66 protein-coding genes (2 of these 66 only partly in view) are annotated in these 52962 nt (G+C 65.7%); 28 read left to right on the top strand and 38 right to left on the bottom strand.

Going from position 1 to position 52962, the window contains the following annotated elements; all coding sequences use genetic code 11:
• On the bottom strand, nucleotides 1–1117 hold the 5' portion of the coding sequence (locus PHA81_RS02935) for a hemolysin family protein (RefSeq protein ID WP_049910349.1). 290 nt of this gene lie to the left of the window's left edge; 1117 of the gene's 1407 nt are visible here — the first part of the coding sequence; the start codon lies at nucleotides 1115–1117; its stop codon lies beyond the left edge, outside the window.
• A 200-nt stretch (nucleotides 1118–1317) separates the two neighbouring features.
• Here PHA81_RS02935 and PHA81_RS02930 point away from each other — a divergent pair, with 200 nt between their 5' ends.
• Genes PHA81_RS02930 through PHA81_RS02920 form a run of 3 tightly spaced genes read left to right on the top strand, consistent with a single transcriptional unit; the run spans nucleotide 1318 to nucleotide 2719 of the window.
• Nucleotides 1318–1620, top strand: coding sequence for a glutathione S-transferase N-terminal domain-containing protein (locus PHA81_RS02930; protein ID WP_005045416.1), 303 nt, complete (start codon nucleotides 1318–1320; stop codon nucleotides 1618–1620).
• On the top strand, nucleotides 1620–2132 hold the full coding sequence (locus tag PHA81_RS02925; RefSeq protein WP_005045417.1) for a redoxin domain-containing protein: 513 nt from the start codon (nucleotides 1620–1622) through the stop codon (nucleotides 2130–2132). The genes PHA81_RS02930 and PHA81_RS02925 overlap by 1 nt, the downstream gene beginning before the upstream one ends.
• A 2-nt stretch (nucleotides 2133–2134) precedes the next feature.
• Nucleotides 2135–2719, top strand: coding sequence for an L-threonylcarbamoyladenylate synthase (locus tag PHA81_RS02920; RefSeq protein WP_005045418.1), 585 nt, complete (start codon nucleotides 2135–2137; stop codon nucleotides 2717–2719).
• 17 nt (nucleotides 2720–2736) lie between these two features.
• Here the strand turns inward: PHA81_RS02920 and PHA81_RS02915 are convergent, their stop codons facing one another.
• The 3 genes from PHA81_RS02915 to PHA81_RS02905 form a co-directional block, all read right to left on the bottom strand.
• Nucleotides 2737–3393 carry a Dna2/Cas4 domain-containing protein gene (locus PHA81_RS02915; protein ID WP_005045420.1) on the bottom strand — a complete coding sequence of 219 codons (657 nt, stop codon included), beginning with the start codon at nucleotides 3391–3393 and terminating at the stop codon, nucleotides 2737–2739.
• Between the two features lie 503 nt (nucleotides 3394–3896).
• On the bottom strand, nucleotides 3897–4286 hold the full coding sequence (fer, locus tag PHA81_RS02910) for a ferredoxin Fer (RefSeq protein ID WP_005045421.1): 390 nt from the start codon (nucleotides 4284–4286) through the stop codon (nucleotides 3897–3899).
• Nucleotides 4287–4414: 128 nt separating this feature from the next.
• Nucleotides 4415–5620 (bottom strand): inorganic phosphate transporter, encoded by a 1206-nt coding sequence (locus PHA81_RS02905; protein WP_273835047.1) that lies wholly within the window; start codon nucleotides 5618–5620, stop codon nucleotides 4415–4417.
• A 128-nt stretch (nucleotides 5621–5748) separates the two neighbouring features.
• On the opposite strand from PHA81_RS02905, the gene hisA reads away from it, so the two are divergent.
• Entirely contained in the window at nucleotides 5749–6477 is a 729-nt protein-coding gene (hisA, locus tag PHA81_RS02900) for a 1-(5-phosphoribosyl)-5-[(5-phosphoribosylamino)methylideneamino]imidazole-4-carboxamide isomerase (protein ID WP_005045424.1), read from the top strand.
• 186 nt (nucleotides 6478–6663) lie between these two features.
• Here hisA and PHA81_RS02895 read toward each other — a convergent pair whose 3' ends face one another.
• Nucleotides 6664–7038: a hypothetical protein gene (locus PHA81_RS02895; protein ID WP_152424526.1), complete on the bottom strand. Its 375-nt coding sequence runs from the start codon at nucleotides 7036–7038 to the stop codon at nucleotides 6664–6666.
• A 214-nt stretch (nucleotides 7039–7252) separates the two neighbouring features.
• Nucleotides 7253–8506 (bottom strand): hypothetical protein, encoded by a 1254-nt coding sequence (locus PHA81_RS02890; RefSeq protein WP_005045426.1) that lies wholly within the window; start codon nucleotides 8504–8506, stop codon nucleotides 7253–7255.
• Nucleotides 8507–8635: 129 nt separating this feature from the next.
• Between PHA81_RS02890 and hisB the strand changes: the two genes are divergently transcribed.
• From hisB to PHA81_RS02870, 4 genes are read left to right on the top strand one after another with little or no spacing between them, the layout of a single operon-like run.
• Complete coding sequence (gene hisB / locus PHA81_RS02885; protein ID WP_005045428.1) at nucleotides 8636–9220, top strand: imidazoleglycerol-phosphate dehydratase HisB; 585 nt, start codon at nucleotides 8636–8638, stop codon at nucleotides 9218–9220.
• 24 nt (nucleotides 9221–9244) lie between these two features.
• Nucleotides 9245–9646, top strand: a complete 402-nt coding sequence (locus tag PHA81_RS02880) for a nucleotidyltransferase domain-containing protein (RefSeq protein WP_005045430.1) — start codon at nucleotides 9245–9247, stop codon at nucleotides 9644–9646.
• A 52-nt stretch (nucleotides 9647–9698) separates the two neighbouring features.
• A complete protein-coding gene (locus PHA81_RS02875) occupies nucleotides 9699–10202 on the top strand; it encodes a hypothetical protein (RefSeq protein ID WP_005045432.1) in 504 nt (167 codons plus the stop codon).
• Nucleotides 10199–10846, top strand: a complete 648-nt coding sequence (locus PHA81_RS02870) for a YigZ family protein (RefSeq protein ID WP_005045433.1) — start codon at nucleotides 10199–10201, stop codon at nucleotides 10844–10846. The genes PHA81_RS02875 and PHA81_RS02870 overlap by 4 nt, the downstream gene beginning before the upstream one ends.
• A 412-nt stretch (nucleotides 10847–11258) precedes the next feature.
• On the opposite strand, the gene upp is transcribed toward PHA81_RS02870, so the two are convergent.
• Both upp and PHA81_RS02860 read right to left on the bottom strand, forming a co-directional pair.
• Nucleotides 11259–11933: a uracil phosphoribosyltransferase gene (gene upp / locus PHA81_RS02865; protein ID WP_005045434.1), complete on the bottom strand. Its 675-nt coding sequence runs from the start codon at nucleotides 11931–11933 to the stop codon at nucleotides 11259–11261.
• Nucleotides 11934–11984: 51 nt separating this feature from the next.
• Nucleotides 11985–12164 carry a hypothetical protein gene (locus PHA81_RS02860; RefSeq protein ID WP_005045435.1) on the bottom strand — a complete coding sequence of 60 codons (180 nt, stop codon included), beginning with the start codon at nucleotides 12162–12164 and terminating at the stop codon, nucleotides 11985–11987.
• Between the two features lie 118 nt (nucleotides 12165–12282).
• Between PHA81_RS02860 and PHA81_RS02855 the strand changes: the two genes are divergently transcribed.
• From PHA81_RS02855 to PHA81_RS02835, 5 genes are all read left to right on the top strand, one after another.
• On the top strand, nucleotides 12283–12603 hold the full coding sequence (locus tag PHA81_RS02855; protein ID WP_005045436.1) for a hypothetical protein: 321 nt from the start codon (nucleotides 12283–12285) through the stop codon (nucleotides 12601–12603).
• 14 nt (nucleotides 12604–12617) lie between these two features.
• Nucleotides 12618–13025 carry an SRPBCC family protein gene (locus tag PHA81_RS02850; RefSeq protein WP_005045438.1) on the top strand — a complete coding sequence of 136 codons (408 nt, stop codon included), beginning with the start codon at nucleotides 12618–12620 and terminating at the stop codon, nucleotides 13023–13025.
• A 112-nt stretch (nucleotides 13026–13137) separates the two neighbouring features.
• Entirely contained in the window at nucleotides 13138–13362 is a 225-nt protein-coding gene (locus PHA81_RS02845) for a hypothetical protein (protein ID WP_049910350.1), read from the top strand.
• A 94-nt stretch (nucleotides 13363–13456) separates the two neighbouring features.
• On the top strand, nucleotides 13457–13753 hold the full coding sequence (locus PHA81_RS02840; protein ID WP_005045440.1) for a hypothetical protein: 297 nt from the start codon (nucleotides 13457–13459) through the stop codon (nucleotides 13751–13753).
• Nucleotides 13754–13767: 14 nt separating this feature from the next.
• Complete coding sequence (locus tag PHA81_RS02835) at nucleotides 13768–14739, top strand: ArsA family ATPase (protein ID WP_005045442.1); 972 nt, start codon at nucleotides 13768–13770, stop codon at nucleotides 14737–14739.
• Nucleotides 14740–14794: 55 nt separating this feature from the next.
• Here PHA81_RS02835 and PHA81_RS02830 read toward each other — a convergent pair whose 3' ends face one another.
• The 3 genes from PHA81_RS02830 to PHA81_RS02820 form a co-directional block, all read right to left on the bottom strand.
• Nucleotides 14795–15385 carry a hypothetical protein gene (locus PHA81_RS02830; RefSeq protein WP_005045444.1) on the bottom strand — a complete coding sequence of 197 codons (591 nt, stop codon included), beginning with the start codon at nucleotides 15383–15385 and terminating at the stop codon, nucleotides 14795–14797.
• Between the two features lie 93 nt (nucleotides 15386–15478).
• Nucleotides 15479–15823: a glutaredoxin domain-containing protein gene (locus PHA81_RS02825; protein ID WP_005045445.1), complete on the bottom strand. Its 345-nt coding sequence runs from the start codon at nucleotides 15821–15823 to the stop codon at nucleotides 15479–15481.
• Between the two features lie 185 nt (nucleotides 15824–16008).
• On the bottom strand, nucleotides 16009–16338 hold the full coding sequence (locus tag PHA81_RS02820) for a 2Fe-2S iron-sulfur cluster-binding protein (protein ID WP_005045446.1): 330 nt from the start codon (nucleotides 16336–16338) through the stop codon (nucleotides 16009–16011).
• Between the two features lie 139 nt (nucleotides 16339–16477).
• Between PHA81_RS02820 and PHA81_RS02815 the strand changes: the two genes are divergently transcribed.
• Complete coding sequence (locus PHA81_RS02815) at nucleotides 16478–17848, top strand: geranylgeranyl reductase family protein (RefSeq protein ID WP_273835040.1); 1371 nt, start codon at nucleotides 16478–16480, stop codon at nucleotides 17846–17848.
• Between the two features lie 66 nt (nucleotides 17849–17914).
• Here the strand turns inward: PHA81_RS02815 and PHA81_RS02810 are convergent, their stop codons facing one another.
• The 5 genes from PHA81_RS02810 to PHA81_RS02790 form a co-directional block, all read right to left on the bottom strand.
• Nucleotides 17915–18544: a GNAT family protein gene (locus tag PHA81_RS02810; protein WP_273835038.1), complete on the bottom strand. Its 630-nt coding sequence runs from the start codon at nucleotides 18542–18544 to the stop codon at nucleotides 17915–17917.
• A 254-nt stretch (nucleotides 18545–18798) separates the two neighbouring features.
• Nucleotides 18799–19008 (bottom strand): hypothetical protein, encoded by a 210-nt coding sequence (locus tag PHA81_RS02805; protein WP_273835037.1) that lies wholly within the window; start codon nucleotides 19006–19008, stop codon nucleotides 18799–18801.
• A gap of 21 nt (nucleotides 19009–19029) precedes the next feature.
• A complete protein-coding gene (locus PHA81_RS02800) occupies nucleotides 19030–19974 on the bottom strand; it encodes a hypothetical protein (protein WP_273835035.1) in 945 nt (314 codons plus the stop codon).
• Entirely contained in the window at nucleotides 19971–21149 is a 1179-nt protein-coding gene (gene priS, locus PHA81_RS02795; protein ID WP_273835033.1) for a DNA primase small subunit PriS, read from the bottom strand. Before priS ends, PHA81_RS02800 begins: the two co-directional genes overlap by 4 nt.
• Before the next feature lie 73 nt (nucleotides 21150–21222).
• Entirely contained in the window at nucleotides 21223–21543 is a 321-nt protein-coding gene (locus tag PHA81_RS02790) for a lycopene cyclase domain-containing protein (RefSeq protein ID WP_273835032.1), read from the bottom strand.
• 94 nt (nucleotides 21544–21637) lie between these two features.
• On the opposite strand from PHA81_RS02790, the gene PHA81_RS02785 reads away from it, so the two are divergent.
• The gene (locus tag PHA81_RS02785; protein ID WP_005045455.1) at nucleotides 21638–22780 is read left to right on the top strand and encodes a CBS domain-containing protein; all 1143 of its coding nucleotides are present in this window, start codon (nucleotides 21638–21640) and stop codon (nucleotides 22778–22780) included.
• Between the two features lie 82 nt (nucleotides 22781–22862).
• Here PHA81_RS02785 and PHA81_RS02780 read toward each other — a convergent pair whose 3' ends face one another.
• Together PHA81_RS02780 and radB are read right to left on the bottom strand one after the other, a co-directional pair.
• A complete protein-coding gene (locus PHA81_RS02780) occupies nucleotides 22863–23108 on the bottom strand; it encodes a hypothetical protein (protein ID WP_273835029.1) in 246 nt (81 codons plus the stop codon).
• A 25-nt stretch (nucleotides 23109–23133) separates the two neighbouring features.
• The gene (gene radB, locus PHA81_RS02775) at nucleotides 23134–23829 is read right to left on the bottom strand and encodes a DNA repair and recombination protein RadB (protein WP_273835173.1); all 696 of its coding nucleotides are present in this window, start codon (nucleotides 23827–23829) and stop codon (nucleotides 23134–23136) included.
• Nucleotides 23830–23948: 119 nt separating this feature from the next.
• Between radB and PHA81_RS02770 the strand changes: the two genes are divergently transcribed.
• Both PHA81_RS02770 and PHA81_RS02765 read left to right on the top strand, forming a co-directional pair.
• On the top strand, nucleotides 23949–24680 hold the full coding sequence (locus PHA81_RS02770; protein WP_273835027.1) for a hypothetical protein: 732 nt from the start codon (nucleotides 23949–23951) through the stop codon (nucleotides 24678–24680).
• Nucleotides 24677–25288 (top strand): NUDIX hydrolase N-terminal domain-containing protein, encoded by a 612-nt coding sequence (locus tag PHA81_RS02765; RefSeq protein ID WP_273835026.1) that lies wholly within the window; start codon nucleotides 24677–24679, stop codon nucleotides 25286–25288. Before PHA81_RS02770 ends, PHA81_RS02765 begins: the two co-directional genes overlap by 4 nt.
• A gap of 6 nt (nucleotides 25289–25294) precedes the next feature.
• Here PHA81_RS02765 and PHA81_RS02760 read toward each other — a convergent pair whose 3' ends face one another.
• Together PHA81_RS02760 and larC are read right to left on the bottom strand one after the other, a co-directional pair.
• Complete coding sequence (locus tag PHA81_RS02760; RefSeq protein WP_273835024.1) at nucleotides 25295–26122, bottom strand: sugar nucleotide-binding protein; 828 nt, start codon at nucleotides 26120–26122, stop codon at nucleotides 25295–25297.
• Complete coding sequence (gene larC, locus PHA81_RS02755; protein WP_273835023.1) at nucleotides 26119–27438, bottom strand: nickel pincer cofactor biosynthesis protein LarC; 1320 nt, start codon at nucleotides 27436–27438, stop codon at nucleotides 26119–26121. Before larC ends, PHA81_RS02760 begins: the two co-directional genes overlap by 4 nt.
• A gap of 137 nt (nucleotides 27439–27575) precedes the next feature.
• On the opposite strand from larC, the gene PHA81_RS02750 reads away from it, so the two are divergent.
• Nucleotides 27576–29801, top strand: a complete 2226-nt coding sequence (locus tag PHA81_RS02750; protein WP_005045463.1) for a CDC48 family AAA ATPase — start codon at nucleotides 27576–27578, stop codon at nucleotides 29799–29801.
• Nucleotides 29802–30141: 340 nt separating this feature from the next.
• Here PHA81_RS02750 and PHA81_RS02745 read toward each other — a convergent pair whose 3' ends face one another.
• On the bottom strand, nucleotides 30142–30522 hold the full coding sequence (locus PHA81_RS02745) for a hypothetical protein (RefSeq protein WP_273835019.1): 381 nt from the start codon (nucleotides 30520–30522) through the stop codon (nucleotides 30142–30144).
• A 124-nt stretch (nucleotides 30523–30646) separates the two neighbouring features.
• On the bottom strand, nucleotides 30647–31924 hold the full coding sequence (locus PHA81_RS02740; RefSeq protein ID WP_273835017.1) for an amidohydrolase: 1278 nt from the start codon (nucleotides 31922–31924) through the stop codon (nucleotides 30647–30649).
• 342 nt (nucleotides 31925–32266) lie between these two features.
• Here PHA81_RS02740 and PHA81_RS02735 point away from each other — a divergent pair, with 342 nt between their 5' ends.
• On the top strand, nucleotides 32267–32476 hold the full coding sequence (locus PHA81_RS02735; RefSeq protein ID WP_273835016.1) for a hypothetical protein: 210 nt from the start codon (nucleotides 32267–32269) through the stop codon (nucleotides 32474–32476).
• 34 nt (nucleotides 32477–32510) lie between these two features.
• Here PHA81_RS02735 and PHA81_RS02730 read toward each other — a convergent pair whose 3' ends face one another.
• Complete coding sequence (locus PHA81_RS02730; RefSeq protein WP_273835013.1) at nucleotides 32511–32837, bottom strand: uS10/mL48 family ribosomal protein; 327 nt, start codon at nucleotides 32835–32837, stop codon at nucleotides 32511–32513.
• Nucleotides 32838–32996: 159 nt separating this feature from the next.
• Between PHA81_RS02730 and PHA81_RS02725 the strand changes: the two genes are divergently transcribed.
• The gene (locus PHA81_RS02725; RefSeq protein ID WP_273835011.1) at nucleotides 32997–33422 is read left to right on the top strand and encodes a bis(5'-nucleosyl)-tetraphosphatase; all 426 of its coding nucleotides are present in this window, start codon (nucleotides 32997–32999) and stop codon (nucleotides 33420–33422) included.
• Nucleotides 33423–33721: 299 nt separating this feature from the next.
• Complete coding sequence (locus tag PHA81_RS02720) at nucleotides 33722–34801, top strand: DUF5787 family protein (RefSeq protein ID WP_273835009.1); 1080 nt, start codon at nucleotides 33722–33724, stop codon at nucleotides 34799–34801.
• Here the strand turns inward: PHA81_RS02720 and PHA81_RS02715 are convergent, their stop codons facing one another.
• On the bottom strand, nucleotides 34802–35320 hold the full coding sequence (locus PHA81_RS02715) for a DUF5797 family protein (RefSeq protein WP_273835006.1): 519 nt from the start codon (nucleotides 35318–35320) through the stop codon (nucleotides 34802–34804).
• A 243-nt stretch (nucleotides 35321–35563) separates the two neighbouring features.
• On the opposite strand from PHA81_RS02715, the gene PHA81_RS02710 reads away from it, so the two are divergent.
• The 5 genes from PHA81_RS02710 (at nucleotide 35564) to PHA81_RS02690 (ending at nucleotide 40938) form a co-directional block, all read left to right on the top strand.
• On the top strand, nucleotides 35564–36556 hold the full coding sequence (locus PHA81_RS02710) for an AAA family ATPase (RefSeq protein ID WP_273835005.1): 993 nt from the start codon (nucleotides 35564–35566) through the stop codon (nucleotides 36554–36556).
• Entirely contained in the window at nucleotides 36553–37536 is a 984-nt protein-coding gene (locus PHA81_RS02705) for a DUF58 domain-containing protein (protein WP_273835003.1), read from the top strand. The genes PHA81_RS02710 and PHA81_RS02705 overlap by 4 nt, the downstream gene beginning before the upstream one ends.
• A complete protein-coding gene (locus tag PHA81_RS02700) occupies nucleotides 37533–39797 on the top strand; it encodes a transglutaminaseTgpA domain-containing protein (protein WP_273835001.1) in 2265 nt (754 codons plus the stop codon). Before PHA81_RS02705 ends, PHA81_RS02700 begins: the two co-directional genes overlap by 4 nt.
• A gap of 73 nt (nucleotides 39798–39870) precedes the next feature.
• Nucleotides 39871–40164 (top strand): stress response translation initiation inhibitor YciH, encoded by a 294-nt coding sequence (yciH, locus tag PHA81_RS02695; RefSeq protein ID WP_005045476.1) that lies wholly within the window; start codon nucleotides 39871–39873, stop codon nucleotides 40162–40164.
• Nucleotides 40165–40563: 399 nt separating this feature from the next.
• Nucleotides 40564–40938 (top strand): hypothetical protein, encoded by a 375-nt coding sequence (locus tag PHA81_RS02690; RefSeq protein WP_005045477.1) that lies wholly within the window; start codon nucleotides 40564–40566, stop codon nucleotides 40936–40938.
• Nucleotides 40939–40953: 15 nt separating this feature from the next.
• On the opposite strand, the gene PHA81_RS02685 is transcribed toward PHA81_RS02690, so the two are convergent.
• The 6 genes from PHA81_RS02685 to PHA81_RS02660 form a co-directional block, all read right to left on the bottom strand.
• Nucleotides 40954–41337, bottom strand: a complete 384-nt coding sequence (locus PHA81_RS02685; RefSeq protein WP_273834999.1) for a rhodanese-like domain-containing protein — start codon at nucleotides 41335–41337, stop codon at nucleotides 40954–40956.
• Nucleotides 41338–41406: 69 nt separating this feature from the next.
• Entirely contained in the window at nucleotides 41407–41964 is a 558-nt protein-coding gene (locus PHA81_RS02680) for an NUDIX hydrolase (protein WP_005045479.1), read from the bottom strand.
• Nucleotides 41961–42503 (bottom strand): NUDIX hydrolase, encoded by a 543-nt coding sequence (locus tag PHA81_RS02675; protein WP_005045480.1) that lies wholly within the window; start codon nucleotides 42501–42503, stop codon nucleotides 41961–41963. The genes PHA81_RS02680 and PHA81_RS02675 overlap by 4 nt, the downstream gene beginning before the upstream one ends.
• Before the next feature lie 348 nt (nucleotides 42504–42851).
• The gene (locus tag PHA81_RS02670; RefSeq protein WP_273834998.1) at nucleotides 42852–43268 is read right to left on the bottom strand and encodes a DUF5809 family protein; all 417 of its coding nucleotides are present in this window, start codon (nucleotides 43266–43268) and stop codon (nucleotides 42852–42854) included.
• Nucleotides 43269–43292: 24 nt separating this feature from the next.
• Nucleotides 43293–43784, bottom strand: a complete 492-nt coding sequence (locus PHA81_RS02665) for a DUF5810 domain-containing protein (RefSeq protein WP_005045482.1) — start codon at nucleotides 43782–43784, stop codon at nucleotides 43293–43295.
• A gap of 54 nt (nucleotides 43785–43838) precedes the next feature.
• Nucleotides 43839–44273 (bottom strand): zinc ribbon domain-containing protein, encoded by a 435-nt coding sequence (locus PHA81_RS02660; RefSeq protein ID WP_273834996.1) that lies wholly within the window; start codon nucleotides 44271–44273, stop codon nucleotides 43839–43841.
• A gap of 136 nt (nucleotides 44274–44409) precedes the next feature.
• Between PHA81_RS02660 and PHA81_RS02655 the strand changes: the two genes are divergently transcribed.
• Nucleotides 44410–45135, top strand: coding sequence for a diphthine--ammonia ligase (locus PHA81_RS02655; RefSeq protein WP_273834994.1), 726 nt, complete (start codon nucleotides 44410–44412; stop codon nucleotides 45133–45135).
• Nucleotides 45136–45152: 17 nt separating this feature from the next.
• On the opposite strand, the gene PHA81_RS02650 is transcribed toward PHA81_RS02655, so the two are convergent.
• From PHA81_RS02650 to PHA81_RS02630, 5 genes are all read right to left on the bottom strand, one after another.
• Complete coding sequence (locus tag PHA81_RS02650) at nucleotides 45153–45284, bottom strand: hypothetical protein (RefSeq protein ID WP_273834993.1); 132 nt, start codon at nucleotides 45282–45284, stop codon at nucleotides 45153–45155.
• Between the two features lie 102 nt (nucleotides 45285–45386).
• The gene (locus tag PHA81_RS02645; protein WP_273834992.1) at nucleotides 45387–46355 is read right to left on the bottom strand and encodes an NDP-sugar synthase; all 969 of its coding nucleotides are present in this window, start codon (nucleotides 46353–46355) and stop codon (nucleotides 45387–45389) included.
• Between the two features lie 424 nt (nucleotides 46356–46779).
• Nucleotides 46780–48549 carry a DNA polymerase/3'-5' exonuclease PolX gene (gene polX, locus PHA81_RS02640; RefSeq protein ID WP_273834991.1) on the bottom strand — a complete coding sequence of 590 codons (1770 nt, stop codon included), beginning with the start codon at nucleotides 48547–48549 and terminating at the stop codon, nucleotides 46780–46782.
• A 34-nt stretch (nucleotides 48550–48583) separates the two neighbouring features.
• The gene (gene meaB / locus PHA81_RS02635; RefSeq protein WP_273834990.1) at nucleotides 48584–49723 is read right to left on the bottom strand and encodes a methylmalonyl Co-A mutase-associated GTPase MeaB; all 1140 of its coding nucleotides are present in this window, start codon (nucleotides 49721–49723) and stop codon (nucleotides 48584–48586) included.
• Nucleotides 49720–50136 (bottom strand): cobalamin B12-binding domain-containing protein, encoded by a 417-nt coding sequence (locus tag PHA81_RS02630; protein ID WP_005045492.1) that lies wholly within the window; start codon nucleotides 50134–50136, stop codon nucleotides 49720–49722. The genes meaB and PHA81_RS02630 overlap by 4 nt, the downstream gene beginning before the upstream one ends.
• Nucleotides 50137–50258: 122 nt before the next feature.
• Here PHA81_RS02630 and PHA81_RS02625 point away from each other — a divergent pair, with 122 nt between their 5' ends.
• Nucleotides 50259–50867, top strand: coding sequence for a DUF420 domain-containing protein (locus PHA81_RS02625; RefSeq protein WP_273834989.1), 609 nt, complete (start codon nucleotides 50259–50261; stop codon nucleotides 50865–50867).
• Nucleotides 50868–50902: 35 nt separating this feature from the next.
• On the opposite strand, the gene PHA81_RS02620 is transcribed toward PHA81_RS02625, so the two are convergent.
• The 3 genes from PHA81_RS02620 to PHA81_RS02610 all read right to left on the bottom strand — a co-directional run.
• On the bottom strand, nucleotides 50903–51067 hold the full coding sequence (locus PHA81_RS02620; RefSeq protein WP_161606976.1) for a hypothetical protein: 165 nt from the start codon (nucleotides 51065–51067) through the stop codon (nucleotides 50903–50905).
• Between the two features lie 236 nt (nucleotides 51068–51303).
• Nucleotides 51304–52056, bottom strand: coding sequence for an ABC transporter permease (locus PHA81_RS02615; RefSeq protein WP_273834988.1), 753 nt, complete (start codon nucleotides 52054–52056; stop codon nucleotides 51304–51306).
• A protein-coding gene (locus PHA81_RS02610) for an ABC transporter ATP-binding protein (RefSeq protein ID WP_273834987.1) crosses the window boundary here: on the bottom strand, nucleotides 52053–52962 show its 3' portion. The gene runs 158 nt beyond the window's last position; the window shows 910 of its 1068 coding nt (coding positions 159–1068); its start codon lies off the right edge, out of view; the stop codon is at nucleotides 52053–52055. The genes PHA81_RS02615 and PHA81_RS02610 overlap by 4 nt, the downstream gene beginning before the upstream one ends.

Below are 52962 nucleotides of genomic sequence, written 5' to 3'. Positions count from 1 at the left end.
CGTCGACGATCTCGATGGGTTCGTTCTCGCCGCCCTCCAATATCTCGCCCACGATCTCCTCGATCATGTCCTCGACCGAGACGATGCCCTCGGTGGTGCCGAACTCGTCGATCACGATCGCGATCCGGAGGCGGTCGGCGCGCATCTCACGGAGGAGGTCGTCGACGTTCTTCGACTCGGGGACGTGGAGGGTCGGCTGGATGAGGTCGTCGAGTTCGAGATCCGCGGACTCGCCGTAGTTCAGGTCCCGGACGAGATCGCGGATGTTGACGATCCCGATGACGTTGTCGAGGCTGCCCTCGTACACCGGAATCCGGGCGTGACCGCTCTGGACGCAGGTCTCGATCGCCTGCTCGACGGTGGATTCGGCGTCGATCGCGGTCACGTCGAGTCGGGGGGTCATCACTTCTTTCGCGATGGTGTTGTTGAAACGGAAGATGCGCTGGAGCATCTCGCGTTCGTCCGCTTCGATCACGCCCTCACGCTCGCCGGTCTCGATCATGTCCTCGATCTCCTCGCGGGTGACGTAGGAGGTCTCGATCGACGAGCGGCCACCGGTGATCCTGTTCACCATCTGTGTCAGATAGTAGAACAGCGTGATGAGCGGCCACAGCACCTTCTCGACGACCCGCAGCGGCGGGGCAACGCGCCGTGCCCACGACTCGGTGTTCTCGACGGCGTAGGATTTGGGCGCGCTCTCGCCGAACAGCAGAACGAGCGACGTGATACCGAACGACGAGACGAGCACCGCCGTGCCCGCGTCGAAGTAAAAGCCGACGATGGTCGTCGAGATGGACGACATCGTGATGTTGACGAGGTTGTTACCCACCAGAATCGTCACGAGCAAGCGGTGGGGGTCCTCCTTGAGGGCCTTGACTGTCTGCGCGCCACGCTGGCCCTTCTCGATCATCGCGTCGAGGCGGTGGGCCGGCAGGGAGAACATCGCGATCTCCGAGGAGGAGAAAAACCCCGAGAAGCCGATCAGCACGAGGATCATGAGCGCACCGATGCCGGCGAACGCCGTCTGGGAGAGCGAAATCCCGAGCACGTCCATCTGGATGGGAGTGACTGCTGGTATCGGCGCGGACGAAGCCGTCGTGAGTGGAAGTATGCCCATAGCGACGTTGTGGTCTTGCCTGCCGGTCGGATTAAACGTTCGCATGGTCGATGCTGACAATCGGAGGGTGTTAGCCACCCGAGGAGACACGAAACCGACCGATCGGACCGAACCGACGTGACTAGATCGATCGGAGTCCGACGGGTCGAGCGACGAGGAGAGGCGAAGGGCTTACGCGCGTCTCGCCCGAAGGATGGCGCATGAGCACCGATGCAGCCAGCGGCACCGCGTCCGTCGAGGCAAGCGAGCCACTCACGCTCTACCGACTCCAGGCGTGTCCGTTCTGCGAGCGCGTCGTCCGCCGGCTGGACGAGCTCGGTGTCGACTACGAGTCGCAGTTCATCGAGCCGCTGCACTCCGAGCGCGACGTCGTGAAGCGCATCAGCGGCAAGCGCACCGTGCCGGCGATCGTCGATCCCAATACGGGAGTCACGATGTCCGAAAGCGCGAACATCGTGGCGTATCTCGACGGCACCTACGGCGACGGGGAGGACGCGGCCTGATGGCAGCGCTCGACTTCGACGTGGTCGAACTCGACGCGGCGGACCATCCCACCGAGGGCGACGAAGCGCCCGATTTCGTCCGACCGCTCGTCGACGCCGAGGTGTGGAGCGACACCGCCCTCTCGGACGTGCTCGACGACGGACCGGCCGTTCTCGTCTTCCACCCGATGGACGGGGCGTTCCCCGCGACGTACGTCTGGAACGAGATCCGGGATCGAGGGTGGACCGACGAAATCGCGGTCGTCGGACTCTCGATCTCGACGCCGTACGCACACAAGCGGCTGATCGCCGAGCGCGGGATCGACGCGCGGCTGTTTTCAGACCCGCAGAACGGCGTCGCCGAGCAGTACGGGATCGTAAACGACCTCGACGGAATGGCCGGGATCACGGAGCCGCGGCCAGCCGTGTTCGTGATCGACGACGAGCGCACGGTCCGGTACGCGTGGGTCGCGAGCGAGTGGCCCGACTTCCCCGACTACGACGACGTCGAGGCCGCGATCGACGCACTCTGAACGTGGTCGATCTCGCACGCGCCGCCACGGCGATCCGCGAGGGCGAGGTCGTGGTCTATCCGACCGAGACGGTTTACGGCCTCGCCGCGGACGCGCTCTCGACGGCGGCGGTCGAGCGGGTGTTCGCCGTCAAGGGACGCGATCGGAGCAAGCCGATCTCGCTCGCGGTGCCCGACGTCGAGACGGCGGCGGAGTACACGCGGCCGACCGCACAGGAAAAACGGTTCATGGACGAATTCCTGCCCGGTCCGGTCACGGTGCTCGTCGAAGCGCGCGAGGCGGTCCCCGACGTACTGACTGCCGGTGGGGACCAGGTTGGCGTGCGCGTCCCCGACCATCCGACCGCACTCGCGTTCCTGCGAGAGGTCGCCCCGCTCACCGCAACCAGTGCGAACGTGAGCGGGAACCCGAGCGCCCGGCGGGCAGAGGCGGTCGACGCGGCGGTACGGGAGGCGAGCGCGGCCGTGATCGACGGTGGCGACGAACTCCCCGGCACCGAAAGCACCGTGGTCGACGTTGCCGAGAGGACGATTCACCGTCGCGGCGCGCGCGCCGACGAGATCGCGGCGTGGCTCGAACGGAAGTAATCGAGTCCACGTAGTGATCACCCGAGGCCGAGCAGCGAGCGCAGTGACCGGGTCTTCACGCCACACTCCTCGCGGTACTCACAGGACTCGCATTTCGCGTCGTCGTCGAGGCGCGGCGGCGGTCCGTCGATCGATTCGAGCGTTCGGACTGCCCGTCGATAGGCCGCCTTCCGTCGGGTGGTGAGTTTTACATCCCTAATGATTCCGTGCGTCGGATACTCGACGAACGCACGCTCGACGGCGGTTTCACGTTCGAACGCGAGCGCCTTCGCGGCCGCGACGGCGTGAACGGTTTGAGGGTGCCAGACGCCGTTCTCGGGTGGGCTGCCGGCCGAGATCAGCGACGGGGTCGGCGTGTCGAGGTCGAGGATCTTGTGAGCGACACCTCGACACTCCTTGCCAGTGAGGAGCACGTCGCGCGAGTCAGGTCGGCAGAGTTCCTCGAACGCATCGAATCGGGCCTTCGCACACGAGAGATTGCTCCGGTACTGAGTCGGTGTGACGGAAATCGGGTGACTCGTGAGGTCCGCGCTGTCGAGGAACGCGGGATACCGAAAGGCGAGATCGCGGCGCTCTTCGACCTCGGGTGGCGGTTCGCGATCGTCGTCCTGTTGTCGGTAGTAGCACTGTCGGGGGCAGTAGGCCGCCGTTCGGAGATCGCTGAACGCGTGCATACCGCGCGGTGGTCGCGGCTTCAGTCATAAACGCTCGCACGGCGGCTGCGTCGCGCGGCGGGGCGGTTGCGGGGGCGAGACAGTGCTGACCGCGGTAGCGGGGCGGTGGTAGTTGCGGTAGCGGGGCGGTGGTGGTTGCGGTAGCGGGGCGGTGGTGGTTGTGGTAGCGGGGCGGTGGTGGTTGCGGTAGCGGGGCGGTAGTAGTTGCGGTAGCGGGGCGGTGGTGGTTGCGGTAGCGGGGCGGTAGTAGTTGCGGTAGCGGAGGTGGTCGGTGGTCCTCGGTGGATCGAGGGCGAGGTGCGCGAGCGAACGGAGTGAGTGAGTAAGCCGAGGGCTCGGGCGGTGCTGTGCGGTGGTGGTTGCAGAGCGGTCGCGGAGAGCGCCAGCAGTCGTACCGCGAACGAGCGCCGAAGGCGCGAGTGAGCGGGTGTTTTTAGTCCAGGTTTTTGGTCGGGGGTTGAGCGCGCCGCAGGCGCGCGATGCCCCCGTCTAAAAAAGTGGGTTTATATGACGCGGTTCTGGAGGTAATCGAGGTGTTTCGCGTTGTAGACGATCTGCACGGTGTCGGCGGCGGGGCTACCGATGCAGGTCAGGCGGACGTTGCGATCCTCGACCTCCTCGTCGCTGAGGATCTGCTGCATGTCCATGTCGATCTCACCCTCCGTGACGATGGCGGCGCAGTTCGCACACGCGCCTGCCCGACACGAGAACGGCCAGTCGTAGCCCTGAGCCTCGGCGGCTTCGAGGATGTACTCGGACTCGTTGACGTCGAGGGAGCCGTAATCCTCCTCCCCGAGGTCGGCGTCTTCGGCCTTCTCGAAGAGGTCGTCGTCCTCGAGATCCCAGCCCTGGTCGTCGAACACTTCGTAGTTGACGTATTCTACGGTAGGCATCACGTCGGCGTTCTCGCCCCGGCTTGTTAGACCTTGCTGTTTCGGTGGCGTCGACGTGTTTCTCGGCACAAATGCAGGAACAATCGGGTGGAATCCACGGACCACATCGCCGACGGCACGGACCTCTCTCAGGAGAGCACGACGAACCGAAAGAGCAGAAACGAGGTGAGGGTCGCGATCGCCGGCACGAGGTTCTGCATGGCGATGACGCGGGCGCTCGCCCCCGGTTTGAACAGATCCACCGCCGACTCGTCGTCAGCCGTCTCGTCGCCGATCGGGGCCGGCTTCGTCCCCGGATCGGGTGGACTCCCACCGCCGCCCACGGTCTGTCCGTCGGCGTCGGTGGCGAATGCGTCGACCGAGACGGCCGGCGATTCGCCCTGCCGGACGTCGGTGACGGTGACGGTTCGCGTGGCGCGCCCCCAGCCGAGCCCCACGATACTCATCGTGGAGATGATGACGACGCTGACGGGAATATCGAACCACGAGAGCAGCGTTACGAGCGTCGAACTCACCATCGCCACGATCAGCGCCGCGAGCAGCGGCATTTCGGTGAGGTCGTTCCCCATCGTGTCCATGGTCCGTCGGCCGATCGTGAACGCTCCGAGGCCAACGGCGAGACCGGCAAGAATGATCCCCGGGCCGATGTCGATCGCTTCGGCCCCCACCAGCGGCGCGATCGCGTTCGCCGCGTTCGAGGTCCCCGCGCTGAACGCCGTATAGCAGGCGACGACGACGACGAGCAGCGTGCCGACGAGCTCTCGGACGGTGGTGTTCACGCCGAGCGTCGGTCGCGGCGGCGTCCGCGAGCGGTCGAGTTCGAGCAGCGAGCCTGCGGTCTGCTTGACGGCGAACAGCCGGTTCAAGTGGGGGTAGAAGTACCGGCCGATCACGCCGCTGACCCAGAAGGCGATCACGGGGGAGACGACCCACCACGAGACGATCTCGCCCATCGTCGTCCAGTTCAAGGTGTTCGTCGCGAGACCGAGGCCGGCGATCGAGCCGACGCCGGTCATCGAGGTCGACGCGGGGACGCCGACGACGTTGGCGAGAAAGAGCGCGAGACCGATGAAGAAGAGAACGACGATGCTGGCCACGAAGGTGAACTCGCTCGACGGCACGATCCGGCCACCCATCGTCCGGACGACACCGCGCCCGACCGTCCAGCCGCCGAGGAAGAAACACACCGTCATCAGCGCCGCCGCGCCCGTCGTCGAGATCGACTTCGACCCGACCGCCGGCCCGAACGCGACGCCGACGTTCGAGCCACCGATGTTGAACCCGACGAAGACCACGACACCGAGTCCAACGAACAGAAGCACCGAAAGCGCCATGCTCGATTCGAGTGGCGCTCGACATATAGTTCTTCCCAACCACAGGAGATCCATCTCATAAGTTATCGCCCATCGAGCACGGCCGCGAGTTCCGGTGGGTTTAGGCTGTGACGACTCCGACCGCCACCATGTTCTCCGGGTTCGAAGTGGTGCCTGCGGTCGACGTTCAGGACGGCGAGGTGGTCCAGCTCGTCGGCGGCGAGCGCAGTACTGGAAACGAGTACGGCGACCCGATCGATGCGGCCGAACGCTGGGTCGCGGCCGGCGCACGCACTCTCCATCTCGTGGATCTCGACGGGGCGTTCGAGGGCGAGCGGGCGAACGCCGCTGCGATCGAACGGATCGTCGAGACGGTCGATATCCCTGTGCAGCTCGGCGGCGGCATCCGCACCGCCGCGGACGCGCGCGATCTGCTCGATCGCGGCGTCGACCGGGTGATCCTCGGGACGGCCGCGGTCGAGAACCCCGAACTCGTCGCGGAAATCAGCGAAACCCATCCGGGGAGCGTGGTGGTGAGTCTCGACGCCAAGGGTGGCGAGGTCGTGATCTCGGGCTGGACCGAAGGTACAGGCCTCGATCCAGCGACGGCGGCCGCGGAGTACGAGGACCGCGGAGCGGGCGCGATCCTGTTCACCGATGTCGACGTCGAGGGCCGTCTCGACGGCGTCCAGACCGATCCCGTCCGTCGGCTCGTCGATGCCGTCGAGATCCCTGTGGTGGCGAGCGGTGGCGTGGCGACGATCGACGACATCCGCGCGCTCCGCGATGCGGGTGCGAACGCCGCGGTGGTGGGCAGCGCGCTCTACGAGGGTCGGTTTACGCTCAACGACGCACTCGCGGCGATCGACGACGGCTAAATGACGATGGGGCTCGCTACGCGCCCCGGGCCACAGCCGTCCAGTACCCGATCCACGGACCGAGTGTAGTTGAGCGGACCGGGTAGTGTGTTCGCTCCGCGAAGCCGCACCCCTTAGTGATCGGTGATCCGATACACGGATGACCGTGCGAGAGAAGTGACAACGTCGCGTGAGCTTCTCAGTACCTTACTCGCGTGTTCGCGGCCCCTCGGATCGTTCCGTAGTTCCATCTTCTGTGTCTTCTGTGATCGAGTTAATCAGCCCTCCGCTGCCAGTCATATCACCCGTCTCAGTACTACTGGTCGAGGGTTGGACGGATTGGATACCTTTCGCAACTCCATCAGCGATGACTTTATATCCAACACCAAGGAAACCTGCATAAAATATGACAGATCCTATGAGGAAGAATATAAACCCAATCAAAGTTGCAATGACGCTGTCGAGAGGAAGCAGCGCGAAGCCGATGGCGATAATGACGCCCCCACCGATAAACAGAACTACGAAGTATCCAAGGAGTGATACGCCATACCGGATACCTTCACGCACGTTTACTGCTGTCATGTTGAAGTAGCAGAAGAGGTGAATATTAATAGTTTTCCCCCGGGATGGCAGTAACGTCCATCTGAGTTAGTTTTCTCAAAGATAAATAATCAGGTCATCTATCGGTAGTTGCTTCGTCAACGTGATTTGAGCAGTATCGGAACGGAGGAGTACGCCGTTTCAGCCTACGAAAGACACGCTCGGTACCGCTCTGACCCCAATAGTGTTCATCTCTTTACAGCGTCACGCTCATTTTGGGCATGTCGAGAAATGCGTTCTCGTAGCCCTCGTGGCGGGCGACCTGGGGCGGCGTCGCGACCGAGATCGTGAGTCGGTCGCCCGGTTGTGCGCTCTCGACGCTCGCACCGTAGTGGTAGCCGAGGTCGGGATCGAGCGTGCGCTTCAGCGGCCCGTCGAAGACGGTGGTCCCGTCGCGTTTCAGTGTTGCCGAGAGCGCCATCGCGGGGAGCACTAAACTGTTGTACGGCGTCCGCGCCGACACCGTGAGGTACGGACTACCGTCGTCGAGTGGGCTCTCGTCCGGAGACAGTCGGGTAACGAGAAACACCGCGTCGCCGCTCGTGGCACGACCGATGAACGCCCCACTCAGCTCGGATTTCGTCGGGGCGACCGCCGACGGGACTGTACTCGTCTCCATCGGTGCGATCGCGCCCGGCTCGCCGGCTCGTGGGGCCTTCGGCGAGACGACCTGCTCGCGCGTCGTCTGGGTGAACGAGAACTCGATCGTGACGCTCGCCGGCTCCGCGAACCGCCCAGCGAACGCCTCCGTCCGTCGGACCCCCGTTCCGCCCACGCTGAGCGTCGCGGTGTAGCTCCCGTCACCGGGCAGCGGGAAGTTCGCGCCGTAGTGAAACCCCATCCGCTGGGAGAGCATCGGATAGATCACTTCCTGGCCCACGAGGTCGCCATCCCGACTGATCTCGACCGAGAGCCCCGTGTCGGGCAGTACCGTCCCGGTTTCCGGGTCCCACACCACGCTCATGAGATGCAGCGAGTCACCCTGCTCGATGGGCTGTCTCGTGGTTTCTGCGCCGTCGACCGTCCAGAAGACGTGTGGAGCGGCGTACATCAGCGCGAACCGGTAGTCGCCAGCGATCGGCGTGGCGTCGGTCCCGTCGGTCGTTCTCGTCGCGGTGGTGTCGGCGGTCGTCGTGTTCGTCCGGCTCGCGCTGGTTATCGTGTCCGCTGCGTTCGTCCCGGTCCCGCCAGTCGTGCCGCCCGAAGCGCCCATAACTCCCCTGCCGACGACGTACATCGACTCCGCGAACGGCTGGACGTACACGCCGTGATCGCTTCCGTTGTCAGCACTGTCGGGGGCCGTGTCGTCGGATGCAGCAGTGGCCGATCCCGTCGACGTGGTTTCGGACGGTGACGAACTGTCCGGCTCACCGACGGATTCGATCGCCGAGCAGCCGGCGAGCGCGACCGACGAGGCGGCAGCGAGCCGAAGGTATCGTCGGCGCTCCATTCGACTCGCGTTGGTGACGAACGAAAATACCGGTTCTGGTTCGGCTGTCGACGGTCGTGGCAACCGGAGACAGCCACGATTCGACGGGCGGAGCACAACCGCCTTGTACGTCCGACTGTAGGTGAGCGCATGACGCGGAGCGCGACTGTGACCCGCGAAACCGCCGAGACCACCGTTGAGATCTCGCTGACGATCGATGGCGACGGCGAGTCGACCGTCGAGACTGGGATCGGCTTCTTCGATCACATGCTCGCCTCGTTCGCGAAACACGGGCTGTTCGATCTCGACGTGACCTGCGACGGCGATCTCCACATCGACGACCACCACACCGTCGAGGACGTCGCGATCACCCTCGGTGAGGCGTTCGACGAGGCGCTTGGCGATCGGGCAGGGATTCGACGGTTCGCCGACCGGAAGGTGCCACTCGACGAGGCGATCGGCAGCGTCGTGGTCGACGTTTCGGGCCGGCCGCTGTTCCGGTTCGACGGCACGTTCTCTCAGGATCGGGTCGGTGAGTTCACGAGCACGATGGCCGCCCACTTCTGTCGATCGCTCGCGATGAACGCCGGGCTGACTCTCCACGCCGGCGTCGAGGGCGAGAACGCCCACCACGAGATCGAGGCGCTGTTCAAAGCACTTGCACGCGCGCTGGACGACGCCACCCGTCCCGACGAGCGCCGTGAGGGCACTCCAAGCACCAAGGGCGCGCTATAACGCCATCACGGAGAACGCGAACCGATGAGCGAGCACACGGTCCATCTCGACGCGATCCGCGATCACCTCGAAGCCGTCATCGAGGATGCCGGAATCACGATCGAACTCGGCGTCGTCTTCGGCTCTCGGGTCCGCGGGACTGCGACCGAGGCGAGCGACACCGACCTGCTGCTCGTCGCAGCCGACTTCGCCGGCGTTCCCGGCTACCGACGTCCCGCGCCGATCCTCGAACGTTGGGAGCACGCTCGCTACGGCCCGGTCGACGTGCTCTGCTATACGCCCGAAGAGTACAACGAGTTCCGCGAGCGCGACGAACGGACGCTGCCCGACAGAGCGCGCGCGGAGGGTATTGTTCTCCTCAGTGAGCCGAACGGCAGCGAGATTCACGCAGATCCGGCGGAGACGAAGGACGCTCGCCGGGAGTAGACCGACTTAAGTCCCGGGAGGATGTTGTCGTGGACGATCACGAGTTCCGTCTATGTTCGACGAAATCATGGAGAAGTTCGAGGGGAGTCCGAGCCAGCAGGCAGTCGTCAGGCTGCTGCTCGAACGTGGCTTCTCGGTCAACGCCGACGGCCGGGTGGTCTCGGGTGGGATCGAGATCCCGAACACCCAGGTCGCCAGCGAGATCGGGGTCGATCGGCGTGTCGTGGACTCGACCACCGACGCACTGCTCGCGGACGACGAACTCCGTCCAATCTTCCGGAACATCTCCGCGGTCCCCAGTCTCAAGGATCTCGCGCCGGTGCTCGACCTCTCGGTGCTGACGGTGGCGGTCGCGGACGCCGAGCGGTCGGGGATCGTCGCGGTCGTCACCGGCGCGATCGCGGCCCACGATATCTCCGTTCGTCAGACCATCAGCGAGGACCCCGAGTTCACCGACGAACCCAGACTCTCGATCATCACCGACGAGCCGCTGCCCGGCGCAGTGCTGACCGAAATCCGCGAGTTCGATTTCGTCCGGAAGCTCGAACTCGAATGAGCGACGCGGCCGAGACCTACAGGACCGTCGCGGGGCGCGGCGAGGCAGCCTTCGAGGTCCAGGGATCGCGCTTTTTCGGTCACGTCGCCCCTGCCGACTCGGTCGACGCTGCGGAGGCGTTCGTCGCGGAGATTGAAGCAGAGTACGCGGACGCGACCCACAACGTGCCCGCCTACCGCGTCCGCGCCGATCCACTCAGAGAGTACGCGAGCGACGACGGCGAACCCGGTGGCTCGGCGGGCAAGCCGGCGCTGACGGTTTTAGAACGCGAGGAGCTCGAAAACGTCGTCGCGGTCGTCACACGCTACTACGGCGGGACCAACCTCGGGGTCGGCGGGCTGTCGCGGGCCTACGGCCGCGCGGTCAAGCTCGGAGTCGACGAGGCCGACATCGTCACGGAGGAGCCCCACGAGACCGTCTCGATCGTGGTCGAGTACGACGACTCGGGGACCGTCCGCGGGATCATCGAGGGGTCGGACGTCGAGTTCGAAGCGACGTACGGCGAACGAGTCGCGTTTCAGGTTCGTGTACCGGTGGCGGAACGCGACGCGCTCCGTGAGCGAGTGCTGAGCGCGACCAGCGGACGGGCGGCGATCGATACCGGCGACGAGAGTCAGGAGGACGGCCGAACGGACGGAGAATGACGAGGCTCGATGTTCGGTGAACCTCACCACGAATTCAGTCACGAGCTACGTCGCGACCGCGAATCCCGAGACAAATGAATGACCGTAGGCCACACCCTCCCCAGCCGATTCACTCGCTTCGTTCGCTTCGCTCACTCTGCTCGCTCATCCACCGTCAGAGCTTCGCTCTGACGAGCCTGCGCTCGCGTTGCTCGCGCAGACCTCGCACGAGTCGCACGCCTCCGGCGTGCTCACGGGTCGCTCCGCTCCCCGTTCGCAGTCGAGGTGCTTACTACGTTCGCACCTCGCACCACTCCCGCACGCCAACGGCCGCCAAGAACAGATAGGGAGGCCATAGCTGCTCGGAGCAAGTCGGGTCTCCACTCGAAATCCAGAGGGGGGATTAGCGTCGAGACTCGTTGCAGGAGGACGCTTACTGCGTGCGGAACGCGCGGTCGCCTGCGTCGCCGAGACCAGGAACGATGAATCCGTCGTCGTCGAGACGATCGTCAATGCTGACCGTGAGGAGGTCGGCTTCGGGGAAGCGTTCGCCGACGCGGAGCAGTCCCGAGGGCGCGCTGACTGCGGAGAGCACGAACAGGTCCTCGGGCTCGGGTGCGTCCTTAAGGACGTGTTCCAGCACCCGACACATCGTACTCCCGGTGGCGAGCATCGGATCGGCGACGATCACGGTGTCGTCTTCGGTGATCTCGGGGAGTTTGGTGTAGTCGATCGTGATCGGGAACTCGCCGTCGGTCATCCCGGCTGACTCGTCGCGGCCGGCGGAGATGACGCCCTGTTTCGCGCGTGGGAACGCCTTCAGGAGGCCTTCGACGAACGGCGTCGCCGCACGGAGCACGTTCACGATCACCACGTCGTCGAGACCTTTGACGTGTTCGCCGGTGGTTTCGGCCAGCGGCGTCGTGATCGAGACGTACTCGGTCTCCATCGCGCCGTCGATGATCTCGTAGCCACAGATCCGACCGAGTTTCACCAGTCCTTTTCGGAAGGCGACCTGTTCGGTTTCGACGCTGCGGAGCCGTGAGAGCGTGTCTCGGGCGAGCGCGTGCGTGATGAGCGAAGCGGGATCGCGGTCCTCGATGGGCATACTGGACGAGTTCTCCCGAAGGGTATAAAATCATCCGTCACGCGTCGCTCGTCACCGTAGAACCGCGATATACGTGAGCATGGCCACCAGCAGGGTGGCGAGCCCAACCGTGGGCCACGAGAACGCGAGCAGCCCGACGACGGAGAGTCCCCACACCGCGACGGCGCTGAACACCCCCGAGAGGAGGAGGTCCATGACGAGCAGCACCCGGATGTCACCCTGTGAGGCCATTCACCCGAGATGGTTGGCGCGCCGACTTAGTTCTGTTCCGTTCACCGATCCGTCATCGACGACTGAGAGCCGACACGGGCGGCGACAGGATGTAGACGGTCGAGCGCCAACGGCCGGCGTGAAGCTCACCAATCGCCACGGGACACCGGTCGACCCGGTGCCGTTTCTCGTGGTCGCGTCGTTCGCCTTCCTCGTGAGCTTCTCGTACGGTCCCATCTACTGCATGGCGCTCGGTCTCTCGCTACCGGCGGGGCTCGTCGTTTCGACGCTCGTGTTCTCGTTCAGTGCGGGAGCGGCCTATCACCGCTTCGTCAGCGCCGCGCGACCCGAGTTGGCGGGCGAGATTCCGGCCGAAGCGCGACTCGGGCGGCTGTTCTACGCGATCATCGTGGGGATCGCGCTGCTCGCGTTGCTGTCGCTGCCACTTTTAGTCCCGTGAGCCGAACGGGGGGCATGCGCGAAGTGGCGGCGTCGCGGTTCGTCCGAGCGACCCCGGCGGCGGTTGGGCGCGCGCTTACCCCGGCGTCGCTCGTGGAGTACGAGGGGAGTTTCACCGTCTACGAGGTGGAGGATACCGACGACGGCTGGCTCGTGATCGCCGGCTCCCGGGGTGTCGAGTTCGCGCTCGCGTTCGAGGCCCGCGAGGACGGTCTGGTGTACGAACAGCGCGGTGACGGTCCCTTGGAGGCGCTCGAAACCACGGTCACCTACCGCCCCGAAAACGAGGGCACCCGCATCGAAATGACCTCCGGCGTGAGCGCTGGCCTCCCCCTCCCCGCACTCACCGACCGGGTGGCCGCGTGGAAGCGCCGCGGGGAACTCCGGCGCGCACTCCGGCAGCTCGCGAACGCCATCGAGTGAGGATGGTTCGAGGCCGACCGCAGTTGGCGCACAGTTGGCGTGTGGATACGGTCGTGTGGAGACGGCACACGATCACGCGCGGGTTTATGTCCATCACGATCGAATCAACGGTATGGGTATCCTCGGCACGGTCAGCGAGATGCTGGAAGCGTCCTCGGAGTCCGCGAACCGCGGCGGCGGGAAAGGCGACGGCTCGAAGGGCGCGTACTGGTGTCACGACTGCGACGAGCGGATCCGGGACGTCGACGTGGCGGGCGACGATCCACCGGACTGCCCCGACTGCGAGGCAGCGATGGAGTTCGAACGCTCGCCCTCTTCGACCGGGTGTGCGTGTTGAGTCGAAGTCGGGAGCACTACCCGACTACCGGACCACCAGACCACCGGACCGCAGTCGGCAGCGGTTTAAGTAGACGGGCGGCATGTGAGCACACATGACGCTCGCAGATCGGATCGCATCCTATCGGGACCTCATCGAGAAGTGGCTCCACGGCCTCTATCACGGGATGGTAGAGGGACCGGCGTTCGAGCTGATCGAGAAGGAAGCCGAGGACACCGATGATGTGTTCATGCTCGCGTGTTTCGCCGACGCGTTCGGCATCCCGAGCCCGATCTCGTACTACACCGCCGAGCTGCTCCCCTATCTCGCCGACGAGTTCGCCGGCTGGGAGCGCCGGCTCTGGGATCGCGGCACGCTCGTCGAGCGCAAGGGCCAGCAGTATCACTTCTGAAACTCGATAGCACTATGGAGAAATTCGTCTTCTTCGGCGGCAAGGGTGGCGTCGGCAAGACCACGGTATCCAGCGCGTACGCACTCAAGTGTGCGCGCGAGGGGCTCGCCACGCTCGTGGTCTCGACCGACCCCGCCCACAGCACGTCGGACGTGTTCGACCAACCCTTCGGCGACGAGCCTCGTCCGGTCGAGGGCCACGATGGGCTCGACGCGATGGAGATCGATCCCGACGAGGCGGTCGACGACCATCTGATGGAGACCAAACGCGCGCTCGCCGATCAGGTCAGCCCCGCGATGGTCAACGAGATCGACAAGCAGATCGAGCTCGCCCACCAGACTCCCGGCGCGTACGAAGCCGCGCTGTTCGACCGGTTCATCGACGTGATGGAAAACGCCGATGAGTACGACCGCGTTGTGTTCGACACCGCCCCCACGGGTGGGGCGCTCCGCCTGCTCTCGCTGCCCGAGTTCCTCGAAGACTGGATCGACCGCCTCATCGAGAAGCGAACCACGAGTATCGACCTCTACGAGCGCGCGGCGATCGGCGACCGCGAGGCACGCCGGCAGCTCGACGACGACCCGATCATCGCGCGGCTGCGCGAACGCAAGGAGATGTTCGAGTTCGCGGGGCGGACGCTCCGCGAAGAGGCCACCTTCTACCTCGTGCTCAACCCCGACGAGCTCTCGATCCGCGAAACCGACGACGCGCTCGCCGACCTCGCGGAGTACGGTCTCGACGTCGGCGGCCTCGTCGTCAACCGGCTGACGCCCGAACCCGACGACGACGAACACGGCCGGGGCGGAACCTACCTCCGCGAACGGTGTGCGACCGAGCGCGAGCGCGTCGCCCGGATCCACGAGAAGTTCGCCCAGCCGGTGGTGGCGACCATCGAGACGCGCGTCGAGGAAGTCAAAGGCGACCTGCTCGACGAGGTCGCCGCCGAGCTCGAGATCGCGGCCGTGGCTACGGCCAGCGAGCAGTAATCGACACGGTGGTTCACGCCACGCGCGGGAGCAATCGACGAAAAGCGGACCGTCCTCACTCGGAGATGAACTCGTTGTTCCGCCAGTCGACGCCCTTGCTCGCAGCCGGGCCTTCGGTGGGGTCCTCGACGACTTCGAGGGAGGCAGGGCGCTCCTCACCGTCGACGATCCGGGTGGCTTCGAGCTCCTCGTCGACCGCGGCGATCGCCGTCAGCGTGCCTTTCTCGGCGATGCGGGCGATTTCGCGAAGCACTTCGAACATCGAGTACTGGAGCGCGGTGTTCTGGAGAACGGTCTCGCGATCGCCCTTGAAACAGGCGTACTCGACGAGTTCAGAGGGCGGTGGTTCCTCGTCCTCGCCCGGGCCGCCGCCCCACTGGGGACCGCCAGGGTGGGGTGGCTGCTCGTCTTCGGGGAGTTCCTCGTAGACCCGGTTTTCGGTCACGCTGGCTTTGAGCTGGGCGGTCGGGGTGTACTTGCTGATGGAGTCGTCGGCGGCGACCGCACGAACGATCAGCGTGTTGTTCCGACGGGTGAAATCGATCGATTCGACGCCCTCGGGGAGATCAGGGTCCTCGAGGAACTCGTGGACGTCTTCGAGGGGCAGTTCGAGCGTGGAGTGAAGCTGGAATACGCAGTTGGTCATGGTGTTCCCGGCAGTCGGGCGTGCTGCCGACGCTGCCCGTCCGACGGAAAGTACGCACTCCGGACGTATATTCCCTGTCTTTCGGCCACGGAGTCACCCCGTTACAAGCGTCGTTTCGAGATCGCCCCGCTCGTCGAGTTCGGCGAGCACGTCGCTGCCGCCGACGAACTCGCCGTCGACGAACGTCTGCGGAGTCGTCTCCCACCCGCTGTGGCGTTCGAGCGCGACCCGATACTCGTCGAGCGATTCGAGTACGTCGACGGTTTCGAACTCCTCGCGATACTGGCCGATGAGCCCGAGCGCGCGGTCGGAGTAGCCACACTGGGGCATCAGCTCGTTTCCCTTCATGAAGAGGACGACCTCGTGCTCGTCGATGGCGGTGTCGACGCGTTCGTTGACCGCTTCCTGGTCGAGGTCGTCGCCGCGTTGAAACGCCATACCCTTCCTACTCGCCGTCGCCACAAAGACGTGTCGCCGTCTGGATCGTGCTCGTCCCTCCAACGACCTCGTCAGTAGTGAGACCATCGAAGAGGACGACGTGCGCGACAAATTTCCCAAATATGAGCCGAACCGGTAGTCTGATTCGTGCCAGTGACCGAGTGGCACCGACCAGCAGACGCTTTTCAATCGTCGGCCGACGCGGGCTCGCCGCCAGCGATGGCGTCGCCCTCGATGCTCGGCGGGTACTTCCCGCGGTCGAGTTTGAGATCGGAAAGCGGACGGGCCATGCAGGTCAGCGCGTACCCTTCGGACTCTGTATCGGAGAGGCCGCGTGCCGCCGGCTGAGTCACCTCGCCGTCGAGGATCTCGGCCGAGCACGCGAGACACATCCCGACACGGCAGGAGTACTCCTGGGCGATCCCTTCCTCGATGCACCGACTCAGGATGGTCTCCTTCTCGGAGACGGTGATCGATTCGCCGGTGCCCACGAACTCCACAGTATGATCGGTCATACCCGGTGTGCGTGGGGACCCGATAAAATCCTTTACCTCTCTCGTTGACGTTCTACCCCACGACCGCGAGCGGACACCGGGAGAGCGACTGTCGGAACGTTGGAGAAGAGTTTTCCACCCGCCCCGCAACCACTCACCAATGACGACCTACGAGCCGGACGTCGCCATCGTCGGCGCTGGCACCGGTGGCTGCTACGCCGCAGCGACGATCGAACGGGCGGGCTACGACGTCACGATCGTCGAACGGAAACCCGAAGCAGAGGCGGGGCACATCGCCTGCGGCGACGCGCTCAAGGGAGCCGACGCGTTCCCCGAGGCGATCCCGAAATCCGCGATCGAACCCGCCTTCACCAACACCGACGTCGATCACGGCCGGTTCGAGATTCCTCAGGAGAACGCCGTCCTCGACATCCCAGTACCAGGAGAGCTCGCGGTCATCGACCGCCTGGAGTACGGGAAACTCATCATCGACGGGGCCGAGCGGGTGGGGACGGAGATCCACTACGACACGGTGGTCCAGGACGTGATCCAGAACGACGACGGCCGGGTGACGGGCCTGCGCGCCACCCGCCAGGGCGATCCCGTCGAGTACCGTGGCGACGTGGTGATCGACGCCGCCGGCGCGCTCTCGATCCTCCAGGACAAGGCCGATCTCGGCAACGCGACCTTCGACACCAACGTCAGCTACTCACAGTTTTCCTCTGCCTACCGCGAGGTTCTCGAAGTCGACGAACCCGTCGAATGGGACGACGCACTCGTTCTCAAACCAACCGAGCGCGCCGCAGGCTATCTCTGGTACTTCCCGCGGACGAGTACTCAGATCAACGTCGGACTCGGGTTCCAGATGGCCGAGGAGCCGATGGAACTCGTCGACGCGCTCAAACGCGACCTCCGAACTCGACCGGAGTTCAAAAACGCGACCGTGGTCGACAAGCTCGGGGCCGCCCTCCCCACGCGCCGGCCGTACGACTCGGGGATCGCGCCGGGCTTCATGGCGATCGGCGACGCTGCGGGCCACGTCAACCCCACTACTGGTGGAGGAATCGCGGGCGCGGCCTACGCCGGCAAGTACGCGGGCGAGGCGGCGATCGAGGCGATCGAGACCGGCGACACGAGCGAGGCCGGCCTCTGGGAGTACAACGAGCGCGTGATGGACCACTTCGGCGGGCGCTACGCCGCGCTCGACGTCTACAACATCCTCGTGGGCGCGACCGGCCTCGACGACCTGATGGGACTGCTTGCGACACTCCCCGCCGAGAAGCTCTCCGACGCGCTTTACTCGGGGAGCGCGAACGTCGGTCTCGCGCTCAAACTCCGGACCGCGATCAAGAGCTTCGGCCACTGGGGAACACTCTACGATCTCTACGAGACGAAGGGCCAGGCCGACCGCCTGCTCGATCACTACGAGGAGTACCCCGATCATCCGAACGAGTTCGACGCGTGGCAGGCCCAGCGTGACGGCCTGATGGACGTCATCTACGCCACCACCGGCGCGGACGCGAAGTACTGAACAGGGTCGGACGACGGTTTCTAGTTTCGAATCCACGATTCGGTCGGACACTTCTGCACAACTCGTCTACCAATCCATCTCGAAAGCCAATGTTTCCGTTTCGTTTGTTGCTGATTCGTATTCGCTGCGGAGAACGGTAAATCGATGCTGGTCAGTCACGTCGCCGTTCGGTCGCGGTGAGTGTTGGCGCAACAACCCCTCGTGTTGCCCGTCGTACCTCTCGATGTATTTTTCGACCATCCGCCGAGACGGTTTGTTGTCGGCTGCACATGTCGTATAGTAGGCCTCAAGGTCGTATTGCTCGAAGGTCAATTCGATGAATACCGAGGCGCGTTCGACGCCGTACTCCCGTCCCCAGTAGCGTTTCGCGAGCACGATGCCCGACCCACCGCGCTTTTTCTCCCACTCGGGGCCATAGGCAGTAGTTCCGATGATCTCGTTTCCCTCGTCTTTCGAACGCAGGAGGTATCTGGCTCCATCGTGGTCTGCCCACCGCTGTTCGGCTCTATCGATGAAGCCAACGACCTGATCGAGTCGCTGAAAGCGAAACCACGGCATGTGCTCGGTTGCCTCGTTCTGCCAATCGTCGTGGGTAACGAACTCGTAGATTTTGAACGGATCCACGTTGTCGTGACTAAGTCGCTCGAAAACGAGTCGATCCGTCTCGATCCGGTGTGGAAAGAGTGTCCGTGTCATTGTTACCGCCAATCCTTCCTTGATTTCAGAGGGTAGAAGAGTTGACGGTAGCAGACAGGACTACCGAAACACTCAAACATGTTTTATTCATAGTACAAATCGTGAGTCTGTACCGCAGAACGGTTCACCACCAAACTGGGTGAGGAGTTGAATCGGTAGAAACTCGATCGAACTGCTCGGCTGCGCCGCGTTCATTTCGTGAAACCGCATAATGTCTATACCGTCGGTTATTCTTCTCGTTTTCGTTGAATCGCTCAGAAATCTGCCATCGAAAGCCACTGGACCGCGGCGAGCACGAACCACAGCATCCAGACCGTGAACACGACGAGCCACGCGCCGTACCGGACGACCGGGTGCGAGACGAGCGTGTACGCCCCCACGAGCACCGTCCCGACGGCCGCGAGCGCGGCGAGGTTTCGCCGGTTGGGGCCGAGAATCCGGACCGTCCTCGATTCCCCGTCCATCGGTATCACACTACTGCCACGCTATTCGAGCTGTTCGGCCGCATCGCGCTCCAGTAACGGGGTGGCGTTCACTTCGGGAAGCGTGACCACGTCCTCGCTCGCGAGATGGTAGGTCCGCTCGTCGACGCCCATGATCTCGCCGACGTCGCGCGTGATCCGGACGGTCGTTCGGTCGGTGTCGTCGTCAGTCGTCCGCTGGGCGGTTTCGCCGCCCGCGTCGTCAGCCCCGGCCGGCGCGCGATCGGGTTCGGTCGGCGGCTCGTCGGTCGGTGACTGGTCGTTCATCGATGCGTCGGCAGTTGTGTCCGCCGTGCTGCCCATCGCGTCGGCCGCGGTGACGCCACCCTCGGCCTCGCCCGGTGCTGTTCGTCCAGTTGTTCCGTCGACAGCCTCGACACCACCATCCGGTTCGGCGGTGCCGGCAGGCTCGACACCAGCGCCGGTTTCGGCGGGGCTCGAATCGTCGCTACCGGCTCCAGCAGCGCGAACCCCGTCGGACGGAGCCGGGCCCGTCGTCCCGTCCGATGGGGTCGGCGAGTCGGTCTCGGCCTCGTCATCCGTGGCGGCCGCGTCGCCATCGCCGGCGAGCACGTCGTCGAGGACGTGCGCGCGGTTCGACTCGATCGACTCGACGAGCGTCTCGAACAGTTCGCGCTCCTCGCTCGTGAGTCCGTCCTCGTCGGCTGGCATCCCGGCGGCGTCGAGGCTGGCGAGCTTGACGAGCTTGCCGACCCGGCGCTCGTAGATCGCTTCGGCGGTGTTCTCGGCGGTCTCGATGTCGTCGGTCAGCCGGCGGACCTCGGGCGCGGAGAACGGATCGTCGGCCGCGGCGGCCGCGCGCTCGCGTTCCGTGCGAAGCTCCTCGACGAACGCGCCCACCTCGGCGTAGAACTCCTCACGGAGAAGCTGGAGGCTGTCCTTCTGACGCTCCTTGCTCCGTGTGGATTGGAGATCTCCGAGGTTCATTCTTCGCCCTTTTCGGCGTGGCCGCGTGCCATCAGGAACACGCCGACGTATTCACGGACCTCATGTCTGCCCGCCGGGAGTGTAAAGCTATCGCCGTCGAGTTCGATCAGATGTTCCTCGTCGAGCTCGATCGAAATTTCCTGACCACGGAACGTCTCGGGAATCGTCTCAACGAGGGGATCGAACGCTTCGACGTGATCGCGATCGATCGGCGCGACACGGAGGCCGCTCCCGCCATGGAGGCTGCCGGGCAGCCGGATCAGCCGGTTCGTGTCGGTCGTCACGGGCTCGTCGATCGGGGCGTTGTCCGCCGCGACGACTTCGGGAACCAGGCGCTGTGCGAGGCCGTAGAAGGCCGGATGTACGTCGATATTTCCTTTCTCGATCGACTCGTAGTTGGTGCGTGCGGCGCGCAGCGCGGCCTCGGCCTTCCCCTCACCGATTCCGTCGAACTCGCGGAGGCGAGCGATCGCCGCCTCGTCGTCCATCGCGAGCAAGTCGTCGACGAACCCGAGGAGGTGGCGGTGCGCGCGCGCACTCCATCCGCCTTCGGTTCGGAGCGTGCGCTTCTGGGCCGGACTCTTCCGCCCGGCGGTCCCGCCGACTGCTTCCGTGGCGATGAGGCCGTCGAGATCGAGCCCGATCCCGCGGACGTAGTCCACGATCTCACGTCGGGCGTCGCGCTCCAGGTCCTGAACTCCATCGTCGCGAACGTGGACGTGGTATCCCCGACCGCCGGAGAAGACGATGTCGAGCTCCTGGAAGTCGAAGTCGTCTTCGAGGAAGTCGAGCAGGCGGAGGAGCGCGTCCTTGCACTTTCCGAGCATCTCTGCATAGGAGTCCTCGCCGAGCTCCACCGAGGGGAGATGGTCGGCGTCGAGGTCGAACACGAGATCCGAGCCCTGCCAACCCTTCTCGTCCATGCTCCCTGCGTCGGGGTCGTCGTATCGTCCCGCCGAAAAGTAGATATGGCGCGGGCGCTCACGCGCGAGGAAATCACCGAAGTCGCCGAGATCGAGGGTCGACTTGTGCCGAACCATCGTGGTGCCCGGACTGGAGGTCCACGGGATGTACCCCCACTCGCGCGCGTCGGCGTCAGGCGGCGGCGTCGGCTCCGTCCGGCGGTAATGGTCCCGGAACCGCCCTCGGAGGTACGCACGCGTGCGCTCTTCCATCTGGCACTCCCGTTCGGGAAACGTCGGCAAAACGTTGCCGCCTCGGTTCCGCGGGGATACCGAGCATCGTGGATCAGTCGGTCGGCGGCCCGTTGACGAGTTCGTGGATCCCGACGACCAGCGCCGGCACGACGATCATGAAGATGTGTTCCTCGATCGGAATCCACAGAAACTCGACGCCGGTCCGGAGCGGGATCTCGAACACGCCGACTTCGAGGGTGTACCAGTCCCAGAAGTATGCGATCGGGTAGAGCGCGATGACGGTCCGCGCGGCGCGACGGAGTGCGTCGGTCACGAAAAGCAACCCGAGCGCGAGCGCGCCGAAGATCACCTCGGTCACGAGATACGTATAGGGACCGAAGACGCCGATGTCCGGCAGCAGATCCGGTAGCATTCGGTTTCGTAGGTCGCCGGGAACCAAATGCGTGGTGGGGGGTTTCGGCAAAGTGTTGATTACCCCCGGCAGCGAAGGTGGTGGAGTGAGTACGATGGATATTGCCGACATCGCGACCCCGGACCACGCCGAGGTCACGAGCGACGAGCGTCTCGGGAAAGTGCGCGCGATCTTCGAGGAGCAGAACCCGCGCGGGATCATCGTCGTCGACGACGGCGAGTACGCCGGCGTGATAACCCAACGCGCGCTGATGCAGTCCCACGTCGAGGACTCGACGAAGGTGAGTGCGCTCGCCGACACGGCCCCCACCATCGAGCGCACGGCGGACGTTCGGGACGTCGCGCGGATGCTCGTCGAGGGCAACACCAAGGTCTCACCGGTGTTCGAGAACGACGAGCTCTGGGGGATCGTCACCGCCGACGCGATCCTGGAAGCGGTGCTCGAACACCTCGACGCGCTCGTCGTCGACCAGATCCACACCGACGACGTCATCACCGTCACCGAGGATACCCAGGTCGGTCGGGCGATCAACCTCCTCCGCGAGCACGGCATCTCCCGACTCCCGGTCGAGAACGAGGCAGGCTACCTCACGGGGATGGTCACGACCCACGACCTCGTCGATTTCGTGGTGCGCAGCATGGACCAGCCCACCGAGGGCGACCGGTCGGGCGACTCCGAGCGGATGCTCGACATCCCGGTGTACGACATGATGAGTTCGCCTGTGGCGACGATCGAGGGCGAGTCGTCCGTCCGCGAGGCGGTCGACAGGATGCTCGAGAACGACTACAACGGCGTCGTGGTCACGCCACCGGAGGACGACCGGACGGTCGCCGGCGTCCTCACCAAGACCGACGTCCTCCGCGCGCTCAGCTACACCGAGGACGACCACATGGACGTCCAGATCACCAACATCGACCTGCTGGACACCATCTCTCGGGAGTCGATCCGCGAGTCGATCACCCAGGTGTCCGATAAGTACCAGGAGATGCAGGTCCAGCACGCTCACGTCCGCTTTCACAAGCACAAGGAGAAACTCCGGGGCACGCCGCTGATCCAGACCCAGATCCGCCTCCGGACGGATCAGGGTCAGGTCGCCGGCACCGGCGAGGGCTACGGCGCTGACAGCGCCTTCCGAGTCGCCCTCGACAAGCTCGAACGCAACGTCCTCGAACAGAAGGGGATCCGGAGCGACGCCGAACGCCAGGGCCAGCTCCTCCGGAAGCTCAATCAGATCTAGAGACCCACTTTTTTACACGGGGTCCTCGGCTCGCTTCGCTCGCCTCGAACCCCGTCCAAAAACCTGGACTAAAAACCCCCGCTCACTCGCGCCGACGGCGCTCGTTCGCGGTACATCCACTAGCCTTCTCCGCAACCGCCCCGCACAGCACCGCCCGAGCCCTCGCTCCCTTCGGTCGCTCGCCCTCGATCCGCTGAGGACCGCCCGCAACCGCACGACAAACCGCAACCGCGCCGCCGAAGCCCTCGGTCGCTCGTTCACTTCGTTCACTCGCGCCCTCGCCCTTCATCCACCGAGGGCCGCACCGCCACCGCACCGCATCCGCCACCGCACCGCATCCGCCTCCGCAGCCGCTACACGTCCTCCTCGACGCCTTCGAGGCCCGTATCCGTGATCGCGAACCGAACGGTGTCGCCGGCAGCCTTCGCGGGATGCTTTTCGAGCGTCGCGCGGCGATTCCCCGCTCTGAACCGTTCGAGCCGGACGATCACGCCGGTCAGGTGGGCGAGCGTGTGACCGCCGAGTGGCCGCGCGCGACCGGAGTCGGACTCCGGATCGGAGAACACCTGATTCGTGACGAGCACCGCGAGATCGTGCCGGCGCGCGAGCCCGAGCAGGTGGGTGAGCTGACGACCCACCCGCCGAAGCGTCTCGCCGCTGTCCTCGGTGGTGCGCTCCAGGCGGTAGAACCCCGTCGCACTGTCGAGCACGATCAGCGACGCGCGCTCGGCGAGCTGTTCTGCGTCCCGAACCGCCTCCTCCTGCTCGCCGAAATCCAGCGCCTCGGAGACCACGATCCGCGAGGAGAGGTCGCCGAGATCGGCATCGCGCGCCCCCGCGATCTGCTCGAACCGCTCGGCCGAGAGTCCCTCGGTATCGAGATAGCAGACGGTCCCGCCGTCGGCGGCGGCATCGACCGCCGCCGACAGCGCGATGTTCGTCTTGCCGGCCGCCGGCGTGCCGTACACCTGTGTGATGGCCCCGCGCGACAGGCCGCCGCCGAGGAGCTCGTCGATGGTCGCACAGCCCGTCGAGATCGGATCGCTCACACCCTCGATTCGCGCCTGCCGAACAAAAATGAACCCATCGGCCTCGTCGGTCATCCCACCTTCCCCCAGCCACGCTACCCGGGTGAGCGTTTAATTGCGCCGGGTGCGAACACCGGAGAGTGATCGTCGTCGCCACCGAGGATTTCGAGGTCTACCACGGGGTCGTCACCGACCTCCGGGAGCGCGGGGTCGAGTTCACTACCGTCGAACCCGGCGACGCGATCCCCGAGCGGGCGCGCGTACTCGTCGCCAGTTCGGACGACGAGTTCGAACTCGATACGGATACCGACATCGAGCGCGTCGAGGCAGATCCGGAGGAGCCGCGCCGGGCAGTCGATAGAGCGCTCGCGACGCTGCGCGACGGCGGCCAAACGATCATCGGCGTCGATCCAGGCGAACGCCCCGGGATCGCGGTGCTCTCGGGTGAAAGCGTCGTCGCGGCGTTTCACGTCCCTCTCGCCGACGCCGCGGGCGTCATCGCCGCCGAGATCGACGAAGCGACCGATCCCGTGGTCCGGATCGGCGACGGCGCACGACTCAAAGGGGCCGCGCTCATCGACGACCTCGATACACCCGTCGAGCTGGTCGACGAGACCGGGACCACGCCCTACCTCGGGACCGGCACGCGCGGGATGGGCGACGTGCTCGCCGCCGTCAACATCGCGCGGCGCTCGGGCGATCGGATCAGGGAGCGCACCGTCGAACCCACCGTCGGCGAACTCGACGTGATCAAGGCGCGCTCGCGCGAGCAGTCAGAGGGCAACCGGGAGATCGACGAGGGACTCGCCCGACAGGTTGCGGCGGGCGAACTGACGATCGAGGAGGCGCTCGCGGAGCATCGGAACCGATGACCGACGACGAAAGCGTAGACATCCTACCGTTGCTCGACGAACTTCGAGCCATCGGACAGAACGGGCTGATGGACGCCGACAGCCCCTACGACCGGGAACGAAACGAACGACTCCTCGAACTCGCGAGCGAGTATTACGGGAAGACGATCGACGTGCCGCCGGCGGAGGTCCAGGATCGACTAGAGAAGGAACTCGGCTACGCTACGGCGAAGGTCGGCGCAGGGGCGGCTGTTTTCAACGACGACGGAAAGATACTGCTGGTGAACCGCGCAGATAACCGAAAATGGGGGTTTCCAGCTGGTGGAGTCGAACCGAACGAATCGGCCGCCGAGGCCGCAGTGCGCGAAACCAAAGAAGAGGCCGGGGTTGACGTACGAGTCGACGAACTGATCGGAGTGTCTCACAGGGAAGCAGGCAAATCGAGTCCGCACTCGATCATTCACCTTCAGTATCTCTGCGAGCGAACGGATGGGAGACTCCAGCCGTCACACGAAACCGAGGACGTGCGATACTGGGACATCGACGACGTTCCAGTTTGGCATCCTGGCTCTCGAAAGCTGGCGACCGACGCATACGAACTGTGGTCCGAGATGAACGAGAAGCAGTAGCGCGTCTCATTCGTCGGAGCGGATCGCATCTCGAACCGGAGATAGCTCGATTCCGGTGAGGTCCGTGAGCCGTTCGGCGACGAGCGAGAGGTCCGGTGGCACGTCCATATCGCTGGGAATCACCGTCGACACGATGGAATCCGGTGAAATCCCGAGGCCCTGCATGCCGTCACAGTGGAAGCGATAGACGCTCGTTCGCGGTCCGCCGGCGTGAACGACGCCCACGTAGTCGTCGGCCGCGAGCGTCCGGATCGCCGCCGCGAGTTCTGAGACCGCGACCGGACTCTTGTACATGTCGTCGAAGTATTCGATCGGAACGTTCGCTTGGAGGCGCTCGCGAGTATCGGCGAGGCGCGGATCGAGCTCGCCCCGCGAGAAGCCGAACACGTAGCCCGGTCGGACGATACAGTAATCTCCGTGAGTGCGTCGAACCACGTCCTCGAACGCAACGAGTCGACGACCGTACTCGGTGGTCGGCCGTCGGTCGTCGTTCTCGGCGTACCGGCCATCGACTCCCTCGAACACGGAATCGCTGGACACGTAGATGAACCGTTGGTCCCTACAGTCGTCGAGGATGCGTGCGGCGGCCCGCTCGAACGCTTCGATGGATTCGTCGTAACCGTGTTCGACCGTCGCGGCGAAGACCACCGTCCCGATGTCGTGGTCGTCGAGCAGCGGCGCGAGATCGTCGGTCCAGAAATCGAACGCGATCGGGGCGTGCGAAACGGCCTGGCGGTGGTGTGTCGCGACGACACGCTCACCGCCCCGTTCCAGCGCGGCAACGACTTCGCCACCGACGAACCCGCTCCCGCCGACCACGAGCGTTCCACTCATTTCCGAACGATCTCCTCTGCCTGACGCACGACCTCCCGCACCGCCACGTCCGCCTCGGCCGCGACCGCAGCCGCGTCGTCGTACTCGGCGCTCACGTCGTACACCTCGCCCGCGGCATCGCTCGCGATCTTCACGTCGACCGCGTACTCGCCCCCCTCGATCTCGATCGTGGCGGTTTCGAACTCGCGCGAAGCGATCCAGCGGTGGCGCGCGCCGGTCTCGCGCACTCCCAGCGTCCCCGTCTCGACCGCGAGCCGCCGGGCCACCCGCTCGGTGTCCTCGGGTTTGACGATCACCTTCACGAGATGGCCCGGACGGGACTTCTTCATCGTGGTCGGCACCACCGACACGTCGCGCGCGCCCGCTGCTCGCAGGCTCTCGTGGAGGCCGCCGAGCACCTCGGGCGTGGCGTCGTCGAGGTTCGTTTCGAGCACCCGAATCCCGTCCTCGATCAGCTCGCCCTCGCCGTCGCCGACGAGCGCGCGGAGCACGTTCGGGTGCTCGGGGAAGTCGTGATCGCCCGCACCGTAGCCCGATGTATCGACTTGAAGCGTGGGGAGTTGCTCTGCCCCCTCGGCGACGTGAGCGAGGATCGCCGCGCCCGTCGGCGTGAGGAGTTCGGTCTCGACCGGGCCACCTCGGAGCGACCACGCGGCGCGTCCTGCGACCTCGACGACCGCGGGGGTCGGCACTGGATACGTCCCGTGGCTCATCGTGACTTCGCCGCCGCCGGTCGCGAGCGGCGTGGTCACGACACGCTCGACGTCGAGATCGTCGAGCAGGAGCGACGCGCCGACGACGTCAGCGATGGCGTCGTCAGCGCCGACCTCGTGGAAGTGCGTATCGTCGAGGTCGGTGCCGTGGACCGCCGCCTCAGCGCGGCCAAGGACCTCGAAGATCGCGAGCGCGTCGGCTTCGACGCCAGACGAGAGCGACATCGACTCGACGAGGTCGACGACCTCGGGGTAGCTCCGCGAAGGACCCGCTCCCTCCGCGTGGGTGTGATCGTGGCCGTTCGCGTGGTTGTGGTCGTGATCGTGGTCATGAGCGTGTCCGCCACTGGTGTCGTTTTCGTCGCCGTGATCGTGGTGGTCGTGTGGCTCGGCCGCTTGATCGTCGCTATCAGATCCATCGATCAGTACATCGACCGTGGTCGCACGAATGCCGTTTTTCGTCGTCTCGTCGGTCGCGTACCGAACGTCGAGCGCATCCTCGACCGGCGTCAGCACGTCCGGATCCGCGCCGGCGGCGAGCAGCGCCCCGCAGAGCATGTCGCCGCTCGCTCCCATTCGCCCGTCGAAAGCCAGCGTTCGCATACCCAAACGCGGTCGGCTGGGGCGAAAAAGCACCCGGTCGTTCGTCCCCCTCCCGGCGTTCTCGAACCGGCTCGCGGTGGAGGCAAAAGGCATAACTCCGCCAGCGACGGAGTACGAGGTATCCCCGTGGTCCAGTCATGAATGAAGTCCAACTGGAAGTGGCGAAGGCGTACCCGAACGACTCGGGCCGTGGCATCGCCCGGTTAGATCCCGATACCCTCCTGCATCTCAAACTCTCACCCGGCGACATCATCGAGATCGAGGGCGGCGACACCACCGCCGCGAAAGTCTGGCGTGCGGACCGTCAGGACTGGAACACGGACACCGTCCGCATCGACGGTTTCACCCGCCAGAACGCCGATATCGGTATCGGCGAGCGCGTCGAGATCCGAAAGGCCGACGAGCGAAAGGCCGACAAGCTGGTGCTCGCACCGCCCGAGGAGGCCTCCGTCCAGTTCGGTAGCGATGCTGCCGGAATGGTCAAGCGCCAGATCCTGAAGCGGCCGGTAGTCGAGCGCGACATCGTCCCCGTCATGTCGAGCACGAACCATCCGTTCATGCGCTCGCCCGGCCAGGCGATCCCGTTGATCGCGGTCGAGACCGAGCCCGACGGCGTGGCGCTCGTCACCGAGGACACCGAGGTCGAACTGCGCGAGGAACCCATCTCGGGGTTCGAGAAAACGGGTGGAGGAATCACCTACGAGGACATCGGCGGACTGGGCAGCGAGATCCAGCGGGTGCGCGAGATGGTCGAGCTCCCGATGAAACACCCCCAGGTGTTCCAGAAGCTCGGGATCGAGCCGCCACAGGGGGTGTTGCTCCACGGACCGCCTGGCACTGGAAAAACGCTGCTCGCGAAGGCGGTCGCGAACGAGACCTCGGCGAGTTTCTTCTCGATCGCCGGCCCGGAGATCATCTCGAAGTACTACGGCGAGTCCGAACAGCAGCTCCGGGAGATCTTCGAGGACGCCACCGAGGAGTCGCCCGCGATCATCTTCATCGACGAGCTCGACTCGATCGCGCCGAAACGCGAGGACGTCACTGGCGAGGTCGAGCGGCGCGTCGTCGCCCAGCTTCTGACGATGATGGACGGGCTCGAAAGTCGAGGTCAGGTCATCGTGATCGCCGCGACCAACCGCGTCGACTCGGTCGATCCCGCGCTCCGACGGCCCGGTCGATTCGACCGTGAGATCGAAATTGGAGTACCCGACGAGCGCGGGAGGGAAGAGATCCTCCAGATCCACACGCGCGGAATGCCGCTGAGCGACGACGTCAATCTCGCGAACCTCGCCGACGAGACCCACGGGTTCGTCGGCGCCGACATCGAGAGCCTCACGAAGGAGTCGGCGATGAAGGCGCTGCGGCGGTATCTCCCCGAGATCGACCTCGACGAGGAGGACGTGCCGCCGTCGCTGATCGACCGGATGATCATCAAGCGCGACGACTTCGACGGGGCCCTGAACGAGGTGTCGCCGAGTGCGATGCGGGAGGTGCTCGTCGAACTCCCGAAGATCTCGTGGGACGACGTCGGCGGGCTCGACGACGCGAAAGGTGAGGTGAAAGAAGCCGTGGAGTGGCCGCTGTCGAGCCCCGAGCGGTTCAGCCGGCTGGGGATCGAACCGCCCTCGGGGGTGCTGCTCTACGGGCCGCCCGGGACCGGGAAGACCCTGATGGCGAAGGCGGTCGCGAACGAGACCAACGCCAACTTCATCTCGGTGCGGGGCCCGCAGTTGCTGTCGAAGTGGGTCGGCGAGTCGGAGAAAGCGATCCGCCAGACGTTCCGGAAGGCGCGGCAGGTCTCACCAACAGTAATCTTCTTCGACGAACTCGATAGTTTGGCACCGAGTCGGGGTGGCGACGTCGGCTCCAACGTTTCGGAGCGAGTAGTCAATCAGCTCCTCACGGAGCTCGACGGGCTAGAGGACATGAAGAACGTGATGGTGATCGGCGCGACCAACCGACCGGACATGATCGATCCCGCGCTGATCCGGTCGGGCCGGTTCGACCGGCTCGTGATGGTTGGCCAGCCCGACGTCGAGGGCCGCGAGCAAATCCTCGGGATCCACACCGACGATACGCCGCTCACGGCGGACGTGAGCCTGCGAGAGATGGCCGAGATCACCGATGGCTACGTCGGATCGGATCTCGAATCCATCGCGCGCGAGGCCGCGATCCACGCGCTTCGTGACGATCCAGAGGCCGAGACCGTGGCGATGCGACACTTCCGGGCGGCGCTCGAATCGGTCCGGCCAACGATCACCGAGGACATCCTCGACTACTACGACCGGATGGAAGACGAGTTCAAGGGTGGTGGGGCCGACACCGCCCAGGATCGGGGCGGCAGCCGGATCGGCTTCCGATGAACTTTTTGCGACGGTCGCGCTCCTGACGAGGCGCTCCCTCGCAAAACCTTCACTGAAACCGCGGCTCCTTCTCGGTGTTCTTGCGAACGAAAGCTCGGAGTCGTTCGAAAGGCGCTTCGTACCTTTCGTGGTGACGAGAAAGCGGACCCTTTTCGAACCACGCACAGCGCGTGCTCCAGCGTTCGTACGCCTCGCCCTTCAGCCGCTGTCTGAGAAATCTCCGACAAGCCTCGTGCTCGTTTCACTCACACGAGACGCCAGGAGAGCTTCGCTCTCTTGAGCCTCGACTCAGTTCGTTCGTCGAGACGCCAGGACTGCACCGTCACTCACGAGGACAGCGCTACCGGGTAGACCGCATACGGTCACGATACACCTCCGGTGTTGGCCGAAGGACGCCGAAGACGAAACGATTACAGGCGGTACCAACACCGAGACCGACCATCACGATCGCGATGACACCGGGGACGAACGCGTTGCTGGCTCCTACCACGCCGAGCGCGGCGATGCCGACGAGAGCCACGACAGTCGCTATCCACAGGCCGGCACGACTGCGCTCCGCTGCCGCGCTCAGGACGCCTGTCGCGATGGCGACGGTAACGCCGACCCACCAGTATTCGGCCGAGAACCCGATCGTCGCCCCCATCATGAGACCGAGACCGATGGACGTGACTGCGATCATTGCCCCCATGCCGACGATTTTTCGATCGACGCGATGCTCCATATTGACACCAAACATCCCTACGTAATAATATTTGGTACAGAACTGAAGAGGAATATCGACCAAACAGCGGTCACTGCCACAGCATCGTTACTGCCCTTCAGTCGAAATCGCGGATTCGGTCCGTCTACGACTTCTGCTCGGCGATCCCCTGTATTGAGTCGGTGAGCACGTCGACACCGATCGCGATCGACGCCTCGTCGACGTCGAACGTCGCGGTGTGATGCCCACCGGGATGGTCGGTGCCGACGCCGACGTAGGCCGCGTGGCCACCGTTCTCTTGAACGCGCTGCATCAGATAGGTCGCGTCCTCGCTCCCGCCGAGATCGTCGCGCTCGGTCGGCGTGTCGACAGCGTCGTTCCGGGTCGCCGCGTCGAACACGACGTCGACGAGTGCCTGATCGCTCGTCGCGCTCGGGGCCTCGCCTACCGTCGAGAGATCGACCGAACAGCCGTGCATCGCGGCGGCGCTGTCGAGCACGCGCTCGGCGCGCTCGCGGGTGTACTCCATCAGCTCGGTGGTCTCGCCCCGGACCTCGCCCTCGATGAACGCCGCTTCGGGGATGATGTTGGTCGCGGTGCCGCCGCCGACCATCCCGGCGTTGACGCGTGTGGGACCGTCTTCGTGACGCGGGATCGCGTAGAGATTCTGGATCGTGGTGGCCATCGCCTGAACCGCGTTCTCGCCTGCGTTCGGCTTGCCACCGGCGTGGGCGGGCGTGCCGGCGAAATCGGCCCGAAAGTGATGCACTGCGAGGAAGCCACCGACGCCCGCGACGACCTCGCCAGTGGGGTGGTCGAGTCCGACGTGAACGGCGAGCAGAGCGTCGACGTCGTCGAGGTGCCCGCTTTTCGCCATCGGCTTGCCGCCCGCGACCATCTCCTCGCCCGGCTGGAAGAACAGCTTGAACGTGCCCTCGAAGTCGCTTTCCGCCACCGCTTCGAGCACTCCGATCCCGATGGTCGCGTGGGCGTCGTGCCCGCAGGCGTGCATCCCCTCCGTCTCGGAACGGAACCCCTCCCGCACCGGCGCGTGGTCGTCGTCGGTGGCCTCCTCGCGGAGCAGCCCGTCGATATCGACCCGGAGCCCCACGGTGGGTCCCTCACCCCGTTCGAGGACGGCGATAGCTCCGGTGTAACCTCCCTCGGTTCGTTCGAGGACGTCCTCGCGCGCGCCGACCTCGCGGGCGCGGTCGTGCCAGCGCCGGAATTCGTCGTCGTCCGGGACCGCGTTCCGCTCGCCGTCGGCGAGTACTTCCGGCCCGACGAGAAGTTCGTCGACACCGATCCGTTCGCACTCCTCGACGATCCGTGAGGTGGTGTAGAACTCGCGCCACGCAGGCTCGGGGTGGCGGTGGAGATCGCGTCGCAGCTGGATCAGGTCGTCGTGTCGCTGTTGCTGCATGGTGGGCGCTCACGGGCCGGAAGGTTATACTGTGGGGTGGGAGCAGTGATAACCTGCTTTTGGTCCCGAGGCGACCGGAGCCACTCCAACCCCGTTCGAAGTTGGAGAAGACTTGTACTCGTACCCATCGCCGCACTGACAACCCCGATGTCAGCCATCGAGATGGACAACTTCACCAAGCAGTACGGTGACGTGACCGCCGCCGGTCAGTGGTGATCGTGGCGTTCGTCGTCTTTCGAGTCGGACGGCCCGCGATCCAGCATCTCGGACTTCAGGGGCTGGAGGAGCCGTACCCCGCCCGGAGTGGTTCTTCTGGGTCGGTCGAACCCCATCAATGCCTACGTGAAGCTCACGACGCTGTTCGCGGAGTTCGAGAACGGCCATCCGCTCATCTCGACGCCTGGCGGACGGTTTAGTTCCTACTCGGCGGGCGAGACGGCGGTGAACTCGATCGTGACCTCCCACTGGTTCGCCGCGGTCGTTTTGCTCGTGTGGACGGTCCTCGCGGCGATCGCCGGACTGCTCTACTTTCGCGAGCACGACATTCCCTGAACTGTGATTTTCCACCGCCTGCTCGTCGCGTTCGTCAGCTCGAATTCGCCGACCGGATCCGTTCGATCTCGACTTCGGCGTGGATCCCGACGGGGAACCCGTCCGCGACCGATCGGGCGAACTCGTCGTGACCGACGATCTCGATCGAGCGGGCGTAGACGGTGTAGGTCCAGTCCTCGAAGCGGCCACCGCGGGCTGAGAGGTGTTTCGACTGGGGGACGCGACGCTCGGCGAGTGGGTCGGGATGGGGCCCGTTGAACTCCACGCCCTTGCGCGCGGCGGCCGTCTTGATATCGGCGATCTCCCGATCGAGCGCGCCTCGGTCGCCGCTCGTGAGTCTGAGTTTCGTGACGAAGGGCATGGTAATCGTGTCTCGTCACTCGCCAGTCCGCGGGTAAAAACCTACAGTTCCTGTTCGACCCTTCCCGGCCGATCGGCACACCCCGCAGAAAAGCACCGCAGGATTCCATCGGCGTGCCGAAGCAGCAACCAATTAAACGCCGACCGTGTACAGCACGCAATGGCAGTCGAAGCGACGAGCGCGGGGGCTATCCTCTTCCGTGACACGAGAGGCCGCCGCGAGTACCTGCTCCTCAAGAGCCGCCCCGGGGACTGGGAGTTCCCCAAAGGCGGCGTCGAAGGGAGCGAAGAACTCCAACAGACCGCGATCCGCGAGGTCGGCGAGGAGGCCGGCATCACCGATTTCCGCCTCCTCAACGGCTTTCGCCGCGAGTACAACTACGTGTTCCAGGCGGGCGGCGAGACGATCCACAAAACCGTCCACCTGTTCATCGCCGAATCCGACGAGGCGAGCGCCGAGCTCTCCCACGAACACCGAGATCACCAGTGGCGCGACTACGACCAGGCCATCAACACCATCACTCAGGATGGCCCGCGCGACATCTTCCGGGAGGCTCACCGCTTCCTCGACGACGAGGGATACTGACCGCCCGGCCCGTCGATCGGAGAACCGCAGCGGCGGCGGTGCAGTTGCAGTGCAGTAGCAGTGGCGCGCGGGAGCACGCCGAAGGCGTGTGACTCGCGCGAGGGATGACTGAACGAAGTGAAGGAGTCGGTTGGGGAGGCGTGTGGCTGCGGTTTTCATTTGTGACGGGATCAGTCCCCGAAACGCCGAATTCCATCGTCGGATCACAAGATCGGTGAATCAACGCGAAACGGGGTGACCGGATGGTGATGGATCGCAGGAACCGAACGGCTTAGTCACCACACGACGGAACGTCGGCAGTGACGCAGAGCGCCGAGAGCGAGTTCGAGTTCGAACTCCGGGTGTGTGGCTGGGCCGAGCGCAACTGGCCGCCAGGCGGCGCGCGCGACCCCGACACCACGTCGATCGTCGCGCGCCAGCTCGGCACGAAACACCGACGATGGGACACCGTGATCGTCGAGGCTGACACCGATGCGCTCGCGGCACGCGCCAGGTTCGGTTCCAAGCGGCTCGATTCCGATCTCTTGGGCGTCGTTCGAAACGCACCCGTCGAGTGGGCGTGGTATCGTGACGCGCTTCCCGAGCCCGACTACCCGTGGCGGTATGTCCGCGAGGCGGTCCACCGCGCGGCCGATCGCGGGATCGTCGAGACCAGGCAGCGAAGCAACCGGATCGAACTCCGGCGAGAGTGGGTCTACCCCGACTGGATCGAGCGCGTGATCGCGATCGAGAACAAACCCGACCTCACGGCGAGCGCCGCGCGCGCCCTCGCGGGCCAGATCGAACACGACGTCGCACTCGGCCTCGCCGACGAGGTTTGGGTCGCCACCGCCGCGACCGACAGTTCTATCGAACCTGTCCTGCTCGAAGATTTCCCCGTGGAGGCGGGCGTGCTGGTTCTGGGTGGGGGTTCAGATGGGAACCACGGCGCGAGCGTCGCGTGGCATCCCCGAACGCTCGCGGTCGGCGAGCCGGGGACGCGGATCACGGAGCGGCCGACGGGTGGGACCCACGATCGGTCGGCCGCGCGCTTCGAGTACGCGAGCCCCGACTGGAAGGAGGAAAAACGGCTCGCGATCGCCGAGCGCGCCTACGAGCGCGGGTGGCGGTCGTACGTCGACACGATGCGGCCCGACTGCCGCCATTTCGAACTGCGTCGCGACGCGCGCGGCGAGGGTCGGGACGTGCTGCCGTGGTGTGCGGCGAAGGAGCGCCGACAGACCGCGGCCGAGTGTGCAGGCTCCTGTCCGCAGTTCGAGCCCGAACCCCCGAACTGGCGCTCTGCGGGCTGGCCGATCGAGGGTGGGCCTGGCAGCGCCGTCAAGCGACTGCTGACGCAACGACGCGAGCGACGACGACGACCCGACCCGCCGGAGTGATCACTCCTCGTCGATCGGTTCGACTGAGACCGCGTCGCGCTCGACGGCGAGCCGGAAGGTCGGTACCGTCCGCCGAACCACCTCGACGACGCCTCGACGTTCGAGGCCGCGGAGCGCCGAGCGCACGTCGTCGGCAGTGAGGTCGTCGGTCGAATCTTCCGCTCCCTCCACGTCGGCTGTATCGGCGTCGCGGAGCTTGTGAAGCACCGAGACCACGCTTTCTGCTCGCTCGTCGTGGTCGGCGACGACCGCGAACGCTCGCTGTTGGAGAGCGGGAACGCGAACGGTTCGCGGGCCGTCCTCGTCGGGTTCTTCGCCGACCAGCGCTGCGGCGTCGGCGGTCGCACGGATCAGGCTGTTCTCGTCGCGGTAGTAGTGATCGGCGAGCTCGTTTTCGAGATACTGGTGGACCTCGCTACCGCCGTCCATATCCCACCGCTCGGCGAGCTCGGCGTTCTTCGTCGGCTGGAGTGCGACCACGTCTTCGAGACGCGCCGTCGCCTCGTCGGAGAGCCCCATCGAACGTGGGGTAGACGAACCTGCTATATCCGCTTTCCGGACTCCGCCGGAACGCGAGTCGGAATTCTCGTCGGTCGAACCCGCGATGTTCGGCGACCGCGAGTGGATTTGCCGTCGTCGCGGGTGTGTGACTATCACATGCGAACAGTAAGGTTACAAGCGTTCGGCCCCAGAACCAGCCGAGAGGACGGGTCGACGGGTGATTTCGGTCGTCGGCCCGCCGACCACGCCAGCCTACAATCCATGACGGATGCGAACACCGACACAGAGCCCGGCCGAGTCGAGACGACCCGTCCAGAAACCCCACGCCAACTGTCGATCGACGAGGTCGGCGACCTCGCACGAACCGTCATCCAGAACACCGAGCAGGTGATCGTCGGCAGCCACGACACGATCGAGCACATCGTGACCGCAATGCTCGGCCGCGGCCACGTCCTGCTGGAGGACGTCCCCGGCGTCGGCAAGACGATGCTCGCGCGCGCGATCGCACGTTCGTTCGAGAGTTCCTTTTCACGTGTGCAGTTCACGCCCGACTTGCTTCCCTCCGACGTCACCGGCACTAACGTCTTCAACCAGAAGACCAGGGAGTTCGACTTCCGGCCCGGCCCGATCTTCGCCAACGTCGTGCTCGGCGACGAGATCAACCGTGCGCCACCGAAAACCCAGAGCGCGCTCCTCGAAGCGATGGAGGAGACCCAGGTCACCGTCGATGGCACCACCCACGTTCTCGACCAGCCCTTTACTGTGATCGCGACGCAAAACGCCATCGAACGGGGTCGCACCTACGAACTCCCGGTCGCCGAGGTCGATCGGTTCATGAAGCGCCTCGAACTCGGGTATCCCGAGCCCGATGCCGAGTCGGCGATGCTCGATCGGACTGTGGGAACCCACCCGATCGAACGCCTCGAACCGGTTGCCAGCCTCGACCAGCTCCGCGGTGCGCGCGCCACGGTCGGCGAAGTCACCGTCGAGGCCCCGATCCGCCAGTACGTCACCCGGCTCGCCAACCACACCCGCGAGCGAGCCGAACTCGGCGTCAGTCCTCGGGGTTCGCTTTCGTTGCTGCGGGCGGCCCAGGCGCGGGCCGCGCTCGACGGTCGGGGGTACGTGATCCCCGACGACATCCAGCATGAGGCCGCGGTGACGCTCGCGCATCGGATTCGACCGGCGTCGGGAACCGATCGGACCGGTGCGGACGTAGTCAGAGCGGCGTTATCGTCGGTCCGAGTCGAATGAGACCGACCCGCCGCGCGATCGTGCTCGCTGGCGTGTGCGCGCTCGCGGTCTGGCTCGCCGCGACGTTCGGCGCGCGCTCGCTCAACGCGGTCGTGGTCCCCGGAGTGGTCGCGCTCGCTGCCGGCGCGGTCCAGCTCCGCCTTGCCGACCGGCCGACGATCGATCGACACCAGCCGACGGCGGGGTTTCCCGGCGAATCCCGAACCATCGAGATCGAGATCGATGCCGACGACGCGCTGACTGCACGGATCGACGAAACGATCGACGACGATCTCGGGACCGATTTCTCGCCCACGAGGCGCGCCCTGCCGGCAACCCTCGAATACGACATCGAACTGGCGGAGCGTGGCGAACACCGATTGGGACCGCTCACACTCACGGCGACGGACGTTCTCGGGCTGTTCACGAGGGAGTTCACGTACGCCAGACGGACGCCGGTGCTCGTCTACCCCGAGTGTTACCGGCTCGCTGGCATGAATGAGGCGTTCGGCGGTCACGACCCGTTCGACGACCGCGAGGCGTTCGACGAACTCCGAGAGTACGTCCCGGGCGACAGTCTTCGGGATGTCCACTGGAAGTCGAGCGCGAAGCGCGACGATCTCGTGGTGATGGAGTTCGACAGCGCGGCCGATGCGAGCGAGGTCACCGTCGCCGCCGAGGCGGTGGCCGGCTACGACGACGCGATGGCGGCGGCGGCGGCCAGCATCGTCACCCACCTCCTCGACGCCGGCTTCGCGGTCGAGCTGGTGTACCCCGGTGGCCGGATCGAGCAGGCGGGCGGCGACCCACAGCGCGAGCGGGTGTTGCGCACGCTCGCCCGTGCCGGACCGGGTCGGGTCGAGGCGAACGATGCCGACATCCACGTACTCGCTGACGCGGGCGGTACCCACGTGACCGTCGCGGATCGCGAGACGCCGTTCGACCGACTGACCGGCGGGCGGCCGACGCCCGCGGCCGCCGACGGGGGGCGTCGATCGTGAGCACGACTGCCCGATCCACGCTGACGGATCGATCGTCGTGGTTTGCCGGTGGCGCGCGGCGCGGACTCGCGCTTGGTGCGGCGGGGCTGCTCATCGCCTCGTTTCTGACCGTCTGTTTTCACGTGACCGACGTGGCCGGCGGGAGCGACCGACTCGTGCTGTTCGTGGTCGCGGGGTTCGTCGCGGCGACGCTGCTCGCGCGCTTCCTGCCGGCCGTGCTGGCGCTCGTGATCGCGGCGGCGCTGTTCGCGGTCGGTCTCTGGAGCTACGTCCTCGCGGTACCGAACGGTGAACTCCTGCTCCGGTCGCTCGGCGCGGTGCGCGCCGACGTGCTCGCGCTCCTGACCGGACTCTCGATCCTCCAGATCACGGAGGCGGGGATCTGGGCTGCGGGGTTCGCGCCCGCACCGGTCTTCCTGACGTGGTACTTCGCGCTCCGGCGGCGGTACGTCGCCGCGGCGGTCGTCGGCGGTGCGGCGCTCGGTTTCTTCGTGCTGACCGGCGATGCAGGCGTCCTCGTGGTGCTCGCTGGCGTTGCGGGGGCGGCAGGCGTCGTGGGATTCGGCGAACTCGAACGCTACGAGGGTCGATCGGGCCACGTCGAGGTGCTCGTGATCGTCCTCGCCGCGATGATCGTGCTCGCGCCGCTCGTGAGCATCGTCCCCGGCGGCGCGTCCGACCCGCTAGTGCCCTCGGGCGGCGGTAGTGGTGGCGCGAGCACCGTCGAGGGGAGCCTGCTGGCAGCCGACGATCAGGTCGGGATCCAGGGATCGATCTCGCTCTCACCCGAAGTACGGTTCACCGTCGAGAGCAGCGAGGGGAGCTACTGGCGTGCGGCGGCCTACGACCGCTACACCGGCGGGAGCTGGGTTCGGACCGGCGACACCCGGCCCTACGATGGCTCGATCGCTGGCCCACCGGGCAACACCACGACGGTAGAGCAGACGTTCACGGCCGAAACCTCGATCGGCGTGATGCCAGCGGCGTGGAAACCGACCCAGGTCTCGGGTGATTCGGCCGACGACGCAAGTGTGACCAACCTCGACGGCCTCCAGCCCGGAAACGCGTTCGAATCGGGTGACAGCTACTCCGTCGTGAGCCAGCAACCGACCACGACGCCCGACGAACTCCGCACGGCGGGGCAGAACTACTCCGAAGACCTGCTGGAACGGTACACCAACCTCCCGGGGAGCACGCCCGATCGGGTCGAACGCCGGACCGACCGGATCACGGCGAACGCCGACAACCCCTACGACACCGCACGGACCGTCGAGCGGTGGCTCGAACGGACGAAGGGCTACTCGCTCAACGTCAGCCGGCCCGACGGCAACATCGGCGACGCGTTCCTTTTCGAGATGGAGCGGGGATACTGCGTGTACTTCGCGACCACGATGGTCACAATGCTCCGTAGTCAGGACATCCCGGCACGGTTCGTAACGGGCTACACCGAGGGTCAGCGTGTCGCCGAGGACGAGTGGGTCGTCCGAGGCTACGACAGTCACGCGTGGGTCGAGGTCTACTTCCCCGACGTGGGCTGGGTTCGATTCGATCCCACGCCCGGTGGCCCACGGACCGCAACCGAGGACACCTCCCTCGAAGACGCGCGCGCCAACAACACCACCGATGTCGACACCAGCGGCTCGGCCGACGGCGAGTGGACTCCGACGCCGACCGCGACGCCGATCGGTGGAGAGAACGACTCCGAGGCTGCCGACGCCGCTGACGGACAACGAGGCCTACAGGGCGTCGCCGAGGACGGGGCCGCTGCCGTGAACGGAACGATAACTCCGCCGCCGGTGGCCCAAAGCGGCGCTTCGGCGGCGAACGGCACGCCCACCAACGCGTCGGGCTCGGGACCGAGTCTCCCCTCGCCGACGCGCGAACAGTGGGCGTTCGGGCTGGTCGCACTCGCGGGACTTGCCGCGGGCGTCCGTCGAAGTGACGCCGCCGAGCGGACCTATCGCGAACTCTGGCTGCGCTACCTGCCCGACGATTCGCCCACCGCCGAGGTCGAGGCCGCGTTCGAACGCCTCGAATACCTGCTCGGACAGCGCTACCGGACGCGGCGTTCGGGTGAGACGCCACGCGAGTATCTCGCCGCCGTGGGGGCGGACGACCGCGCAGCGCGCGTCGGGGAGCTGTTCGAGCACGCCCGGTACGCCGGCTCGGCGACCCAGGCCGAGGCCGACGAGGCGGCCGAGCTGGTCCGTGCTCTCGTCGGGGAGCGCACACCCGTTCTGGGTCGGTTCCGGCGATCGTAACCGCTCACGGCCGCGCCAGCCGGCGAGCGGTCCCGACAGTATTTAATATGGTGACACCGTAGTTACCGGTGTAATGTCGGAAGTCTGCTCGACGTGCGGGCTGCCGGAGGAGCTCTGCGTCTGCGAAGACGTGGCCAGAGAATCCCAGCAGATCACGATCCGCATCGACGAGCGCCGCTACGGAAAGGAAGTAACGATCATCGAAGGGTTCGATCCGCGTGACGTGGACATGAGCAGTCTGTCCTCGGACCTCAAATCGAAGTTCGCCTGCGGAGGCACGATCGAGGACGACGCGATCGAACTCCAAGGCAACCACACCGGCCGTGTCGAGGACTTCCTCCGCGACAAGGGTTACAACGTCGCCTAGAACCCACCTTTTTACTTCGGGGTGGTTCGAAAATCGCTACGCGATTTTCGTCAGTGCAAGAAATCTTCGATTTCTTGCTTGCAATCAGAACGCTTCGCGTTCTGATGACATCACGAGACGGCTTCGCCGTCTCGAACGAGTTCGCGCCCTTCGGGCGCTCAACCCCTCGTAAAAATCTGGACCAAAAACACCCGCGAGCGCCCTGACGGGCGCTCGCGGTAGACCTACTAGCCTTTTCTCCAACAACACAGCGCCGCCGAAGCCCTCGCTCACTCCGTTCGCTCGCCCTTCATCCGCCAGGCCCGCACCGCCACCGTCAACCAACTGTCGTTTCGGAGTGACGACAGCGGCGGTGGGGTGTAGCCGAACAGTTATGTTCACGGAAACGGAACGAAGGATATGTTCAGTCGTCGAACGAAGGCTCGTCTCTCCTTCCTCAGTAACGTACTCCTCCTCCCGATCATATATCGATTCATCCGATGGCGTCGTGCTGCCGGCGACGACGAGTCGCTCTCGTTGGTTCCCCAATGGTTCCTTGCAGGGGTGGGATACCAGGCTGCGTACTACTGGGCCTACGATCACGACTTCGGAGCCATCCGAACGAGTCGCTGGCGTCGGACGCTTTTCTCGGGTGTTCAGTCCACACTCATGTCGAAGCTGTTCTCCCTGTCGGAGGGTGGCCGTCTCAGCTTCTTGTTCGGGGGAAACGTTGGGGCAGTTGTCTACCGGCTCTGGTACGGCGTGCTTCGACCGCTACCAGGCTCCGACGAGTGAGATCGGCAACTGCCACTAAAACGGGGCGTCGGTGGCCGTTTCGTCGGCAGTCGGCGCGCCGTTGGCTGCCGTCCCATCGTCGACGGCCGCTTCGAGATCGCCGTCCCATGCGTCGAGGCCGCCAGCGAGGCTCTGTATCGCGGCGTCGTCGGTGCTTTCGGCGGACTGGAAGAGCCACGCGGCCTTGAGGCTCGCCTTGCCGTGCGGGCAGACCGTCACGATGCGGTCGGCGTCGCCGAACTCCTCGACTCGCTGCGGGAGTTCCTCGAAGGGGACGTTTTCGCTGCCGGGGATATGACCGTGTGAAAACGCTGCCGCCGTCCGGATGTCGACGACTGCGACCGACTCGTCGGCGTCGAGAAGCCCGGCGAGTTCGTCGGGCGCGATTTCTTCATCCATCGATACATGTGATTGGTCAGCGAGCCCTAAACACCCAGCGACTCCGGTAGATCGGTTCGACGTGTCGACTTAGAGCAGCCCGTCCTCGCGGGCGAGCAGAAGCGGCGTGAGCGCGAGTCCGTTGACGGCATCGCGTGAACGAATGACGTCGAGGACCTCATCGACCGGGGCGGTCGTGGTCTCGATGACCTCGCCATCGTCGGGTTCCGGCGTCCCCGGTTCGAGGCCCGTGGCCAGAAACACGTGGCGAACGTAGCGGGTCCATCCGGAGGGGACGTACGACTCGACGTGCGAGACTTCACCGACACGATAGCCCGTCTCCTCGCGGAGTTCGCGGCGTGCGGCCGCGGCCGGCTCTTCGCCGTCTTCGATCCCGCCTGCTGGGAGTCCGATCGTGTGCGTTCGGAGGCGCGGACGGTACTGCTCGACGAGAACGAGTTCATTGTCGTCCGTGACGGCGAGGACGATCGCAGCGTCCGAGGGGTTCAGCCAGTAGTAATTCGCCTGCTGACCGTCGGGTCGCTCGACGACATCGTAGCCCGCCTCGAAAAACGGTGTTTCCCACGCGACGACGGCCTCGTGGACCGGCCAGTCAGGGTCGGATCGCTCCCACGGCTCGGTCGTCACAACAGCCCGTCCTCGCGGGCGAGCAGGAGCCCCTCGATCGTGGCGTCGTTCGCTGGCTCCGCACGCGCGACCGCGAGCGCCTCGTCGACCGGGATCGACGTGACAGTGAGGAACTCGTTGTCGTCGAGGTCGCGCTCGGTGGGCGTCAGTCCCTCGGCGAACGCGATCGCCCGGCGGTGGCGGAGCACGCCCGTCGCGACCCAGAACTCCTCCAGGATCGAGACGCCGGCAGGATCGAACCCGGTCTCCTCTCGGAGTTCGCGTGCGGCGGCCGTGCTCGCGGATTCGCCGTCCTCGACGATTCCGGCAGGGAGTTCGAGGCACTGCTCGCCGATCGCGGGGCGGTACTGGTCGACGAAAACGATCTCGTCGTCGGCGAGTGCGACCACGACCACTGCCGGCGGGAGTTCGGCCCAGTAGTATTTTTTCGTACTGCCGTCGGGCTGTTCGACCAGATCGTACCCGCCGGTGTACCAACCGGTTTCGTACTCTACGACGGACTCGACGACCGGCCAATCGTGCTCCGCGCGCTCGCTCATGGCCCACCCTGCGTTCGGGGGGCGCTAAACGATGACGTTCCCGGTCAGCGCGAGTGTCGAATCGGACCGTATACTCTCGAACGGACGGGTCTGAACGGTATACTCGTCGTACTCGGTGATGATTACTGACTCCTCCAGGCGAATCACGTCGCAAACGAGAACCGCAGGCCACACCCTCCCCAAACGATTCGTTCACTCGTTTCGCTCGTTCGCTCATCCACCGTCAGAGCTCCGCTCTGACGAGCCTGCACTCGCTCCGCTCGTGCAGACCTCGCGCGCGAGTCGCGCACTTCGTGCGCTCCCGCGCGCCGACCGCACCCGGAACCTGGCGGTTTCCGTCCTGGTGCTTCAGAGTTCATCACGGTAGAGCCGCCCGAACGCCTGTCTACGGAGGGTTTCGATCGCTGCGCGTTCCTCGTCGGCGAACATTGCGGCCACGGCGCGGTCGGCGAACGGGGCGGCGTGCCACGCCACGCGGTCGACGTTCTCGTTGCCGGCGACCGTCGCCTCGTAGTCGGGATGGTCCTCTCGCCACGCATCGAACTCCTCGCGCGAGCCGACGTGGACTTCGAGCGACGTGGCGAACAGCGCGTTCCGCGCGCGCTCTACCACCTCGCCCGTCACCCGCTCGTCGTATTCGTCCTTTGGGAACTCCATCGCGGTCGCCACCTCCCGGACCACCGTTTGAGCGGTCGGCCCGAGCGCGTCGAACCGCTCTCTCGCTTCCGTGGCCGTTTCCGGCGCAAACCGCCCCTCGGTGTGCATGGCGGCGGTTCGACCGGCGAACAGTTACCCGTTTTCGTCTCCGCTCGCGTCCGCTGTGTCGTCGGCCACGTCGCGATCGTCGGTTGTGTCGACCGCGTCAGAAACGTCGTCCGATTCGTTCGCCTGTCGCGTCATCTCACGTGCCTTCTCGACGGCTGTGGCGGTTTCGGGGTCGAGATCCTTCCCGCCACGTGCACCTGGTCCCCTGGTTTGTGACGGTTCCCGCTCGTGACGATCCTCCTCGAAGAGTTCGCCCGGGCGGGGGTCGTCGCTGCCGTGGTCACGGTGGTCGTGGCCGGTCGTGTCCTCGAACACCTGCGGGTATTCGGCCGATTCGGCGTGTTCGACCACGCGGTCGGCGAGGTCGTTTTCGCCGGCGTCGGCCCACCCGGGGGCGTGGTCGTCGAGCCACGCCTCGTGGTCCTCGTCGCCGAGCATCGCGGTGAACGCGAGATGGTTGGCGAGGTGGCGCGCGTCGGCCTGTGGCGTCTCGCAGACCGGACAGGCGTATCCCATACCGATCCGACGCGCTCCACGCGTTTCTATCCCGCGTCCGACGGTCGGTATCGTCTACGACCCGTCCGCGTCGAGCGGCTCGCCACACCATTGACAGAAGTCGAACTCGCTGTCGGCCTCGCGGCCACAGTGTGGACACTGGCGTTCGCTCGTATCGTCTTCCTCGGGCGTCACAGCCGCCGCAGCGCGACGGTTGCGCCGGCGTGCGAGCCGGTAAGCGTCGATCGTGCTGAGAACGGACAGAACGAGGATGGCGACGCTGGCCGCCGTCGGCAGCGCCCGACTGGCCGCCAGGATCGCCTCGACCGAGATCTCGCCCGATTCCGGGATGGCCGAGGTCGGCACCGAGAGTGCGGTGGTCGCGAACACCAGCCCGAACCACAGCAGCGCCCGGAGCCCCTTGCGGAGATAGAGATGCCCGGCTCCGGGGTACAGCAGCGCCAGTGCAACCGCGAGCCACGTCCGTTTTTCCGAACGCTGTCGACCCATCGTCCTCCGTTGCTGGTGTGGGGTCGTTAGTTTTCGGGTCTCGATCGGACTGCATCACGCAGGCCGTCATCGATATGCGGCCAGCGAACCCCGCTCGATCACAGTGGGTTTCCCGACGGCTGCGGTAGGGGAGTGTATGACCGACGACGGCGGGTGGGTGAGCCTGTTTTCCGGCGGGAAGGACTCTTCGTGGGCGCTGTACCGTGCGCTCTGCCGCGGCCTCCCGGTCGCCCGCCTTCTCACTGTTCACGCCGAGACGGAGTCGTACATGTACCACGTCCCCGCGACCGATCTCGCCAGCCTCGCCGCCGAGACCATCGAGATCGATCTCGTCGAGGTCGATCTCGACGCGGCGGGAGCCGACCAGACCGATTCGGGCGCGCGTGGCGACGCCGAGATCGAGCCGCTCGAACGCGCGCTGCGCGACCTCGATCACGAGATCGACGGCGGTCTCGCGGGCGTGATCGCGGGCGCGGTCGAAAGCGAGTTCCAGACGAGCCGGATCGAGGCGCTCTGCGACCGGCTCGGTGTCGACCTGTTCGCCCCGCTCTGGCAGCGCGATCCGCGCACGCTCGCCGACGAGATACTGGACGCAGGGTTCGAGATCCGGGTGCTCGCGGTCGCCGCCCGCGGCCTCGACGAGTCGTGGCTGGGACGCACGCTCGACGCCGCTGCGTTCGACGAGCTCGAAGCCCTCCACGACGAGTACGGCGTCCACGTTCTCGGCGAGGGTGGCGAGTTCGAGACGCTCGTCACTGCTGGTCCACATATGGACCGACGACTCGAACTCGATTACGAGACGGAGTGGGACGGCGTTCGTGGGACGCTTCGAATCACCGACGCGTGGCTCGAAGAAGGATAACCGCTGGCCGGAGGAAACTACTCTGATTCGGTGTCGAGCAGCGCCGGCTTGCCGAGGGGGAGCGAGCCGAACAACGCGTAGTGAACCCCGAACGCGACGAGCACGACGCCGAACAGCACCGCGATGGCCTGCTTCGTTCGTGATGACATGGCTATCGGTTAGGCGACGGCAGTCAAGAATGTTCTGGACCGAGACGTCGTTTCAGCCGTTCGACCGATCACTGGAACCGATCGATCACTGGAACCGATCGATCAGTCCGCGTCGTCCGGGAGTTTCGTGTGTGCACCGACGAGCGCGCCGGCGAGGTCGGTGCCAGCGATGTGGGCGTCCTCGTCCACGATCGAGTCCGTGACCGTCGCGTTCTCGATGGTGGCGTCGGGGAAGATCACCGATCGGTCGACGGTAGCGTTCCTGATCGTCGCACCACCCATCACGTGGACGTCGTCGCCGATCTCGCTGTTCTCGACGGTCGCGTCGGGCTCGATCGCGGTGTCGCCGTTCAGCGCCCACGCGACGGTTTCGAGGTAGCCCTCGGCGGTGCCGATGTCGAACCACGCGCCGTCGAAGGTGTAGGCGTAGACCGGCCGCTTCGCCTGGAGCCACTGGACGAACCAGCCGGGCTCGTCGGGGTTGTTGTCGCCCGCGAGATACTCCTCGAAGGCGATCGCGTCCGCCGGGAAGGCATAACACGCGATCGAGGCGAGCGTGCTCGGCGGATCGTCGGGCTTCTCTTCAAAGTCGACCACTCGATCGCCGTCGAGTTCGAGAATGCCGAACGACGTGGCGCGTTCGCGGGAGCCGATGTCGTAGGCCGCGATCGTCGGGGCCTCGCGCGCCTCGAACTCGTTCACGAAGTCGCTGATCGAGAAGCTGATGAGGTTGTCACCCGCGATCACGAGGAGATCGTCGTCGATCCCCTCACGCTCAACGAGCTGGGCGAGCGCGCCGATGACCCCGAACTTCTCCGACTCGCCCGACGTGTCCTCGACGCTGAGCTGTGGTTTCGTGAAGTCGCTTTCGGCGAGGTGTTCCTCGAACGCCCCCGCGAAGCGTTCGTTCGTGCTGACGTACACCTCGTCGATGCGCTCGTCGCTTTCCAACTCCTCGAAGATCCGGTCGATGATCACCGTATCGCCGACCGGGAGAAACATCTTCGGCCGATGTTTCGTGATCGGCCAGAGCCGCGTCGCATAGCCGCCAGCGAGCACGATAGCCTGCATGCGCTTTCACACTCGGCGGCCCGGTAAGTCCTTTTTCATTGCACGCACCTTTTTACTTTGCTACGAGACGGCTTCGCCGTCTCGGCATGACGAAAGGCGCAAAGCGCCTTTCGAACCACGTCGGGTGTGCTCGCTCGTTTCACTCGCTCGCACACCACTCCTCGCAAAAATGTGTCTTCGTGAGCGGAGCGAACGAAGGCTCGGAAGACGCTTCGCGTCTTCCGGTGCATCAAAAACCCCCGCTCGCTCACTTCGTTCGCTCGCGGTGAGATCACTAACGCTCTCCGCAACCGCCGAAGCCCTCGACCACTCACTCCGTTCGTGGTCTTGCCCTTCATCCACCAGGAACCGCTAACCGCAACCGCACCGCTCCATCGCTACCGCAACCGCCGCCAGTTGGTTCGATCCGTGTCGAGCGACGATCTCAGGCTTCGTTGTCGAGAAACGCGCGCAGTCCATCGAAATCACGGGCGTTGAGCACGTCACCGGCCTCGGCCCAGCCCCGGCGGGCGGTGTGGACGCCGTAGCGAAGCAGCTCGTAGCTCGCCGGCCGGTGGGCGTCGGTGTCGACGGCGATCGTCGCCCCGGCCTCGATCGCAGTCCGGACCGCACCACCCGACAGATCGAGCCGAGAGGGATTCGCGTTGACTTCGAGCGCGACGCCGTGTTCGGCGGCCGCGCGAGCGACCCGCTCGAAGTCGAGTTCGAGGCCCGGCCGCCGGTTGAGGTAGCGTCCGGTCGGGTGACCGATCACGTCGACGGAGGGATGTTCGATCGCCGCGACGATCCGATCTGTGCCGTCGCCATCGAGTCCGCTGTGCGGCGAGGCCACCACGAGATCGAGTTTGTCAAGCACTCCATCACCGACCGACACCGCGCCATCGGCGTCGATGTTGGCCTCGACCCCACAGAGAACATCGATCTCGGCGTCGACGGCGGCGGCCGCGTCCTCGATCGCGTCGCGCTGCTCGCGGAGATCGTCGTCCGAGAGCCCGGTGTCGGCGACGATTCCTGACCCCGCCGCGTGATCGGTGATCGCGAGGTATTCGTGGCCGAACGCGGCCGCACCCGCGATCATCTCCTCGATCCCGTCCTTGCCGTCGGACCAGTCGGTGTGAACGTGAAGATCGCCACGAACGGCGTCGGCATCGACCAAATCGGGCAGCTCGCCCGCAACGGCCGCGTCGATCTCGCCGCTGTCCTCTCGGAGTTCGGGCGGGATGTGCGGCAGACCAACCGCCTCGTACATTCCGGCCTCGGTCTCGCCCGCAACCCGCTCGCCGACTCGCTGGCCGGCGTCCGGGTCGTCCACACCCGAGATATCGAACACGCCATACTCGTTGACCTTCAGATCCCGCTCGATCGCCCGGTTTCGGACCCCGATGTTGTGGTCGCGACTCCCGGTGAAATACTGGAGCGCACTCCCGAACTCCTCGGGCACCACTACCCGGAGATCCATCCGGACGCCGTTCGCGCGGAGGCTCGCCTTGCTTGTGCCCGCCTCGATCACGGTGTCTGCGCGCCCCCAGTCGGTGAAGCGCTCGACCACGGCCTCCGGATCGTCGCTCGCGACGAGGAGATCCACGTCGCCGATTGTCTCGCGCCATCGTCGGAGCGAGCCCGCGAGCTCGCACCGCTCGACCGCTTCGTTCGCCTCGTCCACTCCACCAGCGACGTACTCCTCAAGCTCCTCGCCCAGCGGGCGCGCATCGCCGAGCAGCGAGCGTTCGTTCGCTTGCCGCGCGAACTCGATCCCTGCGAGAATGTTCTCTTCCGAGGTCGCGCCGAACCCGGAGATCTCACGGATCTTCTCCTCGCGAGCGGCGGTTTCGAGGTCGTCGAGATCCTCGACACCGAGCTCGTCGTACAGCGTCCCCACCGTCTTCGGCCCCACGCCCTCGACGCTCGTGAGCGCGGCCATGTCGACGGGCAGCTCCGCCCGGAGCTCCTCCAGCTCCTCGATTTCACCCGTTTCGACGTACTCGACGATCTTCGCGGCGAGCGCCTCGCCGACCCCTTCGATCGCCTCGACGCCCTCCCCGTCGCCGGCGACCAGCGATTCGACAGATTCGGGGTGCGCACGGACGTTCTCGGCCGCCCGGCGGTAGGACTGGGGTTTGTACTCGACGCCGGTGGCTTCGAGCCGGGCGGCGAACTCCTCGAACCGATCGGCGACTGCGTCGTTCCGGCTCACGCCGATCCCCCACCTCCCGGGGTCGCTTTCTCCGTCATCCGTCCTCGCGGCGCTCGCGGAGACACGTCGCGACGGGATCGAGGACGTCGTCGGCGATCCCGTACGGATCGGTTTCGCCGGCGACGACGCCATCCACGAGGTCGTCGATTCCGCCGCGAGCGTCGATCTCCTCGGCGATCAGGGCGGCGGTGTCCTCGCGCAGGAGGGTCCGAATCTCCTCGGCGTAGCGCTCGCGGGCCTTCGCCCTCGCTTCGCCGGTCGAATCGAGGTGGGCGTGGTGATCGTCGATCGCGTCGAGGAACGCGTCGACGCCCTCGCCGTGGGTGGCGACCGCCTCGACGATCGGCGGTGTCCACACCGCGTCCGATCCGCCGTCGTCACCTGGTTCGGCCTCGGCCTGCTTGAGCGCGGCTCCATCGGCCGCTCCGGCGCGTCCGTCACCGTCGGCGTCGGCCGCAGCAGCGTCGCTTTCGACTGCTGTCGCTTCGGCGTGGTGGCCGTGACCCGTGTGCTGGTCGTTCCTGCCCGAGCCGGCGTTCCCGCGCAGGTCGAGCATCTCGCGGAGCTCCTGGACTGTTCTGTCCGCGCCATCGAGATCGGCCTTGTTCACCACGAACACGTCCGCGATCTCCAGAATCCCAGCCTTGAGCATCTGGACGTCGTCGCCGCTGCCGGGCTGGACCAACACCGCGACCGTGTCGGCGGTTTTCACGATGTCGATCTCGTTCTGGCCAGCCCCCACGGTTTCGACGATGATCCGGTCCTTGCCGAACGCGTCGAGCGCCTTCACCGCATCCGCGGTCGCGATCGAGACTCCGCCGAGGCTGCCGCGCGCGCTCATCGACCGGAAGAACACGTCCATGTCGCCGACGTTCGAGGCCATTCGAATCCGATCGCCGAGCACTGCGCCGCCGGTGAACGGCGAGGAGGGGTCGATGGCGATCACGCCCACGGTCTCGCCACGGTCGCGGTACGTCTCGGCCATCTTATCCACTAATGTGGACTTCCCCGCGCCGGGACTGCCAGTAATGCCGATCACCTCGGCGGTGCCGGCGTGCTCGTACAGGCCAGAGACGAGGTCACGGTAGCCGGGCGCGCGGTTCTCGATGTTGGTGATCGTACGCGCCAGCGCGCGGTGGTCGCCGTCGAGCAGCCGTTCGAGCAGGTCGCTCATCGCTCGGGAGCGTTCTCGCGGACGAACTCGATGGTGTCCTCCATCGACGCGCCGGGACCGAAGATCGCCGAGACGCCCTGTTCTTCGAGTTCGTCTTGGTCCTTGTCGGGGACGATTCCGCCAAGTAGTACCAAGGTATCGTCGAGAGCGTCGTACTCGTCGAGACCGTCCAAGATTTTGGGGACGAGCGTGTTGTGCGCGCCCGAGAGGATCGAGATACCGAGCACGTCGACGTCCTCTTGGACTGCGGCCTGGACGACCTCGTCGGGCGAGCGATGCAGCCCCGAGTACACCACCTCGAAGCCCGCGTCGCGGAACGCCCGCGCGATGACGTGTGCGCCGCGGTCGTGGCCGTCGAGGCCCACCTTGGCGACGAGACATCGGATCGGTTGCTGTGTCTGCCCCGCACTCATGCGGCAACGTTTGCCCGCCCGCGGTTTGGGTCTATCGGTAACGACGATGTGGGTCGATTCTATCTCTTGCCCGGTCGCCAGAAATCCGAAGACGGATACCACCCGCGGCCCGACTTCGACGCATGGCCACTGCGAGCGCCGAGGGGCCGGTGAAGCGACATCCGCTCGCCGTCACCGCCGTCCTCTCGGTCATCGGCTACGTGCTCGTTCTCGGGAGTTTCGCCGGCATCGTCGACGTCTTCCCGCCGATCGGGGAGGAAACTGTACTGTTGTTCTCGGATGCGATCGCGGTCATCAACAGCCTCGCGCTGACCGCGCTGCTCGTCGGCTACGTCCTCATCCGCCGCGACGACGTGTGGCGACACCGCGCGGCGATGCTCACCGCATTCGGGCTGATCCTCGCCTTCCTCGTGCTCTACCTCTGGAAGATCGGCGGAGGGTTCGAGAAATCGATCGTGATCCGTGAAGGGCAGTTCTTGGGTGCCTACGCCGGCATCATCGAGCCGATCTACCTCGCTATGCTCGCGATCCACATCCTGCTGTCGGCGATCGCGGTGCCGGTCGTGATCTATCCCGTCGTGCTCGGACTGACCCACACGCCCGCCGAACTCGCCGAGACCGCCCACGCGCGGGTCGGCCGGATCGCGGTCGCGTCGTGGTCGCTGAGCCTCTTTTTGGGCGTCGTGACCTACTTCCTCCTGAATCACGTCTACTCGTGGGTTCCCAGGTAGCCCCGGCCGCCGCACCTCTTTCCAGGAAAGCGCGTTCAACCGAGGGGGCCGAACAGGACTCCCTCCACTACCACCAGAAACACGACACCGGAAGCGAGCATGCAGACGAATCCGGTCGCAAACGTGGCGAAGCGGTGGAGCCGTGATTTGTACTCGGGTCGCTCACCGATGGCGTTCTCGACACTGTTGCCGGTCGTCATCCATCCTGTCAGGCGTAGCAGTCCGATAGGAATCAACAGCCCTCCGATCATCATGGGAGGAAACAGGAGAAAATAGCTGAGCATGTACAGCAACGAATTCGGCTCACCCACTACACCCATTCCAGTCTCACTACCCTGCTGGTGTCCGCGATTCCATATCAAACTACTGTACACACGGATCATGCCTGTTTCGAGCGCGTCTTTTGGAGGAAGTAGCCTCGGCCTCACCGGACAAGTCAGTCCGTTCGCGGGAGCACATACGCACCGAGCGCGACGAAGCCGGCCGCAAGCACGCAGAGCACGATCAAGTCACCGCCCCACGCCGCTGCGCCGGCTCCATTCGTCACCGCGCGCACGCCGCGCGCGAAGTAAGTCAGTGGCGAGAGATTCACGATGGGCTGAAACCACGCTGGGAGCAGATCGGGCGGGACGAACGTCTCCGAGAGGAACAGAAGGGGGAGCGCGATCGTGTTGCTCGCGGCGATCGTTCCATCGGTCGAATCGGCGAGGCTGCCGAGCAGCGCGCCAACCCCACAGAACAGCGCGACTGCAACCCCGACGAACGGGACTAAGACTACGGAGAGCGCCACCTCGGCTCCGGTAACGAGCACCACGAGCCCGAGGATGAGCAGGCTCGCGATCCCGATGATGACGACGTTGACGAGCGTTCGGGCGAGCAGCCACTCCGTACGCGAAAGCGGCGTGGTCGCGAGCTTCTCGAAGCGGTTGCCGTCGCGGTGGCGCGCGACCGTGCTGCCGATCCGCGAGAGTGGCGTGAACAGCACCACGACCGCGAGGTAGCCAGGCACGTAGTAGCCCGCTGGCTCGGTGAACAGTCCGCCGCCCGTGGGCTGGGTCTGGACGAGCACGCCGAAGATCAGGATCAGGAGGACGGGGAAGAAGAACGTGAAAAAGACCGCGGTCCGTCGCCGGAGGAACGATCGCCACGCCGCCATGAACTCTGCGCCGACCCGGCCGGTGGCGGTCACTGTGCAACCCCCGTTTCGCCATCGCTCGCGTTCGGCTTCGCTGGCGTCTCCGCTGCGGTGTCGTCGCTGTCGTTGCCGTCGTCGTCCGTCGGCTCTGCGACCGGCTCCTCGCCGCTGACGAGCGCCTGTCCGGTCACCGCGAGATAGACGTCTTCGAGATCGGGCTGTCGCCATTCGAGACCGTCGTAGACGATCCCGGTGCGTTCGAGATCGTCGACCACTCTGCCGATGTCCGCCGCGTCAACCCCGTGAACAACGAGTTCGGTGTCGCGCAGTTCGACCCGGTGGCCAGTCTCGCCGAGCGCGTCCGCCGCAGTCGCTGGCGACGGGGCCGTACCATCACTGTCGTCGGTCGTTGTTCCGTCCTCGATCGGGTCGGCGACGAGATCGACCACGATCCGGTTCTCGCCACCGTGTTCGGCGACGAGGGCTGCGGGCGAGTCCACCGCGGCGAGGCGGCCGTCGGCGAGCAGCCCCACCCGATCGGCGAGGCGCTCGGCCTCGGTCATGTCGTGGGTGGTGAGAAGCACGGTGGTGCCGCCGTCGGCGAGATCGGCGAGGAGTCGCCGGAGATCACGGCGGCCGGCGGGATCGATCCCCGTCGTGGGCTCGTCGAGCACGAGGAGGTCGGGATCGTTCACGAGCGTCGCGCCGACGCAGGTCCGCCGGCGCTGGCCGCCCGAGAGGTTCTCGTAGTGGGTGTCGGCGGTGTCGGCGAGTCCGACGTCCGCGAGCACGCTCTCGACGTCGCGAGGGTCGTCGTAGAGCCCGGCGTAGTAGGCGATCAGCTCGCGCGCACTCAGGCGCTCCGGCGGGGTGAACTCCTGAGGCAGGACGCCGAGTCGCGACTTCGCGACGGTCGCGGGCGACTCGCCGAACACCGATACCTCGCCGTCGACAGCGGTC

This window comes from Halococcus sp. PRR34 (assembly GCF_028617175.1).
Classification (GTDB): Archaea; Halobacteriota; Halobacteria; order Halobacteriales; family Halococcaceae; genus Halococcus; species Halococcus salifodinae.
Note: the sequence above shows the minus strand (reverse complement) of the source record. Positions and strands in the feature narration are given on the sequence as shown.

Bases quoted from the DNA above. Each gene is read 5' to 3' on its own strand.
- PHA81_RS02665 (WP_005045482.1), bottom strand. From the start codon at position 43,784: ATGGGATACGCCTGTCCGGTCTGCGAGACGCCACAGGCCGACGCGCGC.
- PHA81_RS02690 (WP_005045477.1), top strand. From the start codon at position 40,564: ATGTTCAGTCGTCGAACGAAGGCTCGTCTCTCCTTCCTCAGTAACGTA.
- PHA81_RS02765 (WP_273835026.1), top strand. From the start codon at position 24,677: ATGACCGACGACGAAAGCGTAGACATCCTACCGTTGCTCGACGAACTT.
- PHA81_RS02905 (WP_273835047.1), bottom strand. From the start codon at position 5,620: ATGGCGCTTTCGGTGCTTCTGTTCGTTGGACTCGGTGTCGTGGTCTTC.
- PHA81_RS02800 (WP_273835035.1), bottom strand. From the start codon at position 19,974: ATGAACCTCGGAGATCTCCAATCCACACGGAGCAAGGAGCGTCAGAAG.
- PHA81_RS02625 (WP_273834989.1), top strand. From the start codon at position 50,259: ATGGCCACTGCGAGCGCCGAGGGGCCGGTGAAGCGACATCCGCTCGCC.
- PHA81_RS02660 (WP_273834996.1), bottom strand. From the start codon at position 44,273: ATGGGTCGACAGCGTTCGGAAAAACGGACGTGGCTCGCGGTTGCACTG.
- PHA81_RS02740 (WP_273835017.1), bottom strand. From the start codon at position 31,924: ATGCAGCAACAGCGACACGACGACCTGATCCAGCTGCGACGCGATCTC.
- PHA81_RS02895 (WP_152424526.1), bottom strand. From the start codon at position 7,038: ATGACAGCAGTAAACGTGCGTGAAGGTATCCGGTATGGCGTATCACTC.
- PHA81_RS02825 (WP_005045445.1), bottom strand. From the start codon at position 15,823: ATGGCGTTTCAACGCGGCGACGACCTCGACCAGGAAGCGGTCAACGAA.
- PHA81_RS02875 (WP_005045432.1), top strand. From the start codon at position 9,699: ATGTTCGACGAAATCATGGAGAAGTTCGAGGGGAGTCCGAGCCAGCAG.
- hisA (WP_005045424.1), top strand. From the start codon at position 5,749: ATGTTCTCCGGGTTCGAAGTGGTGCCTGCGGTCGACGTTCAGGACGGC.
- yciH (WP_005045476.1), top strand. From the start codon at position 39,871: ATGTCGGAAGTCTGCTCGACGTGCGGGCTGCCGGAGGAGCTCTGCGTC.
- PHA81_RS02915 (WP_005045420.1), bottom strand. From the start codon at position 3,393: ATGCACGCGTTCAGCGATCTCCGAACGGCGGCCTACTGCCCCCGACAG.
- hisB (WP_005045428.1), top strand. From the start codon at position 8,636: ATGACGCGGAGCGCGACTGTGACCCGCGAAACCGCCGAGACCACCGTT.
- PHA81_RS02730 (WP_273835013.1), bottom strand. From the start codon at position 32,837: ATGCCCTTCGTCACGAAACTCAGACTCACGAGCGGCGACCGAGGCGCG.
- PHA81_RS02850 (WP_005045438.1), top strand. From the start codon at position 12,618: ATGCGCGAAGTGGCGGCGTCGCGGTTCGTCCGAGCGACCCCGGCGGCG.
- PHA81_RS02745 (WP_273835019.1), bottom strand. From the start codon at position 30,522: ATGGAGCATCGCGTCGATCGAAAAATCGTCGGCATGGGGGCAATGATC.
- PHA81_RS02790 (WP_273835032.1), bottom strand. From the start codon at position 21,543: ATGCTACCGGATCTGCTGCCGGACATCGGCGTCTTCGGTCCCTATACG.
- PHA81_RS02705 (WP_273835003.1), top strand. From the start codon at position 36,553: ATGAGACCGACCCGCCGCGCGATCGTGCTCGCTGGCGTGTGCGCGCTC.
- larC (WP_273835023.1), bottom strand. From the start codon at position 27,438: ATGCGAACGCTGGCTTTCGACGGGCGAATGGGAGCGAGCGGCGACATG.
- PHA81_RS02760 (WP_273835024.1), bottom strand. From the start codon at position 26,122: ATGAGTGGAACGCTCGTGGTCGGCGGGAGCGGGTTCGTCGGTGGCGAA.
- PHA81_RS02805 (WP_273835037.1), bottom strand. From the start codon at position 19,008: ATGGACGGGGAATCGAGGACGGTCCGGATTCTCGGCCCCAACCGGCGA.
- fer (WP_005045421.1), bottom strand. From the start codon at position 4,286: ATGCCTACCGTAGAATACGTCAACTACGAAGTGTTCGACGACCAGGGC.
- PHA81_RS02750 (WP_005045463.1), top strand. From the start codon at position 27,576: ATGAATGAAGTCCAACTGGAAGTGGCGAAGGCGTACCCGAACGACTCG.
- priS (WP_273835033.1), bottom strand. From the start codon at position 21,149: ATGGAAGAGCGCACGCGTGCGTACCTCCGAGGGCGGTTCCGGGACCAT.
- PHA81_RS02810 (WP_273835038.1), bottom strand. From the start codon at position 18,544: ATGACACGGACACTCTTTCCACACCGGATCGAGACGGATCGACTCGTT.
- PHA81_RS02710 (WP_273835005.1), top strand. From the start codon at position 35,564: ATGACGGATGCGAACACCGACACAGAGCCCGGCCGAGTCGAGACGACC.
- PHA81_RS02815 (WP_273835040.1), top strand. From the start codon at position 16,478: ATGACGACCTACGAGCCGGACGTCGCCATCGTCGGCGCTGGCACCGGT.
- PHA81_RS02645 (WP_273834992.1), bottom strand. From the start codon at position 46,355: ATGCAGGCTATCGTGCTCGCTGGCGGCTATGCGACGCGGCTCTGGCCG.
- PHA81_RS02670 (WP_273834998.1), bottom strand. From the start codon at position 43,268: ATGCACACCGAGGGGCGGTTTGCGCCGGAAACGGCCACGGAAGCGAGA.
- PHA81_RS02650 (WP_273834993.1), bottom strand. From the start codon at position 45,284: ATGTCATCACGAACGAAGCAGGCCATCGCGGTGCTGTTCGGCGTCGTG.
- PHA81_RS02840 (WP_005045440.1), top strand. From the start codon at position 13,457: ATGACGCTCGCAGATCGGATCGCATCCTATCGGGACCTCATCGAGAAG.
- PHA81_RS02860 (WP_005045435.1), bottom strand. From the start codon at position 12,164: ATGGCCTCACAGGGTGACATCCGGGTGCTGCTCGTCATGGACCTCCTC.
- PHA81_RS02725 (WP_273835011.1), top strand. From the start codon at position 32,997: ATGGCAGTCGAAGCGACGAGCGCGGGGGCTATCCTCTTCCGTGACACG.
- PHA81_RS02620 (WP_161606976.1), bottom strand. From the start codon at position 51,067: ATGACGACCGGCAACAGTGTCGAGAACGCCATCGGTGAGCGACCCGAG.
- PHA81_RS02845 (WP_049910350.1), top strand. From the start codon at position 13,138: ATGGGTATCCTCGGCACGGTCAGCGAGATGCTGGAAGCGTCCTCGGAG.
- PHA81_RS02675 (WP_005045480.1), bottom strand. From the start codon at position 42,503: ATGAGCGAGCGCGCGGAGCACGATTGGCCGGTCGTCGAGTCCGTCGTA.
- PHA81_RS02925 (WP_005045417.1), top strand. From the start codon at position 1,620: ATGGCAGCGCTCGACTTCGACGTGGTCGAACTCGACGCGGCGGACCAT.
- PHA81_RS02890 (WP_005045426.1), bottom strand. From the start codon at position 8,506: ATGGAGCGCCGACGATACCTTCGGCTCGCTGCCGCCTCGTCGGTCGCG.
- PHA81_RS02655 (WP_273834994.1), top strand. From the start codon at position 44,410: ATGACCGACGACGGCGGGTGGGTGAGCCTGTTTTCCGGCGGGAAGGAC.
- PHA81_RS02715 (WP_273835006.1), bottom strand. From the start codon at position 35,320: ATGGGGCTCTCCGACGAGGCGACGGCGCGTCTCGAAGACGTGGTCGCA.
- PHA81_RS02820 (WP_005045446.1), bottom strand. From the start codon at position 16,338: ATGACCGATCATACTGTGGAGTTCGTGGGCACCGGCGAATCGATCACC.
- PHA81_RS02870 (WP_005045433.1), top strand. From the start codon at position 10,199: ATGAGCGACGCGGCCGAGACCTACAGGACCGTCGCGGGGCGCGGCGAG.
- meaB (WP_273834990.1), bottom strand. From the start codon at position 49,723: ATGAGCGACCTGCTCGAACGGCTGCTCGACGGCGACCACCGCGCGCTG.
- PHA81_RS02880 (WP_005045430.1), top strand. From the start codon at position 9,245: ATGAGCGAGCACACGGTCCATCTCGACGCGATCCGCGATCACCTCGAA.
- PHA81_RS02785 (WP_005045455.1), top strand. From the start codon at position 21,638: ATGGATATTGCCGACATCGCGACCCCGGACCACGCCGAGGTCACGAGC.
- PHA81_RS02630 (WP_005045492.1), bottom strand. From the start codon at position 50,136: ATGAGTGCGGGGCAGACACAGCAACCGATCCGATGTCTCGTCGCCAAG.
- PHA81_RS02830 (WP_005045444.1), bottom strand. From the start codon at position 15,385: ATGACCAACTGCGTATTCCAGCTTCACTCCACGCTCGAACTGCCCCTC.
- PHA81_RS02685 (WP_273834999.1), bottom strand. From the start codon at position 41,337: ATGGATGAAGAAATCGCGCCCGACGAACTCGCCGGGCTTCTCGACGCC.
- PHA81_RS02835 (WP_005045442.1), top strand. From the start codon at position 13,768: ATGGAGAAATTCGTCTTCTTCGGCGGCAAGGGTGGCGTCGGCAAGACC.
- upp (WP_005045434.1), bottom strand. From the start codon at position 11,933: ATGCCCATCGAGGACCGCGATCCCGCTTCGCTCATCACGCACGCGCTC.
- PHA81_RS02930 (WP_005045416.1), top strand. From the start codon at position 1,318: ATGAGCACCGATGCAGCCAGCGGCACCGCGTCCGTCGAGGCAAGCGAG.